Annotated in this window: 48 protein-coding genes and 1 riboswitch (1 of these 49 running past the window's edge); of the genes, 13 read left to right on the plus strand and 35 right to left on the minus strand. The window is 71.4% G+C overall.

Annotation, left to right across the window (positions count from 1 at the left end):
* Positions 1-101: 101 nt before the first annotated feature.
* The 6 genes from serA to ACFC09_RS26580 all read right to left on the minus strand — a co-directional run bounded on the left by serA (position 102) and on the right by ACFC09_RS26580 (position 10,267).
* Positions 102-1,691: a phosphoglycerate dehydrogenase gene (serA, locus tag ACFC09_RS26555; protein ID WP_376532752.1), complete on the minus strand. Its 1,590-nt coding sequence runs from the start codon at positions 1,689-1,691 to the stop codon at positions 102-104.
* Positions 1,692-1,955: 264 nt separating this feature from the next.
* Positions 1,956-2,954 carry a ketol-acid reductoisomerase gene (gene ilvC / locus ACFC09_RS26560; protein WP_376532754.1) on the minus strand — a complete coding sequence of 333 codons (999 nt, stop codon included), beginning with the start codon at positions 2,952-2,954 and terminating at the stop codon, positions 1,956-1,958.
* Between the two features lie 156 nt (positions 2,955-3,110).
* A complete protein-coding gene (ilvN, locus tag ACFC09_RS26565) occupies positions 3,111-3,635 on the minus strand; it encodes an acetolactate synthase small subunit (RefSeq protein ID WP_376532756.1) in 525 nt (174 codons plus the stop codon).
* Between the two features lie 16 nt (positions 3,636-3,651).
* Positions 3,652-5,505 carry an acetolactate synthase large subunit gene (locus tag ACFC09_RS26570; protein WP_376532758.1) on the minus strand — a complete coding sequence of 618 codons (1,854 nt, stop codon included), beginning with the start codon at positions 5,503-5,505 and terminating at the stop codon, positions 3,652-3,654.
* A 361-nt stretch (positions 5,506-5,866) separates the two neighbouring features.
* Entirely contained in the window at positions 5,867-8,899 is a 3,033-nt protein-coding gene (locus tag ACFC09_RS26575; protein ID WP_376532760.1) for a putative bifunctional diguanylate cyclase/phosphodiesterase, read from the minus strand.
* A gap of 360 nt (positions 8,900-9,259) precedes the next feature.
* Positions 9,260-10,267, minus strand: a complete 1,008-nt coding sequence (locus tag ACFC09_RS26580; RefSeq protein WP_376532762.1) for a 2-hydroxyacid dehydrogenase — start codon at positions 10,265-10,267, stop codon at positions 9,260-9,262.
* A 73-nt stretch (positions 10,268-10,340) separates the two neighbouring features.
* Between ACFC09_RS26580 and ACFC09_RS26585 the strand changes: the two genes are divergently transcribed.
* The gene (locus tag ACFC09_RS26585) at positions 10,341-11,339 is read left to right on the plus strand and encodes an aldo/keto reductase (RefSeq protein WP_376532764.1); all 999 of its coding nucleotides are present in this window, start codon (positions 10,341-10,343) and stop codon (positions 11,337-11,339) included.
* A 220-nt stretch (positions 11,340-11,559) separates the two neighbouring features.
* Positions 11,560-12,708 (plus strand): PQQ-dependent sugar dehydrogenase, encoded by a 1,149-nt coding sequence (locus ACFC09_RS26590; protein WP_376532766.1) that lies wholly within the window; start codon positions 11,560-11,562, stop codon positions 12,706-12,708.
* 39 nt (positions 12,709-12,747) lie between these two features.
* On the opposite strand, the gene ACFC09_RS26595 is transcribed toward ACFC09_RS26590, so the two are convergent.
* The 5 genes from ACFC09_RS26595 to ACFC09_RS26615 all read right to left on the minus strand — a co-directional run bounded on the left by ACFC09_RS26595 (position 12,748) and on the right by ACFC09_RS26615 (position 19,752).
* Entirely contained in the window at positions 12,748-12,960 is a 213-nt protein-coding gene (locus tag ACFC09_RS26595) for a DUF6191 domain-containing protein (protein WP_376532768.1), read from the minus strand.
* Positions 12,961-13,009: 49 nt separating this feature from the next.
* Positions 13,010-16,081, minus strand: a complete 3,072-nt coding sequence (locus ACFC09_RS26600) for an AAA family ATPase (RefSeq protein WP_376532770.1) — start codon at positions 16,079-16,081, stop codon at positions 13,010-13,012.
* Between the two features lie 223 nt (positions 16,082-16,304).
* Complete coding sequence (locus ACFC09_RS26605; protein ID WP_376532772.1) at positions 16,305-16,532, minus strand: hypothetical protein; 228 nt, start codon at positions 16,530-16,532, stop codon at positions 16,305-16,307.
* Between the two features lie 207 nt (positions 16,533-16,739).
* On the minus strand, positions 16,740-17,408 hold the full coding sequence (locus tag ACFC09_RS26610) for a hypothetical protein (protein WP_376532774.1): 669 nt from the start codon (positions 17,406-17,408) through the stop codon (positions 16,740-16,742).
* Between the two features lie 121 nt (positions 17,409-17,529).
* Positions 17,530-19,752 (minus strand): MMPL family transporter, encoded by a 2,223-nt coding sequence (locus ACFC09_RS26615; protein ID WP_376532776.1) that lies wholly within the window; start codon positions 19,750-19,752, stop codon positions 17,530-17,532.
* Positions 19,753-20,124: 372 nt separating this feature from the next.
* On the opposite strand from ACFC09_RS26615, the gene ACFC09_RS26620 reads away from it, so the two are divergent.
* Positions 20,125-20,253: a hypothetical protein gene (locus tag ACFC09_RS26620; RefSeq protein WP_376532778.1), complete on the plus strand. Its 129-nt coding sequence runs from the start codon at positions 20,125-20,127 to the stop codon at positions 20,251-20,253.
* 477 nt (positions 20,254-20,730) lie between these two features.
* On the opposite strand, the gene gatB is transcribed toward ACFC09_RS26620, so the two are convergent.
* The 10 genes from gatB to ACFC09_RS26670 form a co-directional block, all read right to left on the minus strand.
* The gene (gene gatB, locus ACFC09_RS26625; RefSeq protein ID WP_376532780.1) at positions 20,731-22,245 is read right to left on the minus strand and encodes an Asp-tRNA(Asn)/Glu-tRNA(Gln) amidotransferase subunit GatB; all 1,515 of its coding nucleotides are present in this window, start codon (positions 22,243-22,245) and stop codon (positions 20,731-20,733) included.
* Positions 22,246-22,260: 15 nt separating this feature from the next.
* Positions 22,261-22,503, minus strand: coding sequence for a hypothetical protein (locus ACFC09_RS26630; protein WP_376532782.1), 243 nt, complete (start codon positions 22,501-22,503; stop codon positions 22,261-22,263).
* A complete protein-coding gene (gene gatA / locus ACFC09_RS26635; RefSeq protein WP_376532784.1) occupies positions 22,500-23,993 on the minus strand; it encodes an Asp-tRNA(Asn)/Glu-tRNA(Gln) amidotransferase subunit GatA in 1,494 nt (497 codons plus the stop codon). Before gatA ends, ACFC09_RS26630 begins: the two co-directional genes overlap by 4 nt.
* 2 nt (positions 23,994-23,995) lie before the next feature.
* Positions 23,996-24,292, minus strand: coding sequence for an Asp-tRNA(Asn)/Glu-tRNA(Gln) amidotransferase subunit GatC (gene gatC / locus ACFC09_RS26640; protein WP_360958720.1), 297 nt, complete (start codon positions 24,290-24,292; stop codon positions 23,996-23,998).
* 119 nt (positions 24,293-24,411) lie between these two features.
* Positions 24,412-24,903 (minus strand): cupin domain-containing protein, encoded by a 492-nt coding sequence (locus tag ACFC09_RS26645; RefSeq protein ID WP_376532787.1) that lies wholly within the window; start codon positions 24,901-24,903, stop codon positions 24,412-24,414.
* A 476-nt stretch (positions 24,904-25,379) separates the two neighbouring features.
* On the minus strand, positions 25,380-27,629 hold the full coding sequence (locus tag ACFC09_RS26650; RefSeq protein WP_376532789.1) for a putative bifunctional diguanylate cyclase/phosphodiesterase: 2,250 nt from the start codon (positions 27,627-27,629) through the stop codon (positions 25,380-25,382).
* Between the two features lie 260 nt (positions 27,630-27,889).
* Positions 27,890-30,082: an NAD-dependent DNA ligase LigA gene (gene ligA, locus ACFC09_RS26655; protein WP_376532791.1), complete on the minus strand. Its 2,193-nt coding sequence runs from the start codon at positions 30,080-30,082 to the stop codon at positions 27,890-27,892.
* Between the two features lie 15 nt (positions 30,083-30,097).
* Positions 30,098-31,105 carry a methionine synthase gene (locus ACFC09_RS26660; RefSeq protein ID WP_376532793.1) on the minus strand — a complete coding sequence of 336 codons (1,008 nt, stop codon included), beginning with the start codon at positions 31,103-31,105 and terminating at the stop codon, positions 30,098-30,100.
* A gap of 152 nt (positions 31,106-31,257) precedes the next feature.
* Positions 31,258-31,947: an SDR family oxidoreductase gene (locus ACFC09_RS26665; protein ID WP_376532795.1), complete on the minus strand. Its 690-nt coding sequence runs from the start codon at positions 31,945-31,947 to the stop codon at positions 31,258-31,260.
* A gap of 27 nt (positions 31,948-31,974) precedes the next feature.
* Entirely contained in the window at positions 31,975-32,514 is a 540-nt protein-coding gene (locus ACFC09_RS26670) for a TIGR00730 family Rossman fold protein (RefSeq protein ID WP_376532797.1), read from the minus strand.
* 51 nt (positions 32,515-32,565) lie between these two features.
* Here ACFC09_RS26670 and ACFC09_RS26675 point away from each other — a divergent pair, with 51 nt between their 5' ends.
* Positions 32,566-32,904 carry a DUF427 domain-containing protein gene (locus ACFC09_RS26675; RefSeq protein ID WP_376532799.1) on the plus strand — a complete coding sequence of 113 codons (339 nt, stop codon included), beginning with the start codon at positions 32,566-32,568 and terminating at the stop codon, positions 32,902-32,904.
* 53 nt (positions 32,905-32,957) lie between these two features.
* Entirely contained in the window at positions 32,958-33,734 is a 777-nt protein-coding gene (locus ACFC09_RS26680) for an alpha/beta fold hydrolase (RefSeq protein WP_376532801.1), read from the plus strand.
* Between the two features lie 208 nt (positions 33,735-33,942).
* Here the strand turns inward: ACFC09_RS26680 and mnmA are convergent, their stop codons facing one another.
* Positions 33,943-35,073: a tRNA 2-thiouridine(34) synthase MnmA gene (gene mnmA / locus ACFC09_RS26685; protein ID WP_376532803.1), complete on the minus strand. Its 1,131-nt coding sequence runs from the start codon at positions 35,071-35,073 to the stop codon at positions 33,943-33,945.
* Positions 35,074-35,133: 60 nt separating this feature from the next.
* On the opposite strand from mnmA, the gene ACFC09_RS26690 reads away from it, so the two are divergent.
* Complete coding sequence (locus ACFC09_RS26690; protein ID WP_376532805.1) at positions 35,134-35,820, plus strand: N-acetylmuramoyl-L-alanine amidase; 687 nt, start codon at positions 35,134-35,136, stop codon at positions 35,818-35,820.
* Between the two features lie 181 nt (positions 35,821-36,001).
* Complete coding sequence (locus ACFC09_RS26695) at positions 36,002-36,961, plus strand: asparaginase (RefSeq protein WP_376532807.1); 960 nt, start codon at positions 36,002-36,004, stop codon at positions 36,959-36,961.
* A gap of 296 nt (positions 36,962-37,257) precedes the next feature.
* Here ACFC09_RS26695 and ACFC09_RS26700 read toward each other — a convergent pair whose 3' ends face one another.
* The 3 genes from ACFC09_RS26700 to ACFC09_RS26710 form a co-directional block, all read right to left on the minus strand.
* Positions 37,258-38,421: a cysteine desulfurase family protein gene (locus ACFC09_RS26700; protein ID WP_376532809.1), complete on the minus strand. Its 1,164-nt coding sequence runs from the start codon at positions 38,419-38,421 to the stop codon at positions 37,258-37,260.
* Between the two features lie 114 nt (positions 38,422-38,535).
* Entirely contained in the window at positions 38,536-38,802 is a 267-nt protein-coding gene (locus ACFC09_RS26705) for a DUF4190 domain-containing protein (protein WP_376532811.1), read from the minus strand.
* Positions 38,803-38,926: 124 nt separating this feature from the next.
* A complete protein-coding gene (locus tag ACFC09_RS26710; protein WP_376532813.1) occupies positions 38,927-39,094 on the minus strand; it encodes a hypothetical protein in 168 nt (55 codons plus the stop codon).
* Positions 39,095-39,230: 136 nt separating this feature from the next.
* Here ACFC09_RS26710 and ACFC09_RS26715 point away from each other — a divergent pair, with 136 nt between their 5' ends.
* Positions 39,231-39,911 (plus strand): TetR family transcriptional regulator, encoded by a 681-nt coding sequence (locus ACFC09_RS26715; RefSeq protein WP_376532815.1) that lies wholly within the window; start codon positions 39,231-39,233, stop codon positions 39,909-39,911.
* Positions 39,912-40,102: 191 nt separating this feature from the next.
* On the opposite strand, the gene ACFC09_RS26720 is transcribed toward ACFC09_RS26715, so the two are convergent.
* Positions 40,103-40,966, minus strand: a complete 864-nt coding sequence (locus ACFC09_RS26720) for a thioesterase family protein (protein ID WP_376532817.1) — start codon at positions 40,964-40,966, stop codon at positions 40,103-40,105.
* Positions 40,967-41,204: 238 nt separating this feature from the next.
* On the opposite strand from ACFC09_RS26720, the gene ACFC09_RS26725 reads away from it, so the two are divergent.
* The gene (locus ACFC09_RS26725; protein ID WP_376532819.1) at positions 41,205-42,434 is read left to right on the plus strand and encodes an alpha/beta hydrolase; all 1,230 of its coding nucleotides are present in this window, start codon (positions 41,205-41,207) and stop codon (positions 42,432-42,434) included.
* Here the strand turns inward: ACFC09_RS26725 and ACFC09_RS26730 are convergent.
* From ACFC09_RS26730 to ACFC09_RS26770, 9 genes are all read right to left on the minus strand, one after another.
* Complete coding sequence (locus ACFC09_RS26730) at positions 42,343-42,999, minus strand: trimeric intracellular cation channel family protein (RefSeq protein WP_376532821.1); 657 nt, start codon at positions 42,997-42,999, stop codon at positions 42,343-42,345. The genes ACFC09_RS26725 and ACFC09_RS26730 overlap by 92 nt on opposite strands.
* Positions 43,000-43,137: 138 nt before the next feature.
* Complete coding sequence (locus ACFC09_RS26735; protein ID WP_376532927.1) at positions 43,138-44,583, minus strand: ABC transporter ATP-binding protein; 1,446 nt, start codon at positions 44,581-44,583, stop codon at positions 43,138-43,140.
* Positions 44,584-44,606: 23 nt separating this feature from the next.
* Positions 44,607-45,704: an ABC transporter ATP-binding protein gene (locus ACFC09_RS26740; protein WP_376532823.1), complete on the minus strand. Its 1,098-nt coding sequence runs from the start codon at positions 45,702-45,704 to the stop codon at positions 44,607-44,609.
* Entirely contained in the window at positions 45,701-46,699 is a 999-nt protein-coding gene (locus ACFC09_RS26745) for an ABC transporter permease (RefSeq protein WP_376532825.1), read from the minus strand. Before ACFC09_RS26745 ends, ACFC09_RS26740 begins: the two co-directional genes overlap by 4 nt.
* 136 nt (positions 46,700-46,835) lie before the next feature.
* Entirely contained in the window at positions 46,836-48,626 is a 1,791-nt protein-coding gene (locus ACFC09_RS26750) for an ABC transporter substrate-binding protein (protein ID WP_376532827.1), read from the minus strand.
* 69 nt (positions 48,627-48,695) lie between these two features.
* Positions 48,696-49,703: an ABC transporter permease gene (locus ACFC09_RS26755; RefSeq protein WP_376532829.1), complete on the minus strand. Its 1,008-nt coding sequence runs from the start codon at positions 49,701-49,703 to the stop codon at positions 48,696-48,698.
* A 372-nt stretch (positions 49,704-50,075) separates the two neighbouring features.
* Positions 50,076-50,864: an enhanced serine sensitivity protein SseB C-terminal domain-containing protein gene (locus tag ACFC09_RS26760; protein WP_376532831.1), complete on the minus strand. Its 789-nt coding sequence runs from the start codon at positions 50,862-50,864 to the stop codon at positions 50,076-50,078.
* A 131-nt stretch (positions 50,865-50,995) separates the two neighbouring features.
* Positions 50,996-51,787: an enhanced serine sensitivity protein SseB gene (locus ACFC09_RS26765; RefSeq protein WP_376532833.1), complete on the minus strand. Its 792-nt coding sequence runs from the start codon at positions 51,785-51,787 to the stop codon at positions 50,996-50,998.
* Between the two features lie 66 nt (positions 51,788-51,853).
* Positions 51,854-52,531 carry an AAA family ATPase gene (locus ACFC09_RS26770; protein ID WP_376532835.1) on the minus strand — a complete coding sequence of 226 codons (678 nt, stop codon included), beginning with the start codon at positions 52,529-52,531 and terminating at the stop codon, positions 51,854-51,856.
* Between the two features lie 177 nt (positions 52,532-52,708).
* A riboswitch (glycine riboswitch) is annotated at positions 52,709-52,805 on the plus strand.
* Positions 52,806-53,003: 198 nt separating this feature from the next.
* On the opposite strand from ACFC09_RS26770, the gene gcvT reads away from it, so the two are divergent.
* The 4 genes from gcvT to ACFC09_RS26790 form a co-directional block, all read left to right on the plus strand.
* Positions 53,004-54,131: a glycine cleavage system aminomethyltransferase GcvT gene (gene gcvT / locus ACFC09_RS26775; protein ID WP_376532837.1), complete on the plus strand. Its 1,128-nt coding sequence runs from the start codon at positions 53,004-53,006 to the stop codon at positions 54,129-54,131.
* A gap of 102 nt (positions 54,132-54,233) precedes the next feature.
* Positions 54,234-54,611, plus strand: a complete 378-nt coding sequence (gene gcvH, locus ACFC09_RS26780; RefSeq protein ID WP_376532839.1) for a glycine cleavage system protein GcvH — start codon at positions 54,234-54,236, stop codon at positions 54,609-54,611.
* A 14-nt stretch (positions 54,612-54,625) separates the two neighbouring features.
* Positions 54,626-55,888, plus strand: a complete 1,263-nt coding sequence (gene glyA / locus ACFC09_RS26785) for a serine hydroxymethyltransferase (protein ID WP_376532841.1) — start codon at positions 54,626-54,628, stop codon at positions 55,886-55,888.
* A gap of 80 nt (positions 55,889-55,968) precedes the next feature.
* Positions 55,969-57,311, plus strand: partial view of an L-serine ammonia-lyase gene (locus ACFC09_RS26790; protein WP_376532843.1) — the 5' portion only. The gene runs 25 nt beyond the window's last position; the window shows 1,343 of its 1,368 coding nt (coding positions 1-1,343); its start codon is at positions 55,969-55,971; its stop codon lies off the right edge, out of view.

Genomic DNA, 57,311 nt, shown 5'->3' on the forward strand with positions numbered 1-57,311 from the left:
GGCCGACCACTCGGTCGGCCCGCCCGGCGCCTGCCGCGGAGCCAGGTCCGGCTCCCGCGAACGGTTCTTCCCCCGGGGCACGGGCCCCGGGATCGGGCGGCTCAGGCCAGGTTCACGGACCGGGCCGACGTGGCCCCGATCTCCTCGGCCAGCTCGGTCAGCACACCCGGCGCGACCGTGTCGTCCACGGTGAGCACGGCCAGCGCCGCCCCGCCGACGCCCGCCCGGGACACCTGCATCCCGGCGATGTTGATGCCCGCCTCGCCGAGGATCCGGCCGACGGTGCCCACGACACCCGGACGGTCCTCGTAGCGCAGCACCACCATGTGGTCGGCGAGCGCGAGGTCGACGTCGTACTCACCGACGGCGACGATCTTCTGGACGTTCTTCGGGCCGGCCAGCGTGCCGGAGACCGACACCTCCTCACCGTCCGCGAGGGTGCCGCGCACGGTGACGACGTTGCGGTGGTCCGTCGACTCGGAGCTGGTCGTCAGCCGCACCTCGACGCCCCGCTCCTGGGCGAACAGCGGCGCGTTCACGTACGACACCGTCTCGGCGACGACGTCCTCGAAGACGCCCTTGAGGGCGCTCAGCTCCAGGACCTTCACGTCGTGCTGGGTGATCTCGCCGTACACCTCGACGTCGAGCCGGACGGCGACCTCGCCCGCGAGCGCGGTGAAGATCCGGCCGAGGCGCTCGGCGAGCGGCAGGCCCGGCTTGACGTCCTCGGCGATGACCCCGCCCTGCACGTTCACCGCGTCCGGGACCAGCTCACCGGCGAGGGCCAGCCGCACCGACTTGGCGACCGCGATGCCCGCCTTCTCCTGGGCCTCGTCGGTGGAGGCGCCGAGGTGCGGGGTGGAGACGACCTGGTCGAACTGGAACAGCGGGGAGTCCGTGCACGGCTCCTTGGAGTACACGTCGAGGCCGGCGCCGGCCACCCGGCCCTCCTTCAGCGCCGCGTACAGCGCCTCCTCGTCGACGATGCCGCCGCGCGCCGCGTTGACGATGCGCACGGTCGGCTTGACCTTGTGCAGCGCCTCCTCGCCGATGAGCCCCAGGGTCTCGGGGGTCTTCGGCAGGTGCACGGTGATGAAGTCGGACACTTCGAGCAGCTCGTCCAGGGAGAGCACCCTGACGCCCATCTGGGCGGCACGGGCGGGCTGGATGTAGGGGTCGTAGGCGACGACCTTCATCCCGAAAGCGGACATCCGCTGCGCGACGAGCGCGCCGATGCGGCCCAGACCCACGACACCCAGGGTCTTCTCGGCCAGCTCGACACCGGTGTACTTGCTGCGCTTCCACTCGCCGTTCTTCAGCGCGGCGTTGGCCTGCGGGATGTTGCGGGCAGTGGCGAGGATCAGGCCGCAGGCCAGCTCGGCCGCGGTGACGATGTTGGACGTGGGCGCGTTGACGACCATCACGCCCGCCTTGGTGGCGGCGGAGACGTCCACGTTGTCCAGGCCGACACCGGCTCGTGCGACGACCTTCAGCTTGTGCGCGGCGGCGATGGCCTCGGCGTCGACCTTGGTGGCGGAGCGGATCAGGATCGCGTCCACGTCAGCGATGGCGGGGATCAGCTCGGCTCGGTCCGCGCCGTTGCAGTGACGGATCTCGAAGTCGGGGCCGAGCGCGTCCACGGTCGCGGGCGACAACTCTTCGGCGATGAGTACGACAGGTTTCGAGCTCACGTGAGGTCCTCACAAGTCTGGGGGCACCTCCCATGCGTTGAGAGCTAGGGGGGAGCGTGCGGACGGCCGTCCCGACGGCCGCAGGCGGAGGAGGGGGGCTAGCCGCGGAAGACGCACGACGCTGTGGGCCCGACGCGTTGTTGTGCAGCAGTGTAGTAGCGAGACCAGGTCTGCTCCGCGCCCCTGCGGAAGGATCACCCGTCCGGGGCCGGACGGGATGGACGACGGGGCCGGAGCGGTCCGCCCCGGCCCCGTGCGTGAGACCTACTCCTCGTCGTTCACCCAGCTCATCAGCTTGCGCAGTTCGCTGCCCGTGGTCGCGAGCAGGTTCTCGGCGTCCTGCTTCTTGTACTCGTTGTACTTCTTCAGGCCGCCGTGGTACTCGTCCATCCAGTTCTGGGCGAACGAGCCGTCCTGGATCTCGGCCAGGACCTTCTTCATCTCGGCGCGGGTGGCGTCGGTGATGATCCGCGGACCGGTGACGTAGTCGCCCCATTCGGCGGTCTCGGAGACGGACCAGCGCATCTTCTCCAGGCCGCCCTCGTACATGAGGTCCACGATCAGCTTCAGCTCGTGCAGGCACTCGAAGTAGGCGATCTCCGGCTGGTAGCCCGCCTCGACCAGGGTCTCGAAGCCCGCCTTGACCAGCGCGGAGGTTCCGCCGCAGAGCACGGCCTGCTCACCGAACAGGTCGGTCTCGGTCTCCTCGGTGAAGGTCGTCTTGATGACGCCCGCGCGGGTGCCGCCGATGCCCTTGGCGTACGACAGGGCCAGCGCGAAGCCGCTTCCGGAGGCGTCCTGCTCGACGGCCACGATGCAGGGGACGCCGCGGCCCTCCTCGTACTGGCGGCGCACCAGGTGACCCGGGCCCTTCGGGGCGACCATGCAGACGTCCACGCCGGCCGGGGGCTTGATGAAGCCGAAGCGGATGTTGAAGCCGTGGCCGAAGAACAGCGCGTCGCCGTCCTTCAGGTTCGGCGCGATGGACTCCTCGTAGACCTGGCCCTGGATCGGGTCCGGCACCAGGATCATGATGACGTCGGCCTCGGCGGCGGCCTCCGCCGGCGTCACCACGCGCAGGCCCTGCTCCTCGGCCTTCGCCTTGGACTTGGAGCCCTCGTGCAGGCCGACCCGGACGTCGACACCCGAGTCGCGCAGCGACAGGGCGTGCGCGTGGCCCTGGCTGCCGTAGCCGATGACCGCGACCTTGCGGCCCTGGATGATGGACAGGTCGGCGTCAGCGTCGTAGAACAGCTCGGCCACTTTGGGTTCTCTCCTTGGTGTGCAGGTGTTGCTCCCACCGTATGACGGTGGGGGGATGGGACGGTTCGGGGTCTCGGCATACGGGCGGCCGGTGTCACCCGACCACCCGAATGCGCCGTTGGGCCGGCCCGGTCGAGGACCGGGCCGGTCACCCGGTCACGCCGACCGGTCGAGGGCGCGCAGCGAGCGGTCGGTGATCGAGCGGGCGCCGCGCCCGATGGCGATGGTGCCGGACTGGACCAGTTCCTTGATGCCGAACGGCTCCAGCATCTTGAGCATGGCCGTCAGCTTCTCGCCGGAGCCGGTGGCCTCGATGGTCACGGCCTCCGGGGAGACGTCGACGGTCTTGGCGCGGAACAACTGGACGATCTCGACGATCTGCGAGCGCGTCTCGTTGTCGGCGCGCACCTTCACCAGCACGAGTTCCCGCTGGACGGCCTGGGTCGGCTCCAGTTCGACGATCTTCAGGACGTTGACGAGCTTGTTGAGCTGCTTGGTCACCTGCTCCAGCGGCAGGTCCTCGACCCCCACGACGATGGTGATGCGGGAGATGTCGGGGTGTTCGGTGACGCCGACCGCGAGCGAGTCGATGTTGAAGCCGCGGCGGGAGAACAGGGCGGCGATCCGGGTGAGGGTGCCCGGCGTGTTCTCCACCAGGACGGAGAGCGTGTGCTTGGACATGTCTGGTCTTCCTCGCTCAGTCGTCTTCGTTGTCGCCGAAGTCCGGGCGGACGTCCCGGGCGGCCATGATCTCGTCGTTGGAGGTGCCGGCGGCGACCATCGGCCAGACCATCGCGTCCTCGTGGACGATGAAGTCGACGACGACCGGACGGTCGTTGACCGAGTTCGCCTCCTCGATGGCCTTGTCCAGGTCCTCCGGGGACTCGCACCGGATCGCGTAGCAGCCCATGGCCTCCGACAGCTTCACGAAGTCGGGGACGCGGGTGCCGCTGCTCGGCTCCTTGCCCGTCGCGCCCGGACCGGAGTGCAGGACGGTGTTGGAGTAGCGCTGGTTGTAGAACAGCGTCTGCCACTGGCGGACCATCCCGAGGGCGCCGTTGTTGATGATGGCGACCTTGATCGGGATGTCGTTCAGGGCGCAGGTGGTCAGTTCCTGATTGGTCATCTGGAAGCAGCCGTCGCCGTCGATCGCCCAGACCGGGCGCTCGGGCCGGCCGGCCTTGGCGCCCATCGCGGCCGGCACCGCGTAGCCCATCGTTCCGGCGCCGCCGGAGTTCAGCCAGCCGGCGGGCTGGTCGTACTGGATGAAGTGGGCCGCCCACATCTGATGCTGGCCGACGCCCGCGGCGAAGATCGTTCCCTCGGGTGCCAGCTGTCCGATGCGCTCGATGACCTGCTGCGGGGAGAGCGAGCCGTCGGCGGGCTGGTCGTAGCCGAGGGGGTAGGTCTCGCGCCACCGGTTGAGGTCGTTCCACCAGGCGGTGCAGTCACCCGCGTGGCCCTCGCTGTGCTCCTTCTGCACGGCCTGGACCAGGTCGGCGATGACCTCGCGGGCGTCCCCGACGATCGGCACGTCGGCGGCGCGGTTCTTGCCGATCTCCGCGGGGTCGATGTCGGCGTGGACGATCTTGGCGTGCGGGGCGAAGCTGTCCAGCTTGCCCGTGACGCGGTCGTCGAAGCGGGCGCCGAGGGCGACGATCAGGTCGGCCTTCTGGAGCGCGGTGACGGCGGTGACCGCACCGTGCATGCCCGGCATGCCCACGTGCTGGGGGTGGCTGTCGGGGAACGCGCCGAGCGCCATCAGGGTGGTGGTGACGGGCGCTCCGGTCAGTTCCGCGAGGACCTTCAGCTCGGCGGTGGCCTGGGCCTTGACGACGCCGCCGCCGACGTAGAGGACGGGCCGCCGGGCGGCGGTGATCAGCTTGGCCGCCTCACGGATCTGCTTGGCGTGCGGCTTGGTCACCGGGCGGTAGCCGGGCAGGTCCATGACCGGCGGCCAGGAGAAGGTGGTCTGCGCCTGGAGGGCGTCCTTGGCGATGTCGACCAGGACCGGGCCGGGCCGGCCGGTGGCGGCGATGTGGAACGCCTCCGCGATCACCCGCGGGATGTCCTCCGCCTTGGTGACCAGGAAGTTGTGCTTGGTGATCGGCATGGTGATGCCGACGATGTCCGCCTCCTGGAAGGCGTCCGTGCCGATCGCCTTGGAGGCGACCTGGCCGGTGATCGCGACCAGCGGCACGGAGTCCATGTTGGCGTCCGCGATGGGCGTGACCAGGTTGGTGGCGCCCGGACCCGAGGTGGCCATGCAGACGCCGACCTTGCCGGTCGCCTGCGCGTACCCCGTGGCCGCGTGTCCGGCTCCCTGCTCGTGGCGGACCAGCACGTGGCGGACCCGGGTGGAGTCCATCAGCGGGTCGTAGGCGGGCAGGATCGCACCGCCGGGGATGCCGAACACGGTGTCGGCCCCGACCTCCTCAAGCGAGCGGATGAGGGACTGCGCGCCCGTGACGTGCTCGACGGTCGCGGACTGATGTCCTCCGGAACGGGGCCGCGGCTGCGGATGATGGGCCCCGGTGGCCTGCTCGGTCATCGGCAATCTCTTCTCGATGCTGAGGGTTTTTTGCGAAGTTTGTACGGTTTTGGTCTGCTGCACGGCAGGTGCCCGTGCAACAAAAAACCCCTCGTGCCGTAAGGCAAGCGAGGGGAGCGCGCCGGTGAGGTCGCTGGGGGTTCCGGATGTCTCCGGTGGATCCCAGTTCAGCCGACGCGCTGTCCAAGTACGAGGATTCGGGTGCGCATGGCACCGACCCTCCCCCCGGCACGCACCACGTGTCAAGTACGTGGACGGGAGTCTCAGCATGTGAGCGAGGACCCGTACTCCTCCGGGGGAGGCGGGCGCACGTTCTGCGTACACCCGCGCACACACGTGCGCCCGCCTCCCCACGGCTCGTTCACCCCCGCGGCGCGACCGCCGGGGTCGAGGTCACGACCGTGCTCAGCCCGTCGGGTCTGAGCGCTCCCCCGCTCTCCAGGCCGACACCCTGCGGCTCGCGCAGGGCGCCCGCGAAGACCGGTTCGGCCGGTCCGTGCGGCACCGGGTAGGAGCCGGATCCGAGCGCCCTGCGCAGCCGGAACTCGTCCAGCGGCTCGGCGAAGGCCAGGCCCTGCCCATGGGTGCAGCCCATGGCGCGCAGGGCCACGACCTGCTCCGGATGGTCCACACCCTCGGCCACGGACTGCAGCCCGAGGTCGGTGGCGATCCGCAGCAGCCCGCTGGTGATCTTGTACAGCCGCGCGGACTCGACGACGCCCTCGACCAGGCTGCGGTCGAGTTTCAGCACGTCGACGGGGAGTCTGCGCAGGGCCGTGATCGCCGCGTAGCCGTTGCCGAGGCCGTCCAGCGCGATCCGCACGCCCAGCCGTCTGAGGGCCCCGAGCCGGCGCTCCAGCTCGTCCACGCTGACCCCGGGATCGGTGTCCGCCAGCTCGATCAGCAGGGATCCCGAGGGCAGCCCGTGCCGGGTCAGCAGGGCCTCCACGGAACCGAGCGGCAGCGACCGGTCCAGCAGCCGCCGCGCGGACATCCGCACCGCCACGGGTACGGCGAGTCCGGTGGCCGCCCGCTCCGCGGCCCGGGTCACCGCCTCCTCCAGGACCCAGCGGTCCAGTTCCGAGGTCCGGTCGCTGTCCTCCGCCACCCGCAGGAACTCGGCCGGTGTGAACAGCACTCCCTGGGAGGAGCGCCAGCGCGCCTGGGCCGAGGCGGAGATGACCCGGCCGCTGCCCAGGCACACCACCGGCTGGTGCAGCAGCGTGAACTCGCCGTCGTGCAGCGCGGCGCGCAGCCGGGTGGCCAGCTCCGCCTTCCGTACGACGTCCTGCTGCATCTGCGGCCTGTACAGCTCGACCCGGCCCTTTCCGGCCGACTTGGCGCGGTACATCGCCAGGTCGGCGTTGCGCAGCAGTTCGCCCGCGCCGAGGCCCGGTTCGGCGAACGCGACGCCGATGGAGGCGTTGACCCGGACATCGTTGCCGTCGATCAGATAGGGCTGCGAGAGGGTGACCCGCAGGCGGTCCGCCAGCTCCAGGATGTCGTGCTCCCGGGCGCCGGGGTCCCGGGTGCCGTCCCCGATGATCAGGGCCGCGAACTCGTCGCCGCCCAGCCGGGAGGCGGTGTCTCCCTGCCGGACCGCCTCCTGGAGTCTGCGGGCCGCCTGGATCAGCAGTTCGTCCCCGGCCTGGTGTCCGATCGTGTCGTTGACGGCCTTGAAGCCGTCGAGGTCGATGAAGAGCACCGCCGTTCCGTGCAGGGCCGCGCCGCGGTCGGAGACACGGCGACCGGACAGCGCCTGCTGCACGCGCCGCGTGAACAGCGCGCGGTTGGGCAGGTCGGTGAGCGGGTCGTGTTCCGCGTTGTGCTGCAGCTGTGCCTGTAGGCGCACTCTTTCGGTCACGTCGCGGCTGTTGAAGATGAGGCCGCCGTGGTGGCGGTTGACGGTCGACTCGACATTGAGCCAGCCGCCGTCGCCGGAACTGAAACGGCACTCGATGCGGGTGGTGGGTTCTTCGAGGGGACTGGCGGCGAGGAACCGGCGCACCTCGTGCACCACGCAGCCCAGGTCGTCCGGATGGATGATCATGGCGAGTTCGTTGCCCATCAGGTCCTCCGCCGATCGTCCGTAGACCCCGGCCGCGGCCGGGGAGACGTACCGGAGGGTTCCGCTGGGCGCGGCGATCATGATCACGTCGCTCGACCCCTGCACCAGGGAGCGGAAGTGGTTCTCCTTCTGCGCCAGCTCGTGGGTGAGGGTGATGTTGTCGAGCAGCATGATGCCCTGCCGCACGACGAGCGCGAGCACCACGCACCCGGCCGTCACCAGCACCACGTGATCGGGGCTGCGGCCGTTGAGGACGTTGTACAGGATGCCCAGGGTGCACACGGCCGCGGCCAGGTACGGAGTGAGTGCGGCCAGGGAGCCGGTGAGCGGCCGGCCGGCCGGATACCGACTGTGCTCGCCACCCTGACCGGGTAAGGGCGGGTACGGGTGGCCGGGGACCCGCTGCCCCGGCGGGTACGGATCGCCCACGCGCGCGTGGGTGTCGCCACGGGCCCGCTCGGGCTCCGGCCCGCCATGGCGCGGGGCTGCCGCCCAGGGCGCGTAGGCGAGCAGCAGCGACCCGGCGAACCAGCCCGCGTCGAGCAGTTGCCCGGAGCGGTAACTGCTGTGCAGCAGCGGCGAGGTGAACAGCGCGTCGCACATCACGGTCAGGGCGAGCGCGCCGATCGCCGTGTTCACCGCCGTGCGGTTGCCCGGTGATCGCCGGAAGTGCAGCGCGAGCACCATGCTGACCAGGGCGATGTCGAGGAGCGGGTACGCCAGCGACAGCGCCGTGTGCGCGACGCTCGGCCCGTCGAACCTGGCGGCCTGCGCCAGCGCGAGGCTCCACGACAGGGTGAGCAGCGAACCGCCGATCAGCCAGGCATCCAGCGCCAGGCAGATCCAGCCCGCTCTCGTCACCGGCCGCTTGGCGAGGACCAGCAGGCCCACGATCGCGGGCGGCGCGAAGCACAGGAAGAACAGGTCGGCGAAGCTGGGGCTGGGCATGGGCCGGCGCAGCACGACCTCGTACCACCCCCAGACCGCGTTGCCGAAAGCCACCATCGCCGAGGAGAGGGCGAACAGCAGCCAGGCGGGCCGAAAGCGGACACGGTGGCTGCGGGCGTAGAACAGACATGAGACCGCGGCGGTGCCCGCCGCCGCGGCCAACCCGAAGTCACCCATGATCAGCGCGATCTCGCTCGAACCCCAGTCGAGCGCGGAACCGACGGCGTAGCCCGCGCACAACAGGGCCAGAACGAGCTGATGGACCATGCTGGTCCCGCCGCCGACGGCAGGCGGACGGGGCAGCGGCGCCCCTGCCGGTCGCTGCGCCCGCAGCGACCTGGGCAGGGTGGTGGTCGTCACCGTGGGCGGCGAGGTCACCGGACCCTCCGGATCCGTACCGTTCCCGGGTCCCGGGGGTCCGGGTGGACAAGCCTTCTGCGCCCGCTGTGCCTGCGGTGATGGCTGGTGTGGTGGCCGCGTCTGTGCGCCGCCGTGCGCCAGGGTCGTCGGCGGCCCCGCCGCGTCGGATCGTTCGTCCATAGGCCGTGCATCGCCCGTCGCCCCCCTCACATCTCTGAAATGTCCATCCCCGGCGCCGAACGGTGCGCGGCGCAGCCCCTGTCGGGACGATACACCAGTCTCGTCACTCAGGGACATAGCCTCTCTACGCTCAGTGACGAACAGTGAGATTCGGGTACCCCTCGCGTCCGGAAAACTGCGGAGCGTACCGGAAACGGATTACGTGTCTGCTACGTCGGCCGTCCCGCGCGCGGAGTCGGTGGAGCCGACGGGGCCCGTGGAGTCCGCGGAGCCCGTCGTGAGGATCACGTTGCGCAGCGGCTCCTGGTTCACGAAGCGGGTCAACTGGTCCCTCAGCAGCCGCTTGGCGCGCGGCAGGAAAGCCGACGTGGCGCCGCCCACATGCGGGCTGATCAGCACACCGGGCGCCTGCCACAGGGGGTGGCCCGGCGGCAGCGGTTCGGGGTCCGTCACGTCCAGGGCGGCGGTGATGCGGCCGCTCTCCAGCGCCGCGAGCAGCGCCCCGGTGTCGACGACGGGGCCGCGGGCGACGTTCACCAGCAGTGCCCCGTCCTTCATCCGGGCGAGGAAGTCGGCGTTGACGAGGCCCCGTGTGGTCTCGCTCAGAGGCGTGGAGAGAATCACGACGTCCGCCTCCGGCAGCAGAGCGGGCAGTTCGGTGAGCGGATGCACCGGACCGCGCTCCGCGGTGCGCCCGGAGCGCGCAACGCGCGCCACCCGCGCGAGTTCGAAGGGCGCGAGCCGGTCCTCGATGGCCGCGCCGATGGCTCCGTAACCGACTATGAGCACCGTCTTGTCGGCCAGGGCCGGGTGGAACCCGCCGCGCCACTCCCCTCTGTCCTGGCGGCGCACGAAGTCCGGGACGCCGCGCAGCGAAGCGAGGATCAGCGCCAGCGTCAGCTCGCTCGTGCTCGCCTCGTGCACCCCGCGCGCGTTGCACAGCCGGACGCCCGGACGCAGGTGCGTCAGGCCCGGCTGCACGTGGTCGGTGCCCGCGGACATCGTCTGCACTACCCGCACGGTGCTCATGTCCCGCATCGGGCGGACGCACAGGTCGCTGGGCTGCATGTAGGGAACGACGTAGAAGGCGCAGTCGGCCGGGTCCGCGGGGAACTTCTCCTCCCCGTTCCAGAACAGGTAGTCGGGCCCGTCGGGAAGCCCTTCGATCTCCTTTGGCGGGATGGGCAGCCATACGTCTGCAGTCATGGTCCCGAGGCTATGTCAGGCTCGGGAGAGGCAGGGGTTAGGTTGGGGGCCCGAGAGGGAGGTTCACGAGCAGGTGGAGCGCAGGACGATCGGCGCGGGGGCGCTCGCGGCGGGGGCCGTCGGACTCGGCTGTATGCCGATGAGCTGGGCGTACAGCGGGTCGCGGCAGCGTGGGGACGAATCGGTGAGGGCGGTGCACCGGGCCCTGGACCTCGGTTCCACGCTCCTGGACACGGCCGACATGTACGGGCCGTTCACCAACGAGCTGCTGATCGGCCGGGTGCTGAAGGAGCGGCGCGCCGACGCGTTCGTGTCGACCAAGGTCGGTCTGCTGGTGGGCGAGCAGCACATCGTGGCCAACGGCCGCCCGGGGTATGTGCGGCGGGCGTGCGACGCGTCGCTGCGCCGGCTGCAGACCGACGTGATCGACCTGTACCAGCTCCACCGCGCCGATCCGGAGGTGCCGGTCGAGGAGACGTGGGGTGCGATGGCGGAGCTGGTACGGGCCGGCAAGGTCCGCGCGCTGGGCCTGTGCGCGGTGGGTGCGCGCGGCGGGCGCCGCTCGGGTGCGGGGCTGCACGACGCGACCCTGCGGCAGCTCCGGCGCGTCCAGCAGGTGTTCCCGGTGAGCGCGGTGCAGGCGGAGCTGTCGGTGTGGTCGCGCGAGGCGCTGGACGCGCTGCTGCCGTGGTGCGCGGCGCACGGCGTGGGCCTCCTCGCCGCGATGCCGCTCGGCAACGGCTTCCTGAGCGGCACGCTGACCCCGGGCGAGGGCTTCGAACCGGACGACGTCCGGGCCCGCCATCCGCGCTTCACGGCCGAGATGATGGCCGCCAACCAGCCCATCGTCGCCGGGCTGCGCCGGGTCGCCCGGCGGCACGGCGAGCAGGTCACGCCGGCCCAGGTGGCCCTGGCCTGGGTCCTGGCGCAGGGCCGGCACGTGATCGCGGTGCCGGGTGCCAAGCGGGAGCGCTGGGTGACGGAGAACGCGGAGGCGCCGTCGCTGGCCCTGACCGCCCAGGACCTGAAGGATCTGGCCCAGCTCCCCGCGGCGGTGGGGTCCTGGGACTGAGGGCCGCCGACGCGTCGGACCGCTTGTCGCCCTCGTCGCCCTTGTCGGGCTCGTCGGGCTCGTCGGGCTCGTCGCTCCGTATCTCCCCCAGCTCCCGGCGGGGATCATGGAGTTCGGTGCGCCGGGATGGGAACTCGGCGGGCGCGAGCGGTGTATGAGATACAGAAGCCGCCGCCGCAACCGCCGCGTCGAAGGGACCTTGATCGTGCAACGTCGAGCTGTGACAGCCGTGCTGGCCGCCACCGCACTCCTGCTGACGGCCGGCTGCTCCTCCGACTGGAGCGGCCCACCGGGCACGGACGGGAGTACGACGGCGCGGGGGACGGCCTCCAGCGCCGCCCCGTCCGCGTCCTCGACCGAGTCGGCGCCGCCCGCGAAGGGCTCGGTGAAGGTGGTGCGGACCGTCACGGAGGGGCTGAAGTCGCCGTGGGGCCTCGCGCCCCTGCCCGACGGCGGGCTGCTCGTCTCCTCGCGGGACGAGGGGACGATCACCAGAGTCGACGAGGAGACGGGCAGGCAGACCCAGCTGGGCAAGGTCTCCGGCGTCTCCCCGGACGGCGAGGGCGGCCTCCTTGGCATCGCCCTCTCCCCCGACTACGCCGCCGACCACATGGTCTACGCGTATTTCACCTCGGCCTCGGACAACCGGATCGTCCGCATGCTCTACGACGCGGGCAAGCCGTCCGGTGAACAACTCGGCGCGCCGGACACGGTCTTCAAGGGCATCCCCAAGGGCTTCATCCACAACGGTGGCCGTATCGCCTTCGGCCCCGACGGCATGCTCTACGCGGGCACGGGCGAGAGCGGCACGAAGGGCCTGTCCCAGGACAGGAAGTCCCTGGGCGGCAAGATCCTGCGCATGACCCCGGAGGGCGAACCCGCCCCGGGCAACCCGTTCCCGGACTCCGTCGTGTACACCTACGGCCACCGCAATGTGCAGGGCCTCGCCTGGGACGACGAACAGCGCTTGTTCGCCTCGGAGTTCGGCCAGGACACCTGGGACGAGCTGAACGCGATCAAGCCCGGTGACAACTACGGCTGGCCGGATGCCGAGGGCACGTCGTCCGACAAGCGGTTCCACAACCCCATAGCCCAGTGGCACACGGACGTCGCCTCCCCCAGCGGCATCGCCTATGTGAACGGCGTCATCTGGATGGCCGGGCTCAAAGGCGAGCGCCTGTGGCGCATCCCGCTGAAGGGCACCGAGGCGGCGGCGAAGCCCGCGGCGTTCCTCACCGGAACCTACGGCCGACTGCGCACGGTGGTCGCGGCGGGCGGCGACAAGCTGTGGCTGGTCACGAGCAACACGGACGGCAGAGGGACGCAGAAGTCGGGGGACGACCGGATCCTGGAGCTGGAGGTCAGGTGAGCGCTGGAGGTCAGGTGGGCGGAGGTGGCAGCGGAGGTGTCATACGTCGTCGACGGGCGGCTGGGCCTCGTCCTGCGCGGGCGCCGGCGCTGTTGCCGGCAGGCGTATGACCGCCTTTCCGGACGACAGATCGATGGGGCCCCGTCCGGGATCGTTGTCGCCGACGTCCTCGCGGGTCAGTTCAAGCCGGTTCTCTTCGTCCCGGGTGTGTTTGCGGCCGGGCGCGAACAGTTCCTCGAAGGCATTGAACATGGTCTCTCCCCCGCTTTCTCCCCCGTACGGCTTTTCTCCAGCGTAGATCTCAGCTTCCCGGTCCGGCAGTGAGCGTCTCGGTGGGGAACAGGCCGAGCCGGTGCGCCACCGCCGCGGCCTCCCCACGGCCCGAGACACCGAGCTTTCCCAGAATGTTGGAGACGTGGACGCTCGCGGTCTTCGGGGAGATGAAAAGTTCCTCGGCTATCTGCCGGTTGGTGCGGCCGTCGGCGACCAGGCGGAGCACGTCGCGTTCCCGGCTGGTGAGGCCGAGCGCCTCGACCGGATCGGCCGGCGTCCGCTGCGGGGCGCAGGTCAGGGTGAGACGGGCGCGCTGGGCGAGGAGTGCGACCGAGTCGGCGAGCGGGCGGGCGCCGAGGTGGTCGGCGACGGTTCCGGCCAGCCGGAGCAGTTCCGTGGCGCGGTCCCGCTCGTCGGCCCCGCCCGCGGTGGTGTCTCCCGGACGTGCGTTGCCGCAGGACAGCAGGGCGGCGGCGAGCCGGTGGCGGACGCGGGCCAGGTCGTAGGGGCGGTCCAGGGACTCGAAGGCGGTGACCGCCTCGGACCAGAGGTCGGGGGTGTCCGCGCCCGCGGCACGCCGTAGTTCGGCACGGACCCATGACGCGTGGGCGAGCCAGACGGGTGCGCCGGTGGTGAGCTTCTTGGCCGCGGCGGCGATGCGGTCGAGCGCGTCGGCCCGGCCGGGCTGTGCCTCGGGCAGGGTGCGGGCGTCAGCCTCCGCGGTGGCGGCGGCCTGGAGCAGCGGCCAGGCATGGCGCTGGGTGCCCGGTGGAACTCCGGCGTCCAGGGCCCCACGCAGTTCGTCGCGGGCGTCGAGCAGACGGCCCTGCGCGGCGGCGACGCCGACGGCGACATGGGCCAGCGGCAGCCAGTGCTGGGGTGGGATGTCGTGGCTGCCGAAGTGGCCGCGGGCGGCGGCGAGCCGGCCGGCCGCCTCGGCCAGGTCGCCGCGGCCCAGGGCGAGACGGGCCAGGGACAGGGCGGCCGAGCCCAGGGGCCTGGCGCTGGGGCCGCGGCGGGTGGCGTTCGCGGCGGCGGTGGCTGCCTCGGGCCAGTTGCCGAGGGCGTACAGGGTTTCGGCGAGGTTGGCCCACACCCGGGCTTCGGAGCCGAGCAGGCCGAACTTCCGGGTGTAGTCGCTCCCCTCCTCCAGGATGGGGGCGGCCTCCCGGGAGCGGCCGACCGCTTCGAGTTCGGCGGGGAGGTTCACGTACGCTCGGGCCGCGACATGGGTGTGGTCCTCCTGGACGGACCGGTCCTTGACCCGCTGCATCTCGGCGAGGCCCGCCTCGATGTCTCCCGCGTCGACCCTGAGGACGCCGAGGGTGATGCGCGCGTCCAGTTCGATCTCGCGGGCGTCGACCATGCGGGCGTACTCGACGGCCTGTTCGGCGGCGGCGAGGGCCTGTGGGCCCGGTTCGTTCATCATCCACCAGTTGGCGACGCTGGCCAGTACATCGGCATGCACCTCCGAGGGCGGCAGCCCGCGTACCAACTCCTGGGCGGTGGCCAGTTCGTGCCGTCCGTCGCCGCGTCCCAGTGCCTGGACGAGGGTGGAGCGCTGGGTCCAGAACCAGGCGGCGCGCAGCGGGTCGTCCTCGTCCTCCAGGAGGTGCAGCGCCCGTCTGGTGATCTTCAGGGCGCGCTCGCGCTCCCCGCACATCCGTCCGGCGAGGACGGCCTCCGCCATCAGGTCGAGGTAGCGCAGCGGGGTGCCGGGGTCGCAGGACGGGTAGACCGCCACGCAGTCCACGGGGCGCAGCGCGGACCGGACCGGGGCGGGAGCGGTGTCCCAGAGTTCCATCGCCCGCTCCAGGAGGCGCAGTTGCTCGCTGTAGGCGTACCGGCGGCGGGCGGCGACGGAGGCGTCCAGGACGGCGGGCAGGGCCTTGGCGGGGTCATGGGCGTGGTACCAGTGGCTGGCCAGCAGCATGACGCGCTCGTCGGCGGGGACGAGCGCCGGGTCGCTCTCGATGGTTTCGGCGTAGCGGCGGTTGAGTCGGGAGCGCTCGCCGGGCAGCAGGTCGTCGGCGACGGCTTCGTGGACCAGGGAGTGGCGGAAGCGGAAGCCGTCGCCGACGGGGGCGGCGAGCAGGATGCCGGCGTTCACGGCGGCGCGCAGGGCCTCGATGAGATCGTCCTCGGCCAGTCCGGTGGCGGCGGCGAGGAGCGGGTACGCGACCGTGGAGCGGCCCTCGGCGACCATCCGCACCACCCGCTGGGCGGTCTCGGGCAGCGCCTCCACGCGGACCAGGAGCAGGTCGCGCAGGGAGTCGGTGAGGCCGGTGCGGCAGCCGGAGCGGGCGGCGACCGCGAGTTCCTCGACGAAGAAGGCGTTGCCGTCGGAGCGTTCGAAGATCTCGTCGACGCGGGCGGGGTCCGGCTGGGCGGCGAGGATGCCGGCGATCTGACGGCCGACCTCCTCGCGGTTGAAACGGTCGAGTTCGATACGGCGGAGGGTGCGCAGCCGGTCGAGTTCGGCGAGCAGGGGGCGCAGCGGGTGGCGGCGGTGGATGTCGTCGCTGCGGTAGCTGGCGAGGACGACGAGCCGGCCGGCGCGCAGGGTGCGCAGCAGGTAGGACAGCAGATGGCGGGTGGAGGCGTCGGCCCAGTGCAGGTCCTCCAGGACGAGGACGACCGTGCGGTCGGCGGCGAGCCGTTCCAGCAGGCGGGCGGTGAGTTCGAAGAGGCGGGCCAGGCCCTCCTCGTCGGGCCGTCCGGTGGCACGGGCCGGGGCGGCCTCACCCAGTTCGGGCAGGAGCCGGGCCAGGTCCTCCTCGCGGCCCGCGGCGGCCTCGTCCAGTTCGCCCGGCAGGGCGCGGCGCAGGGCGCGCAGCGCGGTGGAGAACGGGGCGAACGGCAGTCCGTCCGCGCCGATCTCGACGCAGCCGCCGAGCGCGACGACGGCGCCCCGGCGGCCCGCGGCGGCGGCGAACTCCTCGATCAGCCGGGTCTTGCCGACCCCCGCCTCGCCGCCGACCAGCAGCGCCTGGGGCTCGCCCGCGGCGGCACGGGCGAGGGCGTCGTTCAACGTGTGCAGTTCTTCTGCGCGCCCGACGAAGACGGGGCTGACGGACCTGGTCTCCACGGGTTCGAGCATCGCACGGCGGTCTGACAGCACGGTGTCCGGTTTCTGCGGAGAGGAGATCCCTGCGGGGAGGAGATCCCTGCGGGGAAGAGAGGTGCTGCGGGGAGGAAAGGGGTGACGGGTAGGAAAGGGAAGGAAAGGGGGCCGGGGGCCAGGGACGGGGCCGCCAGGGATGGGGCGGCCGGGGAGCGAGTGGCCGGCTCCGGTGCTCCGGCCGCCCTCCCCGCCGGCGCGTTCACGCGGCGCGGGGAAGCCGGTGGCGGCCTGGGCTCTCCATATCCATATCCATATCCGTATCCGTATCCGTAGCGGAAGGGGCCTCGCGGCCGTCGCCGCGGCGGCGGGCCGTGGCCTCGCGGCGGGCTGCGCGGCGTTGGTCCAGCGCCGCGCGGGCGAGGCGTGCGTCCGCGGCCCGGCGGCGCAGTTCGGTGGAGCGGAGCAAGTGGAGTTCGTACTGGATCATGACGCGTCCCTCGGAAGTCGGAGTGTCTGGTGTCAGGTGTCGGGATCGCTCGTGGCGATGCCTCCACACTCGACGGCCAGGAGGGTGCGTCGCATCGGGAGGGTTCCGCATCTTGCGGCGGGTGGCGGGCTGCGGACACGCGTAAGGGGCCTTAGGCGTCCCGTGAGGTGCTTACGGGTTCCCAAGGCCCCTGCCGGATGAGGCGGTTCAGCTGGTCGAGGGCAGTCCGAGTATCACGTCGGAGTACTTGAGGACGGCCAGCAGCAGTCCGATGACGCCGAGCGAGACACCGGCCCAGGCGACCGACTTGATCCAGCCGACCTGGGGCCTGCCCGGGGCACCGAACGCGGGCCGGGCGAGCACGACGACGCCGACGATCAGCGCGGCCAGCGCGAACGCGCCGGCCCACAGGGCGGTGGTCTGCCAGGCGTCGCCGTAGACCTCCTTGACCTGTGTGGCGACGCTCGCGGACGACGAGGTCTGCAACTGGCCGATCAGTGTCTCGCGGGCGGAGGCCACGGTGCCGATCCAGCCGCCGGTCAGCGAGACGACGCCCAGTACGGCGGAGACGACGGCTCCGGCGCCCTGGCCGACACCGGACGGACCGTCGTCCTGTGCCGTCTCCCCGACCGGCCCGTCGGCAGCGTCATCGACGTCGTCGTCAGCCGTGTCCGCCGGGTCCTCAGCCGCGTCCTTCGGCGCTTCGCCCGCAGCCGGCCCGGCCTCCTCCGCGGAGGTCCCGGTGGTCTCCTCGGCCCGGTCGGCGGCAGCGGCCCCGCTGTCCTTCCCTTCCTGGTTCTCGGCCTCGTCCTTCTTGGCCTCGTCGTGCTTGGCCTCGGTGTCGACCGCGGCCTCGTCGCCTGTCTTCGTTCCCATGCCCCGCACGCTACGGACGCTGTCTGAGAAGTTCCTTAAAGATCGTCCCGAACGGTACGCGCGCGTGCGGCGCCGTGCCCCGGCACACCGGGTTTCGGGGGTCCGCGGCGCCGGGCCGTGCTCACCCGGGGTTGTCACGTACATCCTGTCGGTGCTCCGCCAGTTCCACCACGACGTCGCGGAGCCGGTCGTGAGCGGCGCGGCACTCGGGCGGTTCGATGCTGATCCGGGGCAGGCGCCGGTCGAGCCAGCCCGGCAGCCACCAGTTGGCGTCGCCGAGGAGGTGCATCAGGGCCGGTACCAGCAGGGTCCGCAGGACGAACGCGTCGAGCGCGACGGCGGCGGCCAGCCCCAGGCCGCACATGGCGATCACCCGGTCGCCGCTGAGCACGAACGCGAGGAACACCGAGATCATGATGACGGCCGCGGAATTGATCACGCGGCTGGTCTCGGCGAGGCCGACCCGGACGGCACGCCGGTTGTCGCCCGTCTCCAGCCACTCCTCGTAGATCCGGCTGACCAGGAAGACCTGGTAGTCCATGGAGAGCCCGAACAGCACCGAGACCATGATCACGGGGAGGAAGGGTTCGATCGGTCCGGCTCGGCCGAGCCCGAGCGCTTCGCTGCCCCAGCCCCACTGGAAGACCGCGACGACGACCCCGAAGGCGCCCGCGACGGCGGCGATGTTCATCACGGCCGCCTTCAGCGGAATGCCGATCGACCGGAAGGCGAGCATCAGCAGCACGAAGCCCAGCCCGATGACGACACCGACGAAGAGCGGCAGCTTGCCGACGATCACATTGGCGAAGTCGTCGTAGCTCGCGGTCACCCCGCCGACGTACACGTCGAGCGAGGTGCCCGTCTCCGCGCGCGGGAGGACGTCGTCGCGCAGCCGGTCGACGAGGTCGCTGGTCTGGCGCGACTGCGGCGCGGAGTCGGGTACGACGGTGAGGTACGCGGTGTCGCCGCCGGTGTCGTAGCGCGCCGGAGTCGCGGAGGCGACGCCCGGGGTGGTGCGCAGGGTGGTGTCGAGGTTGTCGAGCGCGAGCTTGTCCTCGGCGCTGTCGACGTGGGCCACCAGGGTCAACGGTCCGTTGACGCCGGGTCCGAAGCCCTCGGCGAGCAGGTCGTACGCCTGCCGGGTGGTCGAGGTTCTGGGGTCGTTCCCCTGGTCGGAGGTGCCGAGGTGGAGGGCGAGGGTGGGCAGTGCGACCAGGGCGATGACGGCCAGCGCGATCGAGCCGAGCAGTCTGGGATGGCGTTCGACGAACACGGACCAGCGGGCGGCGAGGCCGGTGGGCAGTTCCGGTTGCGGTCCTTGTTCGGCCAGCCGCTGCCGTTCGCGGCGGCTCAGCGCACGGTCGCCGATGAAGGACAGCAGGGCGGGGAGCAGGGTCACGGATGCCGCGACGGTGAGGACGACGGTCATCGAGGCCGCGACGGCGACGCCGTTGAGGAAATTCAGCCGCAGGCTCAGCAGGCCCAGCAGGGCGATGCACACGGTGGCGCCCGCGAACAGGACCGCGCGGCCGGTGGTGGTGACGGCGTTGGTGGCGGCCTCGGTGACGGTGAGGCCGCGTTTCAGTCCGCGCCGGTGCCGGGTGACGATGAACAGCGCGTAGTCGATGCCGACGCCGAGCCCGATGAGCATGCCGAGCATCGGGGCGAACGCGGCGACGGTCATGGCGTGGCTGAGCAGCCCGATGGCGGCGTACGCGGTGCCCACACCGACCAGGGCGGTGGCGATGGGCAGCAGGGAGGCGGCCGGCGAACCGAAGGCGAGGAACAGTACGACGGCGGCGACGGCCACGCCGACCGCCTCGGCGTAGTGCTCGTCCGACGACTCGGTGAGCCCGATGGCGCTGCCGCCCAACTCGACGCGCAGTCCGTCCGCGTCGGCCGACTTGGCGGTGCGGACGACCGCCTGGGCCTCGGCCTTGCCGATCTTCTCGACCGGTTGGGCGAAGGTGACGGCGGCGTACGCGATCCGGCCGTCCCGGCTGATCTGCCCGTTGCCCTGGCCGTCGTAGGGGCTGGTCACGGAGGACACCCCGGGCAGGTCCGCGATCTTGTGGAGGGTGTCGTTCATCGTCTGCTCCACGGCGGCCGCGCGGACACCGCCGGACGCCTCCCAGACAACGGTGTCACTGTCGCCGCCCAGGCCCGGGAACCCCTTGGCCAACAGCTGGGTGGCGCGGCCCGATTCGGTGCCGGGGACCGTGTAGTCGTCGGTGTACGCGGAGCCGGTGACCGCGGCGGCGGCGGTGACACCGCCGAAGGCGAACAGCCAGAGCAGGACGGCGACCAGACGGTGCCGGACACACCAACGCGCAAGTGCAGCCACGTGCCTGCTCCCAGGGGTATTTCAGCATCTTTGACCGGGATAAATCCTCGATAAGATGAACAGCCAGGAAAGAAAACCTGAGCAATCGAGGGACACTCTGGCAGTTGAAAGTGATCCTTTGTCGGATTCGTGGGCTTACTCACAAGAGATGAAAACCGGGAACTTTCGCACGCAATCCGCATGCCGCACGCACGGAATCCGAATGCGGCGAGCCGTGGCGACCGCTACCGTCGCGGGCGTTGGTGCCGACAGGGCGGCCGGCTCATCGCCGCAGACCGGAGCAGGTGCATTGTTCGACGCTCCGACCGAGCTCCTCCGCACCCAATTCCCGGATGAATTCGCGTTCTTACGGCACAAGGAGCCCGTTCACCGATGTCCGGCATCGACATCACCGCTCAGAACTCTTCCGGCGACCTGAGTGAGCGTCTGACCCGTCCGCGTTACCCGCGCAGCAACCGCTACGACGTCCGCGCGCGTCCTCCGCCTCGGCTGTACCCGTGACGGGAGCCGGTGGGCGCCTTTCCGCCGTGCGACCTGAGGAATCGATTGCGAGTGCGGGTGCGGGTGCGTAGGGACCGTTCGCGCAGTTCCCCGCGCCCCCAAAACCGGGACCGTCCCAACCCGCGACAAGACGGCGCAGCCGGTCCGGGCACCCACCCGCCGTACGGCCCGAGGAATCGATTGCGGGTACGGGTGCGTGGGGACCGTTCGCGCAGTTCCCCGCGCCCCCAAAAACGGGGCCGTCCCAACCCACGACAAGACGGCGCAGCCGGTCCGGGCACCCACCCGCCGTACGGCCCGAGGAATCGATTGCGAGTGCGGGTGCGGGTGCGTAGGGGCCGTTCACGCAAGTTCCCCGCGCCCCCAAAACCGGGGGCCCGGTCACGCGGAGCTTTCCGCGTCCCTGCCGGGGTGTGCGGTGCCCCGGGGGACGGGGTGGGGTGGCGCGTCCCCCGGGGCGGTGGTGCGTGGTCGGGATCAGGCTTCGCTGACGCCCAGTTTCTCCAGGATCAGTTCCTTGACGCGGGCCGCGTCGGCCTGGCCTCGGGTGGCCTTCATGACCGCGCCGACCAGGGCGCCCGCCGCGGCCACCTTGCCGCCGCGGATCTTGTCCGCGATGGCCTGGTTGCCGGCGATGGCCTCGTCGACGGCCGTGCCGAGCGCCGAGTCGTCGGAGACGACCTTCAGGCCGCGCTTGTCGACGACCTCGTCCGGGGTGCCCTCGCCCGCGAGGACGCCCTCGATGACCTGGCGGGCCAGCTTGTCGTTCAGATCGCCGGAGGCGACCAGCCGGGTGACGCGGGCGACCTGCTCGGGCGTGATGGCCAGCTCGTCGAGGGCGGTCCCGGACTCGTTGGCGCTGCGCGCCAGCTCGCCCATCCACCACTTGCGGGCGGAGGCGGCGTCGGCACCCGCGTCGATGGTGGCGACGATCGGGTCCAGCGCACCCGCGTTGAGGATCGCCTGCATGTCGGTGACCGAGATGCCCCACTCCGCGAGGAGACGGGTGCGGCGGACCAGCGGCAGCTCGGGCAGCACGGTGCGGATCTCCTCGACCCACTCGCGCGCGGGAGCCACCGGGACCAGGTCGGGCTCCGGGAAGTACCGGTAGTCCTCGGCCTCCTCCTTCACCCGGCCCGAGGTCGTCGACCCGGTGTCCTCGTGGAAGTGCCGGGTCTCCTGCACGATCGTGCCGCCGGACGACAGCACGGCCGCGTGCCGCTGGATCTCGAACCGGGCGGCGCGCTCGACGGACCTGAGCGAGTTGACGTTCTTCGTCTCGGAGCGGGTGCCGAACTTGTCGGCGTCCTTGGGCATCAGCGACAGGTTGACGTCGCAGCGCATCTGGCCCATCTCCATGCGGGCCTCGGAGACGCCGAGCGCCCTGATGACCTCGCGCAGCTCACGGACGTACGCCCGAGCGACCTCGGGGGCGCGCTCGCCCGCCCCGACGATCGGCTTGGTGACGATCTCGATGAGCGGGATGCCCGCGCGGTTGTAGTCCAGCAGGGAGTGGGACGCGCCGTGGATACGGCCCGTGGCGCCGCCGACGTGCGTCGACTTGCCGGTGTCCTCCTCCATGTGGGCGCGCTCGATCTGCACCCGGAAGGTCTCGCCGTCCTCCAGCTGTACGTCGAGGTAGCCGTCGTAGGCGATCGGCTCGTCGTACTGGGAGGTCTGGAAGTTCTTCGGCATGTCCGGATAGAAGTAGTTCTTCCGGGCGAAGCGGCACCAGTCGGCGATCGAGCAGTTCAGTGCGAGACCGATCTTGATCGCGGACTCGACGCCGGTCGCGTTGACGACCGGGAGCGCGCCGGGCAGGCCGAGGCAGGTGGGGCAGGTCTGCGAGTTGGGCTCGGCGCCCAGCTCGGTGGAGCACCCGCAGAACATCTTGGTCTTGGTGCCGAGTTCGACATGGACTTCGAGGCCCATGACGGGGTCGTACGACGCCAGCGCGTCCTCGTACGACACCAGGTCGGTCGTGATGGTCACGGTGAAACTTCCCTCTCAGCCCAGCAGGACGTCGTCGTCGCCCAGCCGCTTCAGCTCGCGGTAGAGGAGGGCGAGGCCGGTGACGATCGCGACGGCGGACACGGTGGCGTCGATCAGGCGCAGCGTGTCGTGCTCGGCACGGGCCTTCTTGATCTGCTTGGCGACGCCGACCGCGCCGAACGCGGTGGTGGCCATGGACATGTACGTACCGGGCTTGGTGTTCTTGAAGCCCTTGGCCTTGGACAGTGCCTTGCTCATAGCGACGGAGCCTCCTCCAGCAGCGGGTGCCCCCACTTTTCCACGAAGGCGGCCTCGACGGCGGCGCCGACCTTGTACAGCCTGTCGTCCTTCAGCGCCGGCGCGATGATCTGCAGGCCGACGGGGAGGTTGTCCTCGGGGGCGAGGCCGCACGGCAGCGACATGGCCGCGTTGCCCGCCATGTTGGTCGGGATGGTGCACAGGTCGGCGAGGTACATGGCCATCGGGTCGTCGGCGCGCTCGCCGATCGGGAAGGCGGTGGTCGGGGTCGTCGGGGAGACGATCACCTCGACCTGCTCGAACGCCTTCTCGAAGTCGCGCGTGATGAGCGTGCGGACCTTCTGCGCGGAGCCGTAGTACGCGTCGTAGTAGCCGCTCGACAGGGCGTACGTGCCGAGCATGATGCGGCGCTTGACCTCGGCGCCGAAACCCGCCTCACGGGTGAGGGAGGTGACCTCCTCGGCCGAGTGGCCCCCGTCGTCGCCGGTCCTGCGGCCGTAGCGCAGGCCGTCGAAGCGGGCCAGGTTGGAGGAGCACTCGGACGGCGCGATCAGGTAGTACGCCGACAGGGCGAGGTCGAAGGACGGGCAGTCCAGCTCGACGATCTCGGCGCCCAGCTCCTTCAGCAGTTCGACGGACTCCTCGAAGCGCTGGACGACACCGGCCTGGTAGCCCTCGCCGCGGAACTGCTTGACCACGCCGATGCGCATGCCCGCGACGCTGCCGTTGCGGGCGGCCTCGACGACCGGCGGCACGGGGGCGTCGATGGAGGTGGAGTCCATCGGGTCGTGCCCGGCGATGACCTCGTGCAGCAGGGCCGCGTCCAGGACCGTACGGGCGCAGGGGCCGCCCTGGTCGAGGGAGGAGGAGAAGGCGACCATGCCGTACCGGGAGACCGCGCCGTACGTCGGCTTCACACCGACCGTGCCGGTGACGGAGGCGGGCTGGCGGATGGAGCCGCCGGTGTCGGTGCCGATGGCGAGCGGGGCCTGGTAGGAGGCGAGCGCGGCGCTGGAGCCGCCGCCGGAGCCGCCGGGGATCCTGGTGAGGTCCCAGGGGTTGCCGGTCGGGCCGTAGGCACTGTTCTCGGTGGAGGAGCCCATGGCGAACTCGTCCATGTTGGTCTTGCCGAGGATGACGACGTCGGCGGCCTTCAGCCGCTTGGTGAGCGTCGCGTCGTACGGCGGGATCCAGCCTTCGAGGATCTTCGATCCGACGGTCGTCGGGATGCCCTCGGTGGTGAAGATGTCCTTGAGGGCGAGGGGTACGCCGGCCAGCGGGCCGAGCTTCTCGCCGCGCTCCCGCTTCGCGTCGACGGCGCGGGCCTGGGCCAGCGCGCCGTCGCGGTCGACGTGCAGGAAGGCGTGCACCTTCTCGTCCACGGCGTCGATCCGTGCGAGGTGGGCCTCGGTGACCTGGACCGCGGTCAGCTCGCCTGAGGCGATCTTCGCGGCGGTCTCGGCGGCCGTGAGCTTGATGATGTCCGTCACGGTCACTCCTCCCCCAGGATCTGCGGCACCTTGAAACGCTGCTGCTCCTGGGCCGGGGCGCCGGAGAGCGCCTGCGCGGGGGTGAGCGAGGGACGGACCTCGTCCGCGCGCATGACGTTCGTCAGCGGGAGCGGGTGCGAGGTCGGCGGTACGTCTTGGTCGGCGACCTCGCTGACGCGGGCGACCGCGCCGATGATGTCGTCGAGCTGGCCCGCGAAGTGATCGAGTTCTTCGGGTTTCAGCTCCAGACGCGCCAGCCGGGCGAGGTGGGCGACCTCCTCGCGCGTGATGCCAGGCATGCAGCGATCCTCTGGGGTGAGTGTGTGTGTTTTGGGGTCAATCCTATGGGGCCCGCCGCACTGACTGTGAAACGGTTTCCCGGGGCGGGCTCCCCCGGTGGCCGGGGCGGGCGGCGGGTTCAGCGGCGGCCGTCCCAGGCCGCGCTCCGCAGGAAGTGGTTGTCGTACAGCTCCTGCACCTCCAGCAGGCTCTCCGGGGTGGCCTCGCCGAGCCGGATGCGCCGGAGGTGGCGGAAGTACTCGAAGCGTTCGACGCCCGGGGTGATCACGATGAGGATGTCCGCGGTGCTCCCGGGGACGGCGGCGAAGGCGTGCGGCTTGTCCGGCGGGACGACGACCAGGTCGCCGCGCCCGGCGGTGACGATGTCGTCGCCGGAGAGCAGGTCGGCGGCGCCGTCGAGGACGTAGAACATCTCGGCGGAGTTGTGGTGCAGGTGCGGCCGGGCGCCGTCGGCGCCGCGCGCCAGGGTGACCCGTACGGTGGACAGCGCGCCGCCGACGGCGCTGCTGTCGGCCAGCAGTCGTACGGCGACGGGCTCGCCGTCGACCACCTCGGCGGCGGCGTCGCGCACGACCACCGAGTCGTCGAACCTGGGAACGAACAGTGACATCCGTACATCCTCCGTCGGTGCGGGGCGGGAGTTTCGCCGGGCTGGGCGAGGCTTCGCCGGAATGGGCGAGGCTTCGCCGGAGATGCGCCCCGAAGGACGCGGAATCCTGTCTGTCGTCATTCGGGCTCAGCCGCGCGAGTGCGGCATACGGCTCAGCCGGGCGGGTGCGACCAGCCGCCACTGCGCCGGGTACGGCGGAACGCCGACGTCCCTCGAAGGGGCGCGGGGACCTGCGCGACCAGCCACGACGCCGCCGCGGACGACCGACGACACACCTCGGCCCGGTCCGCCGCCGCGGAGCGGGCCGGCCGAATCCCGCAGTGGACGTCCGACACTGCGGTCGACACTGCGGCCGACACCTGCGGCCGACACCTGCAAGAGGCGCGAGGGAACCGCGCGACCAGTCACCACACCGCCACGGGTGCTCGGCCCACCCGGTGGAGCGCCTCGTCGGCCCGGTCGGTGGAGCGCCTCGCTCAGTCGTCGGCCGCTGCCGCCGGCAGCGCGGCCCGCGGCCGCTGCCATCCCCGTGAGCCGCGCGCCAGCAGCCAGGCCGTGGTCTCGTCGGGCGGCATCGCCGCGGCGACCAGCCATCCCTGCACCGCGTCGCAGCCGAGATCCCGCAGCCGCTCCCAGGTCTCGTCGTCCTCCACGCCCTCGGCGACCACCAGCAGGCCCAGCGAGTGCGCCAGGTCGACGGTGCAGCGCACGATCTCCGCGTCCTCGGTGTCGACGGCCAGCCGTGCCACGAAGGACCGGTCGATCTTCAGCTCGCTGACGGGCAGCCGGCGCAGATGCACCAGAGAGGAGTACCCGGTGCCGAAGTCGTCCAGGGACATCTTCACGCCGTGCCCGGTCAGCCCGGCCAGCGTGTCCGCGGCGCGCTGCGGGTCCTCCAGCAGGACGTGCTCGGTGATCTCCAGTTGGAGCGCTCCCGCGGGCACTCCGTGCCGGGCCAGCCGGGCGGCGACCGAGCCGGCGAAGCCGGGCGTGTGGACGTCCCGCGGGGAGACGTTCACGGCCACCGGCACCCGCAGCCCCTGGGCCCGCCACTTGGCGACCTGCCCGAGCGCGGTCTCCAGCACGTACTCCGTCAGCAGGGGCATCAGCCCGGAGGACTCGGCGATCGCTATGAACTCGTCCGGCGGTACCTTCCCGCGTTCCGGGTGCACCCAGCGCACCAGCGCCTCCAGACCGGCGACCTGCCCGTCGAAGCGGACCTTGGGCTGGTAGTGCAGCTGGACCTCGTGCGCGTCCAGGGCCCGGCGCAGATCGCCGAGCAGCCCGAGCCGGTCCGGGGTGTTGGAGTCCCGCTTGGACTCGTAGACCTCGACGCCGGTGCGGTCCCGCTTCGCCTGGTACATCGCCACGTCGGCGCGGCGCAGCAGACCCTCGGCGTCCAGCGCGTGGTCCGGGAAGACGGCGACGCCCGCGCTGGCCTCCAGGACGAGGGTGAGCCCGTCTAGGTCGAGCGGCGAACTCAGCGCGGTGACGAGGTTGCGGGCGACCCGGGTCGCGGACGTCGTGGAGTCGGCGACCGGCAGCAGGACGGCGAACTCGTCGCCGCCGAGGCGTGCGGCCTCCGCGCCGCGCGGCAGCGCGAGGCGCAGCCGTTCGGCTATCTGGAGCAGCAGTCGGTCCCCGGCGAGGTGCCCGAGGGTGTCGTTCACCGACCGGAACCGGTCGAGGTCGATCAGCATGAGGGCGGACCGGGCACCGATGCGTTCGGCGTCGTCGAGGGCCGTCCAGATCCGTTCCAGGAGCCACTGCCGGTTGGGCAGTCCGGTCAGCGGGTCGCGCAGTTGTTCCTCGGCCCGGGCCCGCGCGATCCACAGGGTGGAGTCGAGGGCGATCAGCGGGATGGCGAACAGCGGGAGCAGCACCGGCCGGGCGACCGCCACCACGCAGATCAGCGGAGCGATACCGAGCAGCGCGACCGCGACCAGGCCCTGTCTGACCAGGGCGGTACGGGCGACGGTGGGCAGACCGCCGCCGCGCGGGGCGCTCAGGTACCACAGCAGGACGCGGGTGACGGCCAGGTAGGCCGCCGCGACGAGCACCACCTCGGGGACCGCGGTGACGCTCCAGTGGTCGGGGCTCCACGGGTCCTCGACGGTCGGTACCCGGCCGCAGGAGCCGAGCAGCAGGGCGGCGGCCCCGATGCCGAGGATGTCGACCGAGCCGTGCAGCACACCCTGGCGCCAGCGGTGCCGGCGGGCTATGCCGACCAGGACGACGACGGTGAGGCTGACCATGCCGGCGGGCAGCCAGCCGTAGAGCAGCAGCACGGCGAGGGTGAGGGCGGCGCCGGAGCCGGTGCCGCCCCACCAGCGGGCGCGGCCGAGCATGACGAGGTGGCCGACGATGATGCCGGTGAGCAGCGCCAGTGACCAGCCGACGGTGCCGGACGGGAAGAGGGCGTGGTTGTCGGTGAACGCCCGGTAGAACCCGGCGCCCAGCAGGAACGCGGCCGCCGCGACGACCGCGGCGGGCAGTGCGGGCCAGGCCGGCTGGCGTTCGTGGTCGGAGCCGGCCGGCCCGGGTGCGCCTGGTGCGCCTACGACCAGGGGAACGGCGCCTGCCCGAGGCACCATGTGCGGTGCGGCGGCGCGTGCGACGGCGCCCGCGCGCTCCGCGGCCCGTCCCGGCCACCGGCTCGCCCGCCACGCGACCGCCCTGCGCAGCCACAGCCGCAAGTCCGGGGCGGCGCTCTCGGTCGGTTCCATTCCCGTCCCTCTCACAGCCGGCGGTGCCCACGCCACGCGGCCCGACGCCCGAGATCCGTCGACGGCTCCGCGTTGGAACAACCCGTCCCCGTGCCGTTCGAGGGCACGGGGATGCCCCGACCGCAGCTGGGCACGGCAGGCGCACACCTCAACAGTAGGCCGCAGAAGGCTTTCACGGGCAGCGGTCGTCGACGGTTGCCCGAATGCGCCCCGGCCACCCGTATGCAGCTGATATGCGCCGATCGGGTGGCCTTCAACCGCTACTCCGCGGTCGGAAGGGCGACTTCGGCCGCCGCCTTTGGCCCCTGTTCCAACAGGACAGCGAAGCCGTCCTCGTTCAGGACCGGCACCTTCAGCTGCATGGCCTTGTCGTACTTCGAACCCGGGTTGTCACCCACGACGACGAACGCGGTCTTCTTCGACACCGATCCGGTCACCTTGGCTCCACGGCTCTGCAACGCGTCCTTGGCACCGTCCCGGGTGAAGTTCTCCAGGGTGCCGGTCACGACGACGGTGAGGCCCTCCAGGGGACGCGGGCCCTCCTCCTCGCCCGATGCCTCGTCCTCCAGCGGGACTCCGGCCGCCTTCCACTTGCGGACGATCTCGCGGTGCCAGTCCTCGGTGAACCATTCCTTGACCGCCGCGGCGATGATCGGGCCGACGCCCTCGATGTTCGCCAGTTCCTCCTCGGACGCCTGCTCGATGCGGTCCACGGAGCGGAACGAGCGGGCCAGTGCCTGGGCGGCGACCGGTCCGACGTGCCGGATGGAGAGCCCGTTCAGGAAGCGGGCGAGCGGGCGGGCCTTGGCCGCCTCGATGTTCTCCAGCAGGGCGAGGGTGTTCTTCTTCGGCTCGCCCTTCTGGTTGGCGAAGACCGTGACGACCTTCTCCTGGCCGGTCTTGGGGTCCCGCTTGGGCAGGCCGCTGTCCGGGTCGAGGACGTACGCCGTGATGGGCAACAGCTTGTCCACCGTGAGGTCGAACAGGTCGCCCTCGTCCTTCAGCGGCGGCTCGGCGGGCTCCAGCGGGCGGGTGAGCGCCGCCGCCGCCACTTCTCCGAAGTGCTCGATGTCCAGGCATTCCCGGCCGGCGAGGTAGGAGACGCGCTCCCGCAACTGGGCCGGGCACGCGCGCGCGTTGGGGCAGCGGAGGTCGATGTCGCCCTCCTTCATGGGGCGCAGCGGCGTGCCGCACTCCGGGCACTCGGTGGGCATCACGAACTCCCGCTCGCTGCCGTCGCGCAGGTCGACGACCGGGCCGAGGATCTCCGGGATGACGTCACCGGCCTTGCGGAGCACCACCGTGTCACCGATGAGGACGCCCTTGGCCTTGACCACGTCCTGGTTGTGCAGGGTGGCGAACTCGACCTCGGAGCCCGCGACCTTGACCGGCTCGACCTGGGCGTACGGCGTGACCCGGCCGGTGCGTCCGACGCCCACCTTGATGTCGACGAGTTTGGTGTTGACCTCCTCCGGCGCGTACTTGTACGCGATCGCCCAGCGCGGGGCGCGGGCGGTGGAGCCGAGGCGGCCCTGGAGGCGGATCTCGTCGAGCTTGACGACCACGCCGTCGATCTCGTGCGCCACGGAGTGGCGGTTCTCGCCGAAGTAGGCGATGAACTCCCGCACCCCGTCGAGGTCGTCGACCACCCGGTTGTGCGGGGAGGTGGACAGGCCCCAGCCCCCCAGCAGGTCGTAGGCGTGGGAGAGGCGGTTGAAGCCCGAGTAGCCCTCCAGGGCGCCGATGCCGTGGACGACCATGTGCAGGGGGCGGCTCGCGGTGACGCGCGGGTCCTTCTGGCGCAGTGAACCGGCGGCCGCGTTGCGCGGGTTGGCGAACGGCTTGTCGCCGGCCGCGACCAGGCGCTCGTTGAGCTCCAGGAACTTCTCCATCGGGAAGAAGACCTCGCCGCGGATCTCCACGAGGTCGGGCACCCGCTCGCCGTGCAGCCGGTCGGGGATCTCGGCGATCGTACGGACGTTGGGCGTGATGTCCTCGCCGGTGCGGCCGTCGCCGCGGGTCGCCGCGCGGGTGAGCCGGCCGCGCTCGTAGGTGAGGTTGACCGCGAGTCCGTCGACCTTCAGTTCGCACAGGAAGTGGTAGTCCTGGTCGCCGAGTTCACGGTGGATGCGGTCGGCCCAGGCGGCGAGTTCCTCGTCGTTGAAGGTGTTGTCGAGGGAGAGCATGCGCTCGCGGTGCTCGACCGCGGTGAACTCCGTCTCGTAGGACCCCGAGACCTTCTGGGTCGGCGAGTCGGGTGTGCGCAGTTCCGGATACTTGGCCTCCATCGCCTCAAGGGATCGCAGGAGTCGGTCGAACTCCGCGTCGCTGACGACGGGAGCGTCCTTCACGTAGTACCGGAAGCGGTGCTCCTCGATCTGCTCAGCGAGGCGCGCGTGCTGGGCGCGTGCCTCGGCGGGCACTGTCGTCTCCGCTTGCTTGTCGCCGGCCACCGTGTTGTCCTCCCGTTACTCTGGGTTGTCCGCGAGGGATCTCGCCGCCCGGACGCAGTGGGCGAGCGCCGCGCGGGCGTACGCGGGTGAAGCGCCCGCGAGACCGCACGTCGGCGTGACCGTGACCGCGTCCGCGAGCAGCCCAGGTCGCAGCCCCAGCCTGCGCCACAGCGTCCTGACACCCATGACGCTACCGGCAGGGTCTGACAACGTGCCGTCCGCGGACGGCACGACACCGGCGAACAGCCGCGTGCCGCCCTCCACGGCCTCCCCGATCACCTCGTCGTCACGCTCGGTGAGCAGCGAGAAGTCGAAGGAGACGGCGGCGGCGCCCGCGCGGCGCAGCAGCGCGAAGGGCACGTCCGGCGCGCAGGAGTGGACCACGACGGGCCCGTCGCCGTGCACGGCGACAATGTCCCGCAGGGCGGCCTCCACGATCTGCCGGTCCGCGGCGCGGTGGGTGCGGTAGCCGCTGGCCGTGCGGACCTGTCCGCGCAGTACGGAGGTGAGGGACGGCTCGTCGAGTTGGAGCACGATCCTGGCGCCCGGCACCCGGCGGCGCACCCCGGCGAGATGCAGGCGCAGCCCTTCAGCGAGCGAGGCGGTGAGGTCGCGGCAGGCGCCGGGGTCGGAGAGGGCGGCCTCGCCGTTCCTCAGCTCCAGGGCGGCGGCCAGGGTCCACGGCCCGACCGCCTGCACCTTGAGGTCGCCCTCGTAGCCCTGGGTCAGCTCCTCCAGCGCGTCGAGGTCCTCCCCGAGCCAGGACCGCGCCCGCTTGGTGTCCCGGCCCGGCCGGTCGCCGATCCGCCAGCCGCTGGGCTCCACGCGCGCGTACAGCTCGACGAGCAGGCCCGCGGTCCGCCCGATCATGTCGGCTCCGGGCCCGCGGGCGGGCAGCTCGGGCAGAAACGGGAAGTCCTCGAAGCTGCCGGTGACGGTCTTGGCCGCCTCCCGCGCGTCCGTTCCGGGCATGGACCCGACGCCGGTGGCGCCCGGGAACCTGAACTCGCTGTTCTCACTCACGCCGGAAGCGTATGCGGTACGGGGCCCCAGGGGCTCCGCCCCCTGACCCGGGCCTGCGCGCACCCACCGCCCGACCCCTCGGGGCCCGGCGCCGGCGGCCCCCGGGGACGGGCCGGGCGAGGGCGGGATCCCGCACGTCGGTCACCGCGCCGTCACCGGCCCGGCCGCACCGTCAGATCGTTGACCTCCGCGTCCCGCGGCAGGTCCAGGGCCATCAGGACCGCCGTGGCGACCGACTCGGGGTCGATCCACCGGGCCGGGTCGTACTCCTTGCCCTCCTGCTGGTGCACCTTGGCCTGCATGGGGCTGGTGGTGCGGCCGGGGTAGACGGAGGTGACCCGGACGCCGTTGTCGTGCTCCTCCTCGCGCAGGGCGTCGGCGAGCGCCTTCAGGCCGTGCTTGGAAGCGGCGTACGCGGACCAGCCGGCGTGGGCGCTCAGCCCCGCCCCGGAGTTGACGAACACCACGTGTCCGCGGGCGGCGCGCAGCTGGGGCAGGAAGTGCCGGGTCAGCTCGGCAGGCGCGAGCAGGTTGACGCCGAGCTGGTGCCGCCAGGACTTGGGGGTCAGCTCGTCCACCCGGCCGAGGTCGACCACGCCCGCGACGTGCAGCAGCGTGTCCACCCGGTCCGGGAGCGTCTGGTGCGAGAAGGCCCAGGACAGCCTGTCCGGATCAGCGAGGTCACCGACCAGCGTGCGCGCCCCGGGGAACCGTGCCGCGAGGTCCTTCGCACGGCCCGCGTCGCGCGCGTGCAGGACGAGATCGTCCCCGCGCGCGTGGAGGCGGCGCGCCACGGCCGCGCCGATGCCGGAGCCGGCCCCGGTGATCACATGAGTAGACATGCAGGCCATGGTCGCATCAGCGACGCGTCATGCCGTGCCCCGGCTCTCCTCCAGGTAGGCCAGTGCACCGACCGGCTCCTCGGCGAAGAACACCAGGTCGCTCAGGGGACGGGGCAGGAAGCCCTCGTCCTCCATCCGGCGGAACTGCTCCTTCAGGCCGTCGTAGAAGCCCGCGGTGTTGAGCAGGACGACCGGCTTGTCGGTGTGTCCGTGCTTCTTCAGCTCCAGGATCTCGGTGGCCTCGTCGAGCGTCCCGGTGCCGCCCACCATGATCACCACCGCGTCGGCCTTCTCCAGCAGCAGCCGCTTGCGCTCGCCGAGGTCCTTGGCGATCACCATCTCGTCCGCGCCGGGCCGCGCCTTCGCCGCCAGGAACTCCACGCAGACCCCGAGCAGCCTGCCACCGGCCTCCTGCACGCCGTCCGCGACCACCTTCATCAGACCGACGTCGGAGCCGCCCCACACCAGCGTGTGGCCGCCCTTGCCGAGCAGCCTCGCGAAGTCGCGCGCGGGGCGCGTGTAGCGGTCGTCGAGGTCGGCGGCGGAAAGGAAGACGCAAATGTTCATGGGCTCCACCGTACGCGGGAAGAACCCGGCGCCCGCGGGTGCTGTTCGGATATGGCCGAAGGACACACCATCACCATCGAACAGGGCGAGCAGCACGTGCGCGTGGTGCACGGGAACCAGGTGCTCGCCGAGACCGACCACCCCTTGGTGCTGCGCGAGACCGGCAGTCCCGTGCGGTACTACATCCCGGCCGAGGACGTGCGCCTCGACCTCCTCACCCCCTCCGACACCCAGACCTACTGCCCCTTCAAGGGCACGGCGTCCTACTGGTCGCTGCCGGACGCCCCGGACCTCGTCTGGGGCTATCCGCAGCCCAAGGACGAGGTGGCCCGGATCAAGGACCACCTGTGCTTCTACGAGGCGGAAGTGTCGCCCGCCGAAACGGCGTGACGCCGAAGTGTCGTGACCGATGAGGCGCCCGCCGGGTGGCAGTCTGCACTGGCATGGACAAGCAGATCATTTCGCCTGACGGCACGCCCATCGCGTACCAGCGCTCCGGAAGGGGTCCTGCGGTCGTCCTCGTGAGCGGCGCGATGTCGACGGGTGCGACGGTGGCGCCGCTGGCCACCCGGCTGGCGGACCGCTTCACCGTCGTCCCGTACGACCGCCGGGGCCGCGGCGCGAGCGGCGACACGGCGCCGTACGCCGTCGCCCGCGAGGTCGAGGACCTGGCGGCCCTGATCGAGGCGGTGGGCGGCGAGGCGGCGCTCTACGGCGTCTCGTCGGGCGGCGCGCTGGCACTTCGGGCCGCGGCGAGTGGGCTGCCGGTCCGTCAGGTGGCCGTGTACGAGCCGCCGTTCGCCGGGCCCGGCGGGGAGAAGGAGCACACCGAGTACACCGAGCGGCTCACCGACGCCCTGGCCGCGGGGCGGCACGGCGACGCGGTCGAGTTGTTCCTGCGGCTGACCGGGCTGGCCGAGCAGATGATCCAGGGCGCCCGGCAGTCCCCGATGTGGGCCGACATGGAGGCCGTCGCGCCGACCCTGGCGTACGACGACGCCGTGATGGGCGGCGGTCTGCTGCCGCGGGAGCGGATCTCGTCGATCGGCGTGCCGGTGCTGGCGGTGGCGGGCGGGGCGAGCCCCGGCTGGCTGCGGACGGCGGCCGCGGAGGTCGCGGACACGGCGCCCAAGGGGACCTTCCTCACCCTGGAGGACCAGACGCACCGGGTGGACCCGGACGTGCTGGCGCCGGTACTGGCCGAGTTCTTCGCCCTGTAGCGGGTCGTCCCGTAGCGGGTCGTCCCGTAGCGGGTCGTCCCGTAGCGGGCATCGGCATCATTGGGATCATTCTGGCCATTCGCCCCGGAGTGAGTTCTTCGCCGCGCGGCGTGCGTGCCGTGCGGCGGGCGATCCGTGGGGCGTGTGTGCCGTGCGGCGCGCGATCCGTGATCCGTGCGATCCGTGGGGCCTGCGATCCGTGATCCGGCTACACCGTCGCCGGCCTCGCGCGCGTGGTCGACGCGATCGTCGCCGAACCCACTACGCGCGTGCCGTCGTACAGGACCACGGCCTGGCCGGGGGCGACGCCGCGGACCGGGGCCGCGAACGACACCTGAAGGGCGCCGTCCACCAGTTCCGCGGTCACCTCGGTCTCGTCCCCGTGCGCGCGCAGTTGGGCCGAGTAGGTGCCGGGGCCGGCCGGGGCGGTGCCGCACCAGCGGGGCTTGATCGCGGTCAGCGCGGTCACGTCCAGGGCGGCGGCCGGGCCGACCGTCACGGTGTTGGTCACCGGGGAGATGTCGAGGACGTAGCGGGGCTTGCCGTCCTGCGCCGGGGTGCCGATGCGCAGCCCCTTGCGCTGGCCGATGGTGAAGCCGTACGCGCCCTCGTGCGTGCCCACCTTGGTGCCGGACTCGTCGACGATGTCGCCCTCGGCCCGGCCGAGGCGGGTGGCGAGGAAGCCCTGGGTGTCGCCGTCGGCGATGAAGCAGATGTCGTGCGAGTCGGGCTTCCGGGCGACGGCCAGGCCGCGTCGCTCGGCCTCGGCGCGGATCTCGTCCTTGGTGGTCACCGTGTCCCCCAGCGGGAACATCGCGTGCGCCAGCTGCCGGTCGTCCAGCACGCCGAGCACGTACGACTGGTCCTTGGCGAGGTCGGAGGCGCGGTGCAGCTCCCGGCCGCCGTCGGCGTGCGTCACCACCTTCGCGTAGTGGCCGGTGCACACCGCGTCGAAGCCCAGCGCCAGTGCCTTGTCCAGCAGCGCGGCGAACTTGATCTTCTCGTTGCAGCGCAGGCACGGGTTGGGGGTGCGGCCGGCCTCGTACTCGGCGACGAAGTCCTCGACCACGTCCTCCCGGAAGCGGTCGGCGAGGTCCCAGACGTAGAACGGGATGCCGATGACGTCGGCGGCGCGGCGGGCGTCACGGGAGTCCTCGATGGTGCAGCAGCCGCGCGCGCCGGTGCGGAACGACTGCGGGTTCGCGGAGAGCGCGAGGTGGACGCCGGTCACGTCGTGGCCCGCCTCGGCCGCGCGGGCCGCGGCGACGGCGGAATCGACGCCGCCGGACATGGCGGCGAGGACGCGGAGGGGGCGGGAGCGCTGCGGGGTGTCAGTCATAGCCCCTCCAGAGTACGGGGATGCGGGAACCGGGGCCCGCGGGTATCCGTTGACGATCACATGGGGGCAGGAAAGAACGACATCGACCGTCGCCTCGGCAGGCGTGCCCTGCTGATCGGCGGCGCAGCGGCGGCGGTGGGCACGGCGGCGCTGGCCCGCGACGAGTTGTCCCGACTGTGGTGGCGGCTACCAGGGGTGGACCGGCCGCGGGCTGCGGGCGTGGTGGACTTCCGGGGCGCGCAGTGGGTGGCCGCGTCCACGGCGAACTACCGGAAGGCGGACCGGCCGGCCGACTACCGGATAGACCGGGTGGTGATCCATGTCACGCAGGGCGGCTACCGCGGCGCGGTCCAGGTCTTCCAGGACCCGGGCCACGGAGCCGCGTCGCACTACATCGTGCGCCAGGACGGTCAGGTGACGCAGTTGGTGCGCGAGCAGGACGTGGCGTTCCATGCGGGCAACCGGCAGTACAACGAACGCAGCGTCGGCATCGAGCACGAGGGGTTCGTGGAGGACCCCTCCTCCCTCACGGACGAGATGTACGCGGCTTCCGCGCGGCTGACGGCGGCGATATGCGGGCGGTACGGGATACCGGTCGACCGGACGCATGTGATCGGGCACTCGCAGGTGCCCGGTACGGACCACACGGATCCGGGCCGGTACTGGGACTGGGACCGGTACATGAAGCTGGTGCGCGAGGCGTCGGCCGTCCTGAAAAAGACGCCTTCGCCGACCCCGACCGCATGAGAGCGGCGCCGAACCCGACCGCGCGGGACCGGCCTCGAGGGCGCTCGGCGGTGCGGCGGGAGACGACCGGACAAAGGCACGACCAGACATTGGCACGACCGGACAGAGGCACGACCGGACAGAGGTACAACTCGGCGGACACGACCTGGCGGAGAGACGGCTGGGCAGAAAGGAGCGCGCTGTGCACGAAGTGGTGGCGGAGGTCTGGCGCGGTGACTTCCTGGAGTCGGTGCACCACGGAACGGTCCACGCGGCGGGCCCGCAGGGGCAGACCGTGCTGAGTGTCGGTGAACCCGACCGCCCGATGTTCCCCAGATCGGCCAACAAGCCGCTCCAGGCGCTCGGCATGCTGCGCGCCGGCCTCGACCTGGACGGCGAACTGCTGGCACTGGCCTGCGCCAGCCACTCCGGCGAAGCCTTCCACCTCGACGGCGTACGCAGGATCCTCGCGGGCGTCGGGCTCGACACCGGTGCCCTGCGGTGCACGGCCGGGCTGCCCATCGGGGAAGCCGCGCTGCGCGCCCACCTCGCGGACGGCGGCGAGCCCACCCCGCTGACGATGAACTGCTCCGGCAAACACGCCGCGATGCTCGCCACCTGCGTGGCCAACGGGTGGGACCCGCAGACGTACCTGGATCCGCGCCACCCCCTGCAACGCGCGCTGCACGAGACCGTCGAGGACCTGGCCGGGGAGAAGATCGCCGCGACCGGTGTGGACGGCTGCGGCGCACCGCTGTTCGCCATCGGCTACCAGGGCTTGGCGCGTGCCTTCGCCAGAGTGGCGACGGGTCCGGCCGGTTCCGCGGAGCGGCGGGTCGCCGGGGCGATGCGGGAGCACGCCGCATACGTGGGCGGAACCGGCCGGGACGTGACCCGGCTCCTGCGCGCGCTGCCCGGATCGGTCGCCAAGGACGGCGCGGAGGGGGTCTACGCCCTGGCGCTCCCCGACGGCTCGTCCGTCGCCCTGAAGATCGCCGACGGTTCCCCGCGGGCGCGGCCCGTCGTGATGATCGCCGCACTGCGCCGGCTCGGGGTCGACACGGCCGCCGACGAGACCCTCGCGGAACTGGCGACCGCCCCTGTCCTCGGACACGGCAGACCGGTCGGCGCGGTGCGCCCCGCGCAGATCCTGCACGGGTAGGTCCCGCACGCGCAGATCCCGCACGCGCAGGTCCCGCACGGGTAGGCCCCGCACGCGCAGGTCCGAGGGGAGATGGTCCGAGCCACCGGGCTCGGGGCCACCGGGCTCGGAGCCACCGGACCCGTCGCCTCGGTCCGCGAGCAGCGACGACCAGTCGTTCCTCGGCCGCCCGGCCGCCCCGGACCATCCCCGCGGCACAGGTGGAAGGGGTGGCCGGCGGGGTCGGACGGCGGCGCGACGGTGCCCGTGCCGCCGCTGTCGCCCGTGCCGCGGGTCTGTCAGCGGGGCGAAGGGCCCTAGACCAGGCCGGCGGCGCGGGCGCGCTCGACCGCCGGGCCGATGGCCTTGGCGACCGCGTCCACGTCGGCCTGGGTCGAGGTGTGGCCCAGGGAGAAGCGCAGGGTGCCGCGGGCCAGGTCCGGGTCGGTGCCGGTGGCGAGCAGCACGTGGCTGGGCTGGGCGACGCCCGCGGTGCAGGCGGAGCCGGTGGAGCACTCGATGCCCTGGGCGTCCAGCAGGAGCAGCAGGGAGTCGCCCTCGCAGCCGGGGAAGGTGAAGTGGGCGTTGGCCGGCAGCCGGTCCACGGGGTCGCCGCCGAGGATCGCGTCCGGCACCGCCGAGCGGACGGCCGCGACGAGTTCGTCGCGCAGGGCGCCGATCTCACGGGCGAACCACTCGCGCTGACCGGCCGCCAGCCGCCCGGCGACCGCGAAGGAGGCGATGGCCGGGACGTCCAGGGTGCCGGACCGGACGTGCCGTTCCTGGCCGCCGCCGTGCAGGACGGGTACGGGGGTGTGTTCGCGGCCGAGGAGCAGCGCTCCGACGCCGTACGGGCCGCCGATCTTGTGGCCGGACACGGTCATCGCGGCGAGCCCGGAGGCGGCGAAGTCGACCGGGACCTGCCCGAACGCCTGCACCGCGTCGGCATGCAGCGGGACACCGAACTCCCCGGCCACTTCGGCCAGTTCACGGACCGGCAGGACGGTGCCGATCTCGTTGTTGGCCCACATGACCGTGGCCAGGGCGACATCGTCGGGGTTGCGGGCGATGGCCTCGCGCAGGGCCTGCGGATGGACCCGGCCGTACCGGTCGACGGGGAGGTATTCGACGGTGGCGCCCTCGTGTTCGCCGAGCCAGTGGACGGCGTCGAGGACCGCGTGGTGCTCGACGGGGCTGGACAGCACGCGGGTGCGACGCGGGTCGGTGGCGTTGCGCGCCCAGTACAGGCCCTTGACGGCGAGGTTGTCGGCCTCGGTGCCGCCGGCGGTGAAGACGACCTCGCTCGGACGGGCGCCCAGCGCGTCCGCGAGGGACTCGCGGGACTCCTCGACCGTACGGCGGGCCTTTCGGCCGGAGGCGTGCAGCGAGGAGGCGTTGCCGGTGACGCTCAGGTGGGCGGTGAGTGCCTCCGCCGCCTGCGGCAGCATCGGAGTGGTCGCGGCGTGGTCGAGGTAAGCCATGGTGAGGCCGATTCTACGGGGCCCTTCCGGGCGGACTCAGGGGGTGCTGGCATCGACCGGCCGGCGATTTAAGGACCGCGGAGACCCGAGGCAGGGCCGCCGAAGCCGCGGGGCTCAGAAGCTCCAGGACACCGTGCTGTCCGCTTGTACGAACGCGAGCAGGACCAGCAGGTCGGCGATGCCCAGCGTGAGGCCGAGCACGGCGCGGCCCCGGCGGGCGGTGCCGCGCCACAGGGCGACACCGGCCAGCACGACGGCCATGGGGCCGAGCACGAGGTTGAGGACGAGAAGGCCGAGCAGGCCGAGGATGAAGGACGCGACGGCCATGCCGTCGGCGTCGCGCGTGCCGGGGCGGCGGATGGCCGGTGCGGTGAGGTGCATGGGTGGTCAGCTCCCGGGGGTCGGGGTCGGCGGCGCGCCGCGGGCGACGGGCGACGGGCAGGGACGGCGGGCAGGAACGATGGTGTCGGTCGGGGAGCGTGGCGCCGTGCGCCGGGCGCCGGGGTCAGTCGGCCGAGGGCGCGTGGCGGCGGGCGTGGCGCTCGCGGAGCGCGAAGACTCCGAGCCAGACGGCGACGACGACGGCCGCGGCGGCGGTGAGGTGCAGCGGCGCGTGGGCGACGGTGCCCATCACGACGCCCAGCAGCAGGAGTGCGGCGACGATGAACAGCATGGGATGCGTTCCCCTCCGGAAGAACTCGCGTGCGACAACATCGGTGAACGAATGTAGTAACACTTGTTCACTGACTATGGAGTCTAGGGCCAGTACCCGCTTCCCAATTCCGGAGAACATCTGTTAACTGGATGACATGAGTCACACCGTCGGCGTCCGCCAGGCCCAGAAGCAGAAGACCCGGCAGGCGTTCCTGGACGCGGCGCTGGAACTGCTGGAGGAACAGAGCCTGAGCAGCCTGGGCCTGCGGGAGGTCGCCCGGGTCGTCGGAGTCGCCCCGACCGCCTTCTACCGGCACTTCCACTCGACCGCGGACCTCGGGGTGGCGCTGGTCGACGAGGCCCTCGGCAGCCTGCACCCGATGGTGGGCCCGACGGTGTCCGCGGCCGGAGGCAGCGACGAACGCATCGCGCGCGCCGTGCAGTTGATCGAACACCACGTGCGGGCACACCCCGCACACATCCGCTTCATCGCCCGCGAGCGGCACGGCGGGGTGCAGTCGGTGCGCACGGCGATCCGGGACCAGTTGGCGCTGTTCGCCGCGGAGGTGCGGACCGAACTGGCCAAGGACCCGGAGACAGCGGACTGGGACGACGACGACCTGCTGATGCTGGCCCATCTCTACGTCGACCAGATGATCGCCACCGCCTCGCTGTTCCTGGAGGGCCTGGAAGCCCAGGAAGCCCAGGAAGCCCAGGAGGCCCAGGAGGCCCAGGAGGAGCCGGACGCGTCGGAGGCGGAGCGCGAACGCGTCACACAGGTCGCGGTCCGCCGACTCCGGCTGATCAGCCTGGGCTGCCGGCACTGGCGGGACTGAGCCGGACCCCGGCCCGGCCAGGACACACCCCAGCCGAGCCCCGGCCCGGCCGGGACACACCCCAGCCGAGCCCCGGCCCGGCCCCGGCCGGGCTCAACCGTGCCCCGATCAACCGGAACACAGGCTCAGGCCAACCCGGATCGGCCTCGATCGGGCCCGATCCATCCGGGTCGGACCCGATCGGGCCCGGATCAGCCGAGCCTGACCCGGGCCAACTGCCGGGACTGGGCCACCAGCCGGTCCGCGCCGTCCCAGACCTCGGCGTCCTCCTCCAGGAAGCCGCCCGCCAGATTGCGTGTGGTGATCGACACCCGCAGCGGGCCCGGCGCCGGACGGTGGCGCACATGCACGGTCAGCTCGACCGTGGGGACCCAGCCCGAGAGGCCGAGTTCGAAGGCGGTGGGCGGCAGGGCGTCCACCGCGAGCAGCAGCGAGAGCGGGTCGGCGTCCCTGCCGTCCGCGAGGGCGAACCAGGAGCGCATCTCCCCCTTTCCAGAGGGCGCGCCCACCGCCCAGCCGACCGTGGCCGGGTCGAGCCTCAGCATGAGCCGGTCGGTGATGGCCGGCCCCGCGCTCCCGCCGGCGGCCGGGCCGTCCTCGGGGCCGAGGCACTGGTCCATGGGCGGCATCGGAGGCGGCGTCGCGGCGGTACGGACGTCGTCCGGGAGCGCGTCGAGATCGCCGTAGGAGGCGAGGACGCGGATGCGTTCGACCTCGTCGCCGCGGTCGTCGCATTGGAAGAGGGATGCCTGGCCGGTGGAGAGGGTACGGCCGGTGCGCACGGTCTCGGTGCGGACGACGGCCGGACCGGGCCGGGACGCGGTCAGGTAGTGCGCGGAGATCGTGAAGGGGTCCGGATGCGGAAGGGTGTCCGCGAGGGCACGGCCGAGGACGGCCAGCAGATAGCCGCCGTTGACCGCGCCGGCGATCGTCCAGCCCGCCGAGAGGCCGATGTCGTAGACGCCGGGCGTGCGCCGAGTGACGGCCGTGTCACGGTCGAACTCACTGCCGTCGGACACGGCCCGGCGGTCGGAAGGGGTGGTCACGTCTCGCATACCCGAACCTTAGAACATAAAACTACTAAGCGGTAGCTTTTGAAGGAGCACCTAGCCGCAGATCCGATCCGGAGCGACTCGAACAGGGTGATCCGATCGAGGAAATCCATCCGGGGTGATCCGATCGAGGAAATCCGATCAACCGACGATCGGCTCGCTGAGTGAGGTTCCGGCAATATCTCGGTAAGTGTCCGGACACGCCCGAAACCCGCGGGCCCGCTCCCCCCTCTATCGGGACATGAGCCTCACCGGGACTGCGTTCCTCTACACGACCCTCGTGCTGAGTGTCGTCGCCCTCATCCTGCCGCTCGCCCTGTGGTCGCGGATGCGGGGGCCCAAGGCCCTGCGCGTCGCCGCCCGGGTGCTGATGCTGCTGTTCGCCCAGGGCACCGCCGTGACCCTGGTCTTCGTCCTGGTCAACAACTCCAACAACCTGTACGACAACTGGGCCGACCTGTTCGGCACCGGCAACCACGTGCAGCAGGCCGCGGACCTCGGCCGGGACGGCACCGGTGGAATAGCGCTGGCGCGGCTGCCCCGGGTGAAGCAGACGTTCCAGGCGGCCGACGGACCCGGCATGCACGCGGCCGGCGGGGTGCGGGTCACCCAGCTCAGGGGCCGGGTGTCCGGAGTGAACGCCGAGGTCTACGTCTGGCTGCCGCCCCAGTACGGCCAACCCGCCTACCGGAACCGGAAGTTCCCCGTGGTGGAGCTGCTGCCGGGCTACCCCGGCTCGGCGAAGGCGTGGTTCGGCTCGATGAAGGCGCACGAGCAGTTGCTGCCGCTGATGGAGAGCGGCCAGGTCGCGCCGTTCATCCTGGTGGCGCCGCGCACCAACCTGCTGGCCGGGGTGGACACGGGCTGCGCGAACATCCCGGGCACGGTGAACGCCGACAGTTGGCTGAGCCTCGACGTGCCCAGGATGGTCATGGACAACTTCCGCGCCGAGACCGAGCCGTCGGGCTGGGCGGTCGCCGGGTACTCGGCGGGCGCCCACTGCGCGGTGAAGCTGGCCGTGGCCCACCCCGACCGCTACCGGGCCGCGGTGAGTCTCTCCGGCTACAACGACCCGATCGGTGAACGGAATTCGCTGGCCTCCCAGAACCCGACCGTACGCGCCGAGAACAACCCCTACCTGCTGCTGAAGCAGGCCCCGGTGCCGCCGCGGATCGCGCTCTACCTCTCCGGCGAGTCCGGCGACGGCTACCAGGCGGGCGTGGCCCTCGAAGCGGTGGCCAAGGCTCCGACGACCGTGCACGTGGTGTATCTGCCGCGCAGTGCGGGCGGCCACACCATGGCGCTGTGGCGGCCCCAGGTGCCGGAGGCGTTCCGCTGGCTGACGGTGCAGATGGGCCGGCACCGCGTCGGCGGCGGCACTACTCCTCCGCCACCGTCGACCGCCGGTTCCACGCACGCGGCGCTCGCCAGTGAAAACGCATCGCGAGCAGGCGTAGGACGAAGGCGGTGACGGCCGCGAGGCCACTGGTGAGCGGCGTCAGGGCGGCGTAGTGCAGACACAGCGCCACCAGGGCGGCACCGACGATCGCCGGGACCGCGTACAGATCGCGGTCCCAGCGCAGCAGGGAGGGGACCTCGTTGGCGAGTACGTCGCGCAGCACGCCGCCGCCGACCGCGGTGGCGACGCCCAGGGCCGCGGACGCGGTCAGGCCGAGCCCGTAGGCGTACGCCTTCGTCGTCCCGGCCACGCAGAACAGGCCGAGGCCCGCCGCGTCGAAGACGTTGACCGCGACCTGGATGCGTTCCACCTGGGGGTGCAGGAAGACGACCAGCAGGGCGGCGAGCAGCGGGGTGGTGAAGTAGCCCAGGTCGGTGAAGGCGGCCGGCGGCACCGCTCCGATGACCACGTCACGGAACAGTCCGCCGCCCAGCGCGGTGACCTCGGCGAGCACGGCGATGCCGAAGACGTCGAAGTTCTTGCGGACGGCCAGCAGCGCACCGGAGATCGCGAAGACGAAGATGCCGGCGACATCGATGGCGTGCTGGACGGAAGGGGTGAAGAATTGCTGGAACACCCTGTCATTCTCACCTAGAGGACGGCATGTGCCTTGCAAAGCAAGGCGATCGGCCCGTCCCCATACAGACAGAACGGGAGAGCGCGCCCCGCGCACTCTCCCGTTCGCAGCCGTGGACGGCCTCGCCCGCCGCCTCCGCTAGGAGTCCTTCGGCCTCGGCGTGCCGTCCGCCGCGCCCTCGTCGGAGGCTTCGGTGGCGGCGTCCTGGGCCACGTCCTGGGCCACGTCGTCGGACGCGGAAGCGTCCGCGGCGGTCTCCGCCGCGGGCTTCGCGGTGTCCGCTGCCGCTCCGGCAGCCGCCGCGGTCTCGTCCGCGGGCGTCTCAGCGGCCTCCGCCGCGTTCCCGCCGACCGGCTCGGCGGTCGGCTCGGCGATCGGCTCTGCGGTCGGCTCGGCGGCCGGCGCCGCGCCGTCGGCCGAGACCGCCGCCGCCACCGCGGCCGACGTCTCCGCCGACTCCTCAAGGACGGCGTCCGGAACCAGTTCCCCGGCCTCCTTCGCGGCGGACAGCAGGACCGTGTCCTGCGGCGCCTGGTCGGCGAAGTTCTCCGGGTGGTGGCAGGCCACCCGCTGGCCGGGCTGCAACTCCAGGAGCTGCGGCTCGGTCGTCCGGCAGATCTCCGTCGCCTTCCAGCAGCGGGTGTGGAAACGGCAGCCGCTCGGCGGCGCGATCGGCGAGGGGACGTCGCCCTTCAGCAGGATGCGCTCGCTCTTGGCGTTCTTCCGCCTCGGGTCCGGGATCGGGACCGCCGACATCAGCGCCTTGGTGTACGGGTGCATCGGCGCCTTGTACAGCGACTCGCGGTCGGCCAGCTCCACGATCTTGCCGAGGTACATCACGGCGATCCGGTCCGAGACGTGCCGGACGACGGAGAGGTCGTGCGCGATGATCACGTACGTCAGGCCCAGCTCCTGCTGGAGGTCGTCGAGGAGGTTGACGACCTGCGCCTGGATCGACACGTCGAGGGCCGACACCGGCTCGTCCGCCACGACCAGCTTCGGGTTGAGCGCGAGCGCGCGGGCGATGCCGATGCGCTGGCGCTGACCGCCGGAGAACTCGTGCGGATAGCGGTTGTAGTGCTCGGGGTTGAGACCCACGACCGACAGCAGCCGCTGCACTTCCTTCTTGACGCCACCCTCGGGCGTCACACCCTGGAGCCGGAAGGGAGCGCCGACGATGGTGCCGATGGTGTGCCGCGGGTTCAGCGACGAGTACGGGTCCTGGAAGATCATCTGCACGTCGCGGCGCAGCGGGCGCATCCCGCCGACACCGAGGTGCGTGATGTCCTTGCCCTCGAACTCCACCGTGCCCGCGGTCGGTTCGAGCAGCCGGGTGATCAGCCGGCCCATCGTCGACTTGCCGCAGCCCGACTCGCCGACCACGCCGAGGGTTTCGCCGGACCGCACCTCGAAGTCGATGCCGTCGACCGCGCGCACCGCGCCGACCTGCCGCTGGAGCAGGCCCTTGCGGATCGGGAAGTGCTTCTGGAGCCCGGTCACCTTCAGCAGGACCTCGCCGGGAGCGGCGCCCTTGTTCAGGGTCGCCGTCCCCGCGGCGCCGTCGCTCTGTGCAGGGATGCCCACTGCGTTGTCCTCTGCGTTCTCACTCACAGCTTCGGCGCAATCTCTTCGGTCCAGATCCGCTCCCGCTGCTCCTGCGACAGATGGCAGGCGGCCCAGTGCCGGCTGCCGATCTCGGTCAGCTCGGGGCGGACCGTGCGGGTGACGTTGTCCTTCGGGAGGTCGGCGTACGGGCAGCGCGGGTTGAAGGCGCAGCCGGACGGGACGTTGATCAGGGAGGGCGGGGAGCCCTTGACCGGGACCAGGCGCTCCTGCTGCTCGCGGTCGAGCCGCGGCATCGAACCCAGCAGGCCCCAGGTGTAGGGGTGGCGGGGCTCGTAGAACACCTTCTCGGCCGGTCCGCGCTCCACGCAGCGACCGCCGTACATCACCAGGATGTCGTCGGCCAGTTCGGCGACGACGCCCAGGTCGTGGGTGATGATGACGACCGCGGAGCCGAACTCCTTCTGGAGGTCGCGGATCAGGTCGAGGATCTGCGCCTGGACGGTCACGTCGAGGGCGGTGGTCGGCTCGTCCGCGATCAGCAGTTCGGGGTTGTTGACCAGCGACATCGCGATCATCGCGCGCTGGCGCATACCGCCGGAGAACTCGTGCGGGTAGCTGTCGACCCGCTTGTCCGGCTGCGGGATGCCCACCCGGTCGAGCATCTCGACCGCACGCCGCTTGGCGGTCTTCTTGTCGACGCTGTGATGGATCCGGTACGCCTCCACGATCTGCTGGCCGATCGTGTAGTACGGGTGCAGCGCGGACAGCGGATCCTGGAAGATCATCGACATCTGCCGGCCGCGCAGCTTGCGGACGTGGTCGGGGTCGGCGGAGAGCAGTTCGGTGCCGTCCAGCCAGATCTCGCCGGAGATCTGCGCCTTGCGCTTGCCGTACTGACCGGCGGTGTGCAGGCCCATGATGCCGAGCGAGGTCACCGACTTGCCGGAGCCGGACTCGCCCACGATGCCGAGGGTCTTGCCCTTCTCCAGCTTGAAGCTGAGTCCGTCGACCGACTTGACCAGGCCGTCGTCGGTCGGGAAGTGCACCTTCAGGTCGCGTACTTCGAGGAAGGCGGTCGGCGCGGGCGAGTCGCTGGTGGGCTCGCCCACGGCCGCTCCGGTCTTGCTGAGTTCGGTCATGCGAGCCTCACTCGGGGGTCGATCACGGCGTAGAGGATGTCCACGACCAGGTTGGCGATGAGCACGGCGAGCGAGGTGATCAGGACGACGCCCAGGATGACGGGCAGGTCCTGGTTCTTGATCGCGTTCAGCACGGCCTGGCCGAGGCCGGGCAGGTTGAACGTGGTCTCGGTGAGGATCGCGCCGCCGATGAGGGCTCCGAGGTCCATGCCGAGCATGGTCAGGATGGGCGTCATCGTGGAGCGCATGGCGTGCTTGCCGATGACGGTCTGCTCCCGCAGGCCCTTGGCGCGGGCCGTACGGATGTAGTCCTCGCCGAGGACCTCCATCATGGTGGCCCGGGTGATACGGGCGTACATCGCCGCGTAGAGGAACGCGAGGCTGATCCAGGGCAGGATCATCCCGCCGAACCAGCCGGTGAAGCTGTCCGAGAGCGACACGTACTGCGCGTCGATCCAGTGGAGCCCGTAGGTGAAGATCGACAGGACGAGCATGCCGGTGAAGTAGATGGGCAGCGAGACGCCGGTCAGCGCGACGACCATCGCGCCGCGGTCCCAGACGCTGCCCCGCTTGAGCGCGGAGAGCACACCCGCCGAGACACCGAAGACCAGCCACAGCACGGCGGCACCGAGCGCGAGTTCCAGGGTCACCGGGAAGCGGTCGGTGAGCACCGGCCAGATGGCCTGCTCGCTGCGGAAGGAGTAGCCGAAGCACGGCGCGGCGCAGTGGGTGACATCGCCGCCGGCCGCGTAGGTACGGCCCGCGAAGATGCCCTTGAAGAACTCCCAGACCTGGGAGTAGATCGGGTCGTTCAGGCCCAGCTTCACCCGCACGGCCTCGACGGCCGCTGGGTCGGCCTGCTTGCCCACGAAACTCGTGGCGATGTCGACGCCCGCCCACTTGGGGACGAGGAAGAAGATGCCGAAGACCACCATGATGATGACCACGAGCATCACTGCGGCGGCGAACAACCGCCTGATGAGGTAAGCGAGCACAGCTCTCGGCCCGCCGCGGGCCGCGGGCCACCCGGGGCCCCCACCGCCTCATGAGCGGGGAGGTGTCCCGGGCGTCCCGCGATCACGCGTCGCCGGCCTTCACCTGCCTTTCGTGCCGTTCGGCGGGTGTGCCGGGTTACTTCGGGTTCTTCAGACTGAGGTTGACGAAGTCGTACATACCGCTGTAGCCGTCGGTGGTGTAGACGTTCGCCAGGTTGCTGGAGCGCCAGTTGATGAACTTCTCGAAGGTGAAGGGCAGGTAGTAGGCGCCCTCCATGACCTTGTGGTTGATCTGCGTGGCGATCTGGGTCTTGCCCGCCTCGTCCAGCGTGGTCGTGTACTGGTCGAACAGACCGTCGATGGACTTGTCGTCGATCAGGGCGTAGTTGTTGTTGCCGCTCTCGTGGATGTAGCTGCTGTCCCACAGCGGCAGACCGAAGCCCTGCACGGACGGGAAGTCCGGGCCCCAGCCCATGATGATGATGCCGTAGCCCTTCTTCTGCACGTTCGAGGGGCTGCCGATGATGCCGGTGGTCTGCGAGCCGTCGAACTGGTCGATCTCGACGTCGATGCCGATCTTCTTCAGCGACGCCTGGAGCGACTGGGCGGTGGCCACCTCGACCGGCTTGTTGTTGCGGACGGCCATCGTGGTCTTGAAGCCGTTCGGCTTGCCGCAGGCCTTCAGCTCTTCCTTGGCCTTGGCGGCGTTGCCGGTCTTGTTGGCACCGGACAGGCCGTACGGGTCGTACTTCTGGCCCTCGGCGCCGGCCACCGACGGAGGCAGCATGTTGGTGCCGATGTCGCCACCGGCGACCGGGCCGCCACGGGCGGTCTGGAGCGACACGTGGTCGGCGCCGTAGATGACGGCCATGCGGCAGTGGATGTTGTCGAACGGCTTCACGCTCTGCGGGAAGACCGCGTAGCGGATGTAGCCGGAGACCGGGTTGTCCAGGTTCTCCTTGTGCTGCTTCAGGGCCTCGGTGCGACCCTGCGGCGACATGCCGGTCTGGTTCAGGTCCAGATCCAGGTCACCGCTGATCAGGCGCTGGTCGAGGTCGTTGGCGTTGGAGAAGAACTGAACCGTGATCTTGTCCGGGTACGCCTTGCGGATCGGGTCCGCCGCCTGCTTCCACTCGGTGTTGCGGACCAGGGTGAGGTCCTTGCCGGGGTTGTAGGACGCGAACTTGTACGGGCCCGAGGAGAACGGGTGCAGCGCGTACTTGGACTTGGTGTCCTTGTCCTGGCGGACCGGGGAGGCCGACGTCAGGGCCAGCATCTCCTCGAAGTCCGAGTTGGCCTTCGGCAGGTGGAAGACGATGGTCTTGTCGTCCGGGGTGTCTATCGCCTTCAGGCCCAGCTTGTCCGCGGACTTGTCCTTGTAGGGACCCTTGTACTCACCCTTGGGGTCGAGCACCTCCTGAAGGTACGTCGGGCCGCCGGAGAGCACGTCCTGTGCCCACACGCGCTCGATGCCGTACTTGACGTCCTTCGAGGTGATCGGCTTGCCGTCTTCCCACGTGCTGCCGTCGCGCAGGGTGTAGGTGTAGGTCTTGCCGTCATCGCTGATCTTGGCGAGACCGGTGGCGAGGTCCGGGGCCAGCTTGGCGCCTTCCTTGCCCGCGGCCGGCGCGTTCGTGACGAGCTGGCGGCTGTAGTAGCGGGAGAAGTCCCACATGAAGCCGTAGTAGCCGCGGGTGGTGTCCCAGGAGTCGGCGTCCTGGGCGGCACCGAACTTCAGCGTGCCGCCCTTCTTGGCCAGGGAAGCCTGGGCGATCTTGTTGTTCGCGGCGTCGAAGCCCGCGGCGCCGTCCTTCGAGCCTTTGTCACCGCTGCCGCCGCCGCACGCCGCCGTGGTCAGCAGCGCGGCGACCGCGGCGACGGCGGCCAGTGCCTGCTTGCGCCGCCCTGAGGCGCGTTGGGTAGTCACGATCTCGGATCCTCCGGATTTGATGAGAGATCCCGTGTTGGAGCCACGGGTCGCTTGGGGTACGGCAGTTCAGCGGGAGCCCTTCGGGTCCAGCGCGTCACGCACGCCGTCGCCGAAGAGGTTGAAGGCAAGAACGGTGATGAAGATCGCCACACCCGGAACCACCATGTACATGGGGTCCGAGTCGTAGTAGTCGATCGCGCTCGAAAGCATCTGCCCCCAGGAAGCCGTGGGCGGCTTGACGCCCACGCCCAGGAAGCTGAGTGCCGCCTCGGTGAGGATGTTGGTGGGGATCATCATCGTCGTGTACACGATGATGGGCGCGACAAGGTTGGGCAGCAGCTCCTTGAAGAGGATGTACAGCCGCCCGGCGCCCAGCGATCGGGCGGCCTCGACGTACTCCCGCTCGCGCAGGGACAGCGTCTGGCCGCGCACCACGCGTCCGATGTAGGGCCAGCCGAAGAAGCCGATGACCAGGATCATCACGAACACGCGCACGCTCGTGCCGGTCAGCCCCAGCATGTTGTTCGGCATGACGGAGACGAGGGCGATGATGAACAGCAGCTGCGGGAAGGCCAGCAGGCCGTCCATGACCCGGCTGATGACGGAGTCGACCCAGCCGCCGAAGAAGCCCGCGAGGATGCCCAGGACGGTACCGAGGATCACGGCCACGACCGCCGACAGGAAGCCGACCAGCAGCGAGATCCGGGCGCCGTAGAGGATGCGGGCGAAGATGTCGCGGCCGTTGACCGGCTCGACGCCCAGCAGGTGGTCCCCGCTGATGCCGCCCAACGAACCGGTGGGCGTGCCGAACAGAGGGTCGATCAGGTTCTCGTGGTAGACGTCGGGGTCCTGCCCGACGAGATTCGAGATCACGGGCGCGAGCAGGGCGATCACGATGAGCGCGAGGACAACGATGCCACCCGTCAGGGCGAGCTTGTCCCGCTTCAGGCGTTCCCAGGCGATCCGCCCCAAAGAGCGTCCCTGTACGGCCTTCGCGTCAGCGCTGACAACCGCCGCTTCCTCGGCCGCACTAGGGGCCGCTTCCGCGGTCGGCTCGTGCAATGGTGCCGTCATCTGGCAGGGACCCCTCTCAACCGGCGGTAGCCGGGCCGCACTTGCCGCGGTGGCGGCATGATTCAGTCCGTCGTACACATAGGGGCGGCAGGCCCCTTGGTGCCGGAGTCTTCAACGCATCGGCGATCTGTTGCCAGACTTGGCGGCGAAAGGATGCGCAAACGTGATGCTGTCTGCAAGGTTCCGTTATCCGGACAGTGGGTAACGGGGGTCGGACGAGGAGAAGTTGCACTAAACGGACAGCTGTTGTCTTTCCGGTCCGCTCTACACGCGAAGATCTCTTATTGACGTCTTGTCAGCGATCCTCGTGCATACTGTCCGTCACCGGCTCAGGTCCGCCGCCGGTCGCGTCCGCCGAGCGGCGGTAACCGGTCAGTACCGGCCCTGGAGCGGCGGATAGCCGTACCCGCCCGCGGGGGCCTGCGGCGGGGCGGCGTGCGCCTCACGGTCGTAGAAGGGGCGGGCGCCGGCCCGCATCCACATGACGACCGGATCGTGCTCGTCGGTCATCGCCACGGTCGACACCGGCAGCCCGTCCGGTACCGCGCCGATCGACTGCTGCATCATCGCCCGCACCGAGTCCACCGCGGGCGGCGAAGTGTCGTACACGTCCAGCCCGATGGCCAGGTAGGGCGCGCCGAGGGCCGGCTGCACCCAGGCGCGGCGCAGCGAGCGGACCACCGGGGTGCGGTGGGCGTTCTGCGCCAGCAGGGCGTAGAACTGCGGGATCTCGATGCCGGGTTCCGACAGCCTCAGCGGGCCGGCCGGCTGACGGTCCAGGCCCGTGGCGATGCGGCGCAGATCGAGCCAGGGGATGCCGACACCGCCGCCCGGGGCGTGCGGGTTGAGCCAGATGCCGTAGTGGTCCGGGTAGAGGGTGCGGGCCGCGTCGAGCCCGTCGACCACCTCGTACGAGCGGTTCCAGCCACTTGCGGACAGCTCCTGGGCGGAGGTGACGCACGGGGCGTAGCCGTAGCCGTCGACCTCCATGGTTCCGTACTGGGCGTCGGGGGAGCCCGCCTGACCGTGCCACAGGAGCATCCAGACCTGGCCGGAACCGGGGGTCGCGAGCGCGCGCAGGAGCGCCTCGTAGGCGTCGTAACGCCCGGGCGTGACCTGGCGCAGCGTGTGCTCGACGCTGCCGCTGAGGCTCGCGCTCACCTGACTTACCGCCTCTTCTTCGACTACCCCGCGTTCGGGAGACAGCTTAAGCGTCCGGTGGCCCGGGGCTCCTTGTTCGCGGGCGACGCGGCCCGCCGGCGGCCGTCCCCGCCCGGCCGGCGCGGCGCTGCCTACTGGCCGTGCTGGTAGAAGGGCCGCACATGGCCCCTGAGCCAGTCGCCCACCGGGTCCTCGGCGACGTCCAGCAGGACCAGGTTGACCGGCCACCGCACCGGGACCTGCGCCAGCGCCCGGCCCAGGGCGGCCAGCGGCAGTTCCCGCAGATCGCCCTCCCACTGGGCGAGTTCGACGCCGACGAACAGCACCGGGTCCGCCGTCTCGACGGCCGCGAGGCAGCGGCGGGCCGTGCGGATCACGCCGGTCGCCGCGAACTCGGCGGAGGCGGCGGACAGGAAGTCGACCGGGTCGTCCTGCCAGTCCGGCTCGAACAGCCGGACCCGGCCGCCGCTCGTCGGGCCGTCCAGCGCGGTGCGGTCCGCGCGGCACAGTTCGGCCACCGCTTCCGGCGGGAGCGGGAGGCCGACCACCCCGCCCGCGTTGACGGCGATGCCGACCTGCGGGGGCAGGCCGCGGGCGAACTCCACGGCGGGCGCGACGGTGTACGCCAGGTGGGCGCCGACGACCTGGCGGAACTGTTCCTCGGAGCTGAAGACCGGGACGTACGCCTGGCCCTCGATGTCCACCGTCGGCAGGTCGAGGGGGCCGCTGTCCGGGCCGCCGCCCTCCGGCAGCGGGATCCAGAAGAAGCTGCGGCCCAGGACCTCGACGATCCGGCCGCCTGCCGACGGCACGCCGAGGGAGGCGGAGAGCACCTCCTCCAGTTCGTTGCCTGGCCATCCGCCGTGCGGGTGGGGGTGTGCCTGTGCCGGAAAATCCGCTGGGAAGTCCGCCGGGAAGTCCATCTGCCTACCGCCTGCTGGAAAACACTGCTGTGGCTGGAAAGGCTAACGGGTACCGGTGACAGGCCCTCACCCTGCGAAGCCGATCCGGTGCAGCACGTCCGCGGCGTCCCGGTCGAGCAGCACCGCCGAACCGCAGCCCGCGGGCGGCTCGCCCCGCTCCACCGCGCGCAGCAGCCGGGCGGCGGCCCTGCGGTGGCGCAGGAAGGCGTAACGGGAGACGCCCCGGCCGCGGTCGCGCTGGCCGTCGCGGGCCGTGGCGGGCGGGACGTCGAGCAGGATCAGGTGCAGTGTGCCGCCGCGGCGGCGGGCCTCGCGGGCCAGCCAGCCGCGCACCCAGGACTGGGTGCCGCAGTCGTGCACCACGACGCCCTCGCCGGTGCGCAGGGCGCGGCGCAGCGCGGCGTAGTGGGCGAGGCGGACGAGGGGGCGGTAGAGCGCGTACGGGAGGAAGCGCGGGATCCGGGCCTCCCAGCGGTCCCGGGTGTCCTGGGAGTCGATCCTGACGGCTCCCACGCCCTGGACCGTCCGATCCATCAGGGTCGACTTGCCGCTGCCGGGCAGGCCCGTGACCACGGCCAGGTCGTGGCGGCCGAAGTGCAGGGCGCGTGGGCTGCGGCCGGACCGCTCGCGCAGGTCGCGGACGACCGGCGCGGGCCGCTCCGCGCGCCGTCCGACGGATCGGCCCGCGGGCTTCCCGGGCAGCGCGAGACCCGTGGTCGTGGCGTACGCCGTGGTCCTGTTCACCGTGATCGTCCTCCCCTTGGGGTCTGGACATCCCCATCCCCGCCAAGTGTAAAGAGAAGGTAATGCGCGGTGCCTCACCGTGCCGTGCGCGTTCTGCCACAGACCGGTCACGGATCCGGTCTGCCGTGCGGCGGCGAGGCGTGCAATGATGAGCCCGCCAACTGCATACCGGCCGCTTGAATCCGCGCGGGAGAGTTCCCAGCAGCCCTGCTGGGACGCCGAAGGAGCAAGTCCCTCCCTTGAATCTCTCAGGCACCGTCACCGCGTGGGCGAGGCACATCTGAAAAGCGGGCCGCTGTCCGGTGGCTCCACCCAAGGTGCAAGCCGTGACCGCCGTACGACGTTGTGTACGCCGCCGGTCATGGCGAACCTCTCAGGTTCCGATGACAGATGGGGAGGACCTTCCCCGCCCTGCCCGCGTTCGGCCCCGCCCGCGCGGGCGACCCCCATCGCCCTGGGAGACGACCGACCGATGAGCAGCACCGAATCCCCTCGTCCACGGCGTACCGCGCTGGACGCCCTGCACCGCTCGCTCGGTGCGACGATGACCGACTTCGCCGGCTGGGACATGCCGCTGCGCTACGGCTCCGAGCGGGACGAGCACCTCGCCGTGCGGAGCCGGGCGGGGCTTTTCGACCTCTCGCACATGGGTGAGATCACCGTGACCGGCCCGCAGGCCGCCGCGCTGCTGGATCACGCGCTGGTCGGCGACATCGGCGCCGTCAGGACCGGCCGGGCCCGGTACACCATGATCTGCCGGGCCGACGGCGGCATCCTGGACGACCTGATCGTCTACCGGCTGGCCGAGCACGAGTACCTGGTCGTCGCGAACGCCGGCAACGCCCAGGTGGTGCTCGACGCGCTGGTGGAACGGTCCGCGGGCTTCGACGCGCAGGTCCGCGACGACCGCGACGCCTACGCCCTGATCGCCGTCCAGGGCCCCGAGTCCCCCGGCATCCTGGCTTCCCTGACCGATGCCGACCTGGACGGCCTGAAGTACTACGCGGGCCTGCCCGGCACCGTCGCCGGGGTGCCCGCGCTGATCGCCCGTACCGGCTACACCGGCGAGGACGGCTTCGAGTTGTTCGTGGCGCCGGGCGACGCGGAGAAGCTCTGGCAGGCGCTGACCGAGGCGGGCGCCCCGGCCGGGCTGGTCCCGTGCGGGCTGTCCTGCCGGGACACGCTGCGCCTTGAGGCGGGCATGCCGCTGTATGGGCACGAGCTGTCGACCTCGCTCACACCGTTCGACGCCGGGCTCGGCCGGGTGGTGAAGTTCGGCAAGGAGGGCGACTTCGTCGGGCGCGAGGCGCTGCTGGCGGCGGCCGGGCGGGCCGAGCAGAACCCGCCGCGGGTGCTGGTCGGCCTGGTCGCCGAGGGCCGCCGGGTGCCGCGCGCCGGGTACCCGGTGGTCGCGGGCGGCGCGGTGATCGGCGAGGTCACCTCGGGTGCCCCCTCCCCCACCCTGGGCCGGCCCATCGCCATGGCCTACGTCGACGCGGCGCACGCGGCGCCGGGCACGGCGGGCGTCGGCGTGGACATCCGCGGCAACCACGAGCCGTACGAGGTCGTGGCGCTCCCCTTCTACCGGCGGCAGAAGTAGTGCCCCGGTTCGCTGTGATGCCGGGCACACCACCCCGTCCACCTGCGCCTTCCCCCGTCCCCCCGTCATCAGCACTCCCCCGCGTACAGGAGAATTCAAGCCATGAGCAACCCCCAGCAACTGCGCTACAGCAAGGAGCACGAGTGGCTGTCGGCCGCCGCGGACGGCGTCTCGACGGTCGGCATCACGGAGTTCGCGGCGAACTCGCTCGGTGATGTGGTGTTCGTCCAGCTCCCGGAGGTCGGCGCCGCTGTGACCGCGGGCGAGACCTGCGGCGAACTGGAGTCGACCAAGTCGGTGTCCGACCTGTACTCGCCCGTCACCGGCGAGGTCACCGAGATCAACCAGGACGTCGTCGACGACCCGTCACTGGTGAACTCGGCCCCCTTCGAGGGCGGCTGGCTGTTCCGGGTGCGCGTCGCCGAGGAGCCGGCCGACCTGCTCTCCGCCACCGAGTACGCCACCTTCACCACCGGCTGAGGAGTCCTGGCCCCATGTCGCTGATGAACACACCCCTGCACGAGCTGGACCCGGACGTGGCCGCCGCGGTCGACGCCGAGCTGCACCGCCAGCAGTCCACCCTCGAAATGATCGCCTCCGAGAACTTCGCGCCCCTCGCGGTGATGGAGGCGCAGGGCTCGGTCCTCACCAACAAGTACGCCGAGGGCTACCCGGGCCGCCGCTACTACGGCGGCTGCGAGCACGTCGACGTGACCGAGCAGATCGCCATCGACCGGGTCAAGGAGCTGTTCGGCGCCGAGTACGCCAATGTGCAGCCCCACTCGGGCGCCTCCGCCAACCAGGCCGCGCTGTTCGCGCTGGCCCAGCCCGGCGACACGATCCTCGGCCTGGACCTGGCGCACGGCGGCCACCTCACCCACGGCATGCGGCTGAACTTCTCCGGCAAGCAGTTCGACGTGGTCGCCTACCACGTCGACGAGGCCGGTCTGGTCGACATGGCCGAGGTGGAGCGGCTGGCCAAGGAGCACCGCCCGAAGGTGATCATCGCGGGCTGGTCCGCGTACCCGCGGCAGCTGGACTTCGCCGGGTTCCGGCGGATCGCCGACGAGGTCGAGGCGTACCTGTGGGTGGACATGGCCCACTTCGCCGGGCTGGTCGCCGCGGGCCTGCACCCCAACCCGGTGCCGTACGCCGACGTGGTCACCTCCACCACCCACAAGACGCTGGGCGGCCCGCGCGGCGGCATCATCCTCGCGAAGAAGGACTTCGCGAAGAAGCTGAACTCGTCGGTGTTCCCGGGCTTCCAGGGCGGCCCGCTGGAGCATGTGATCGCGGCCAAGGCGGTCTCCTTCAAGATCGCGGCCTCGGACGGGTTCAAGGAGCGCCAGCGCCGTACGGTGGACGGCGCCCGGATCCTCGCCGAGCGGCTGACCGCGCCGGACGCCCGTGAGGCCGGCGTGAACGTGCTGTCCGGCGGCACGGACGTCCATCTGATCCTGGTCGACCTGCGCGCGTCCGAACTGGACGGACAGCAGGCGGAGGACCGCCTCCACGAGATCGGCATCACGGTCAACCGCAACGCCGTCCCGAACGACCCTCGCCCGCCGATGGTCACCTCGGGCCTGCGCATCGGCACGCCCGCCCTCGCCACCCGCGGCTTCACGGCCGAGGACTTCACCGAGGTCGCGGACGTCATCGCCCTGGCGCTGAAGCCGTCGTACGACGCGTCCGCCCTGGCGGCACGCGTGCAGGCCCTGGCCGAGAAGCACCCGCTCTACCCCGGCCTGGGCAAGTAGTCCCGCCGCACGGGGTGCCGCGCACGCACGTTCCGCGCCGCGGCACCCCGTCACGCACCATCCCGCATGGAGGAGTCACCGTGGCCATCTCCGTCTTCGACCTGTTCTCGATCGGCATCGGCCCGTCCAGCTCCCACACGGTCGGCCCGATGCGCGCGGCCCGCATGTTCGCCGCGCGCCTGCGCAACGAGGGTGTGCTGGACTCCGTGGCGTCCGTACGCGTCGAGCTGTACGGCTCGCTGGGCGCCACGGGCCACGGCCACGGCACGCCGAAGGCGGTGCTGCTCGGACTGGAGGGCGCCGCGCCCCGGACGGTGGACGTGTCCGGCGCCGACCAGCGGGTGGCGGACATCCGGGAGTCGGGCCGGCTGCTGCTGCTCGGCGAGCACGAGATCGCGTTCGACGCCGACGCGGACCTGGTCCTGCACCGCCGCAAGGCCCTGCCGTACCACGCCAACGGCATGACCCTGTGGGCGTACGACGGGCAGGGCGGCGACGTGCTCACCAAGACCTACTACTCGGTGGGCGGCGGCTTCGTCGTCGACGAGGACGCGGTCGGCGCGGACCGGATCAAGCTGGACGACACGATCCTCAAGTACCCCTTCCGCACGGGCGACGAGTTGCTGCGCCTGACGAAGGAGACGGGCCTGTCCATCTCCTCCCTGATGCTGGAGAACGAGCGCGCCTGGCGCACCGAGGAGGAGATCCGCGCGGGCCTGCTGGAGATCTGGCAGGTGATGCGCGAGTGCGTGGCGCGCGGTCTGTCCCGCGAGGGGATCCTGCCGGGCGGCCTGAAGGTGCGGCGCAGGGCCGCCGTGTCGGCCCGTCAACTGCGCGCCGAGGGCGACCCGCTCGCGCACGCGATGGAGTGGATCACGCTCTACGCGATGGCGGTGAACGAGGAGAACGCGGCCGGCGGGCGGGTGGTGACCGCCCCGACGAACGGCGCGGCCGGCATCATCCCGGCGGTGCTGCGCTACTACCTCGACTTCGTGCCGGGCGCCGACGAGGACGGCGTGGTCCGCTTCCTCCTCGCGGCCGGCGCGATCGGCATGCTGTTCAAGGAGAACGCCTCCATCTCCGGTGCCGAGGTCGGCTGCCAGGGCGAGGTCGGCTCCGCCTGCGCCATGGCGGCGGGCGCCCTCGCGGAGGTACTGGGCGGCAGCCCCGAACAGGTCGAGAACGCCGCCGAGATCGGCATGGAGCACAACCTCGGCCTCACCTGCGACCCGGTCGGCGGCCTGGTCCAGATCCCCTGCATCGAACGCAACGGCATGGCCGCCGTCAAGGCGGTCACCGCGGCCCGCATGGCCATGCGCGGCGACGGCTCCCACCTGGTCTCCCTCGACAAGGTCATCAAGACCATGAAGGACACCGGCGCGGACATGTCGGTCAAGTACAAGGAGACGGCGCGCGGCGGGCT

Source organism: Streptomyces sp. NPDC056161 (assembly GCF_042268025.1).
Classification (GTDB): domain Bacteria; phylum Actinomycetota; class Actinomycetes; order Streptomycetales; family Streptomycetaceae; genus Streptomyces.

What these genes read in the sequence shown, in the direction of transcription:
- ilvN (WP_376532756.1), bottom strand. Translation starts at nt 3,635, where the DNA reads ATGTCCAAGCACACGCTCTCCGTCCTGGTGGAGAACACGCCGGGCACC.
- ACFC09_RS26570 (WP_376532758.1), bottom strand. Translation starts at nt 5,505, where the DNA reads ATGACCGAGCAGGCCACCGGGGCCCATCATCCGCAGCCGCGGCCCCGT.
- ACFC09_RS26580 (WP_376532762.1), bottom strand. Translation starts at nt 10,267, where the DNA reads ATGACTGCAGACGTATGGCTGCCCATCCCGCCAAAGGAGATCGAAGGG.
- ACFC09_RS26595 (WP_376532768.1), bottom strand. Translation starts at nt 12,960, where the DNA reads ATGTTCAATGCCTTCGAGGAACTGTTCGCGCCCGGCCGCAAACACACC.
- ACFC09_RS26600 (WP_376532770.1), bottom strand. Translation starts at nt 16,081, where the DNA reads ATGCTCGAACCCGTGGAGACCAGGTCCGTCAGCCCCGTCTTCGTCGGG.
- ACFC09_RS26605 (WP_376532772.1), bottom strand. Translation starts at nt 16,532, where the DNA reads ATGATCCAGTACGAACTCCACTTGCTCCGCTCCACCGAACTGCGCCGC.
- ACFC09_RS26610 (WP_376532774.1), bottom strand. Translation starts at nt 17,408, where the DNA reads ATGGGAACGAAGACAGGCGACGAGGCCGCGGTCGACACCGAGGCCAAG.
- ACFC09_RS26620 (WP_376532778.1), top strand. Translation starts at nt 20,125, where the DNA reads ATGTCCGGCATCGACATCACCGCTCAGAACTCTTCCGGCGACCTGAGT.
- ACFC09_RS26630 (WP_376532782.1), bottom strand. Translation starts at nt 22,503, where the DNA reads ATGAGCAAGGCACTGTCCAAGGCCAAGGGCTTCAAGAACACCAAGCCC.
- gatC (WP_360958720.1), bottom strand. Translation starts at nt 24,292, where the DNA reads ATGCCTGGCATCACGCGCGAGGAGGTCGCCCACCTCGCCCGGCTGGCG.
- ACFC09_RS26645 (WP_376532787.1), bottom strand. Translation starts at nt 24,903, where the DNA reads ATGTCACTGTTCGTTCCCAGGTTCGACGACTCGGTGGTCGTGCGCGAC.
- ACFC09_RS26650 (WP_376532789.1), bottom strand. Translation starts at nt 27,629, where the DNA reads ATGGAACCGACCGAGAGCGCCGCCCCGGACTTGCGGCTGTGGCTGCGC.
- ACFC09_RS26665 (WP_376532795.1), bottom strand. Translation starts at nt 31,947, where the DNA reads ATGTCTACTCATGTGATCACCGGGGCCGGCTCCGGCATCGGCGCGGCC.
- ACFC09_RS26670 (WP_376532797.1), bottom strand. Translation starts at nt 32,514, where the DNA reads ATGAACATTTGCGTCTTCCTTTCCGCCGCCGACCTCGACGACCGCTAC.
- ACFC09_RS26675 (WP_376532799.1), top strand. Translation starts at nt 32,566, where the DNA reads ATGGCCGAAGGACACACCATCACCATCGAACAGGGCGAGCAGCACGTG.
- ACFC09_RS26680 (WP_376532801.1), top strand. Translation starts at nt 32,958, where the DNA reads ATGGACAAGCAGATCATTTCGCCTGACGGCACGCCCATCGCGTACCAG.
- mnmA (WP_376532803.1), bottom strand. Translation starts at nt 35,073, where the DNA reads ATGACTGACACCCCGCAGCGCTCCCGCCCCCTCCGCGTCCTCGCCGCC.
- ACFC09_RS26690 (WP_376532805.1), top strand. Translation starts at nt 35,134, where the DNA reads ATGGGGGCAGGAAAGAACGACATCGACCGTCGCCTCGGCAGGCGTGCC.
- ACFC09_RS26700 (WP_376532809.1), bottom strand. Translation starts at nt 38,421, where the DNA reads ATGGCTTACCTCGACCACGCCGCGACCACTCCGATGCTGCCGCAGGCG.
- ACFC09_RS26705 (WP_376532811.1), bottom strand. Translation starts at nt 38,802, where the DNA reads ATGCACCTCACCGCACCGGCCATCCGCCGCCCCGGCACGCGCGACGCC.
- ACFC09_RS26710 (WP_376532813.1), bottom strand. Translation starts at nt 39,094, where the DNA reads ATGCTGTTCATCGTCGCCGCACTCCTGCTGCTGGGCGTCGTGATGGGC.
- ACFC09_RS26715 (WP_376532815.1), top strand. Translation starts at nt 39,231, where the DNA reads ATGAGTCACACCGTCGGCGTCCGCCAGGCCCAGAAGCAGAAGACCCGG.
- ACFC09_RS26720 (WP_376532817.1), bottom strand. Translation starts at nt 40,966, where the DNA reads ATGCGAGACGTGACCACCCCTTCCGACCGCCGGGCCGTGTCCGACGGC.
- ACFC09_RS26725 (WP_376532819.1), top strand. Translation starts at nt 41,205, where the DNA reads ATGAGCCTCACCGGGACTGCGTTCCTCTACACGACCCTCGTGCTGAGT.
- ACFC09_RS26740 (WP_376532823.1), bottom strand. Translation starts at nt 45,704, where the DNA reads ATGACCGAACTCAGCAAGACCGGAGCGGCCGTGGGCGAGCCCACCAGC.
- ACFC09_RS26755 (WP_376532829.1), bottom strand. Translation starts at nt 49,703, where the DNA reads ATGACGGCACCATTGCACGAGCCGACCGCGGAAGCGGCCCCTAGTGCG.
- ACFC09_RS26765 (WP_376532833.1), bottom strand. Translation starts at nt 51,787, where the DNA reads ATGGACTTCCCGGCGGACTTCCCAGCGGATTTTCCGGCACAGGCACAC.
- gcvT (WP_376532837.1), top strand. Translation starts at nt 53,004, where the DNA reads ATGAGCAGCACCGAATCCCCTCGTCCACGGCGTACCGCGCTGGACGCC.
- gcvH (WP_376532839.1), top strand. Translation starts at nt 54,234, where the DNA reads ATGAGCAACCCCCAGCAACTGCGCTACAGCAAGGAGCACGAGTGGCTG.
- glyA (WP_376532841.1), top strand. Translation starts at nt 54,626, where the DNA reads ATGTCGCTGATGAACACACCCCTGCACGAGCTGGACCCGGACGTGGCC.